The 56,982-nt window shown below is 66.3% G+C and carries 47 protein-coding genes and 1 tRNA gene (1 of these 48 only partly in view); 25 read left to right on the top strand and 23 right to left on the bottom strand.

Annotated features, from left to right (window positions below; genetic code table 11):
* Positions 1–549: the 3' portion of an SUMF1/EgtB/PvdO family nonheme iron enzyme gene (locus tag AC1RQK_RS33820; RefSeq protein ID WP_492813736.1), read on the top strand. 711 nt of this gene lie to the left of the window's left edge; the window shows 549 of its 1,260 coding nt (coding positions 712–1,260); its start codon lies beyond the left edge, outside the window; the stop codon is at positions 547–549.
* 136 nt (positions 550–685) lie between these two features.
* On the opposite strand, the gene AC1RQK_RS33815 is transcribed toward AC1RQK_RS33820, so the two are convergent.
* Entirely contained in the window at positions 686–2,641 is a 1,956-nt protein-coding gene (locus tag AC1RQK_RS33815; RefSeq protein WP_492376085.1) for a DEAD/DEAH box helicase, read from the bottom strand.
* A gap of 1,017 nt (positions 2,642–3,658) precedes the next feature.
* Between AC1RQK_RS33815 and AC1RQK_RS33810 the strand changes: the two genes are divergently transcribed.
* Positions 3,659–4,054, top strand: coding sequence for a YXWGXW repeat-containing protein (locus AC1RQK_RS33810; RefSeq protein ID WP_492376095.1), 396 nt, complete (start codon positions 3,659–3,661; stop codon positions 4,052–4,054).
* Between the two features lie 106 nt (positions 4,055–4,160).
* Positions 4,161–4,235 (top strand) — tRNA-Arg (locus AC1RQK_RS33805).
* A gap of 76 nt (positions 4,236–4,311) precedes the next feature.
* Here the strand turns inward: AC1RQK_RS33805 and AC1RQK_RS33800 are convergent.
* A complete protein-coding gene (locus tag AC1RQK_RS33800; RefSeq protein WP_492813768.1) occupies positions 4,312–4,644 on the bottom strand; it encodes a DMT family transporter in 333 nt (110 codons plus the stop codon).
* Positions 4,645–4,933: 289 nt separating this feature from the next.
* On the opposite strand from AC1RQK_RS33800, the gene AC1RQK_RS33795 reads away from it, so the two are divergent.
* On the top strand, positions 4,934–5,428 hold the full coding sequence (locus tag AC1RQK_RS33795) for a hypothetical protein (RefSeq protein ID WP_492376086.1): 495 nt from the start codon (positions 4,934–4,936) through the stop codon (positions 5,426–5,428).
* Between the two features lie 10 nt (positions 5,429–5,438).
* Here the strand turns inward: AC1RQK_RS33795 and AC1RQK_RS33790 are convergent, their stop codons facing one another.
* Both AC1RQK_RS33790 and AC1RQK_RS33785 read right to left on the bottom strand, forming a co-directional pair.
* Positions 5,439–6,629: a benzoate/H(+) symporter BenE family transporter gene (locus tag AC1RQK_RS33790; protein ID WP_492813766.1), complete on the bottom strand. Its 1,191-nt coding sequence runs from the start codon at positions 6,627–6,629 to the stop codon at positions 5,439–5,441.
* A 94-nt stretch (positions 6,630–6,723) separates the two neighbouring features.
* On the bottom strand, positions 6,724–7,650 hold the full coding sequence (locus AC1RQK_RS33785) for an amino acid ABC transporter substrate-binding protein (protein ID WP_492376087.1): 927 nt from the start codon (positions 7,648–7,650) through the stop codon (positions 6,724–6,726).
* A 547-nt stretch (positions 7,651–8,197) separates the two neighbouring features.
* Between AC1RQK_RS33785 and AC1RQK_RS33780 the strand changes: the two genes are divergently transcribed.
* Positions 8,198–10,120 carry an ATP-binding cassette domain-containing protein gene (locus AC1RQK_RS33780; protein WP_492376088.1) on the top strand — a complete coding sequence of 641 codons (1,923 nt, stop codon included), beginning with the start codon at positions 8,198–8,200 and terminating at the stop codon, positions 10,118–10,120.
* A 164-nt stretch (positions 10,121–10,284) separates the two neighbouring features.
* Here AC1RQK_RS33780 and AC1RQK_RS33775 read toward each other — a convergent pair whose 3' ends face one another.
* Both AC1RQK_RS33775 and AC1RQK_RS33770 read right to left on the bottom strand, forming a co-directional pair.
* The gene (locus tag AC1RQK_RS33775) at positions 10,285–10,431 is read right to left on the bottom strand and encodes a hypothetical protein (RefSeq protein WP_174427383.1); all 147 of its coding nucleotides are present in this window, start codon (positions 10,429–10,431) and stop codon (positions 10,285–10,287) included.
* Entirely contained in the window at positions 10,428–11,660 is a 1,233-nt protein-coding gene (locus AC1RQK_RS33770) for an MFS transporter (protein ID WP_492813732.1), read from the bottom strand. The genes AC1RQK_RS33775 and AC1RQK_RS33770 overlap by 4 nt, the downstream gene beginning before the upstream one ends.
* 305 nt (positions 11,661–11,965) lie before the next feature.
* Between AC1RQK_RS33770 and AC1RQK_RS33765 the strand changes: the two genes are divergently transcribed.
* From AC1RQK_RS33765 to AC1RQK_RS33745, 5 genes are all read left to right on the top strand, one after another.
* On the top strand, positions 11,966–13,957 hold the full coding sequence (locus AC1RQK_RS33765) for a DNA topoisomerase IV subunit B (protein WP_492813730.1): 1,992 nt from the start codon (positions 11,966–11,968) through the stop codon (positions 13,955–13,957).
* 48 nt (positions 13,958–14,005) lie between these two features.
* Complete coding sequence (locus AC1RQK_RS33760; RefSeq protein ID WP_492376092.1) at positions 14,006–14,800, top strand: lytic transglycosylase domain-containing protein; 795 nt, start codon at positions 14,006–14,008, stop codon at positions 14,798–14,800.
* 92 nt (positions 14,801–14,892) lie between these two features.
* Positions 14,893–17,244, top strand: a complete 2,352-nt coding sequence (gene parC / locus AC1RQK_RS33755) for a DNA topoisomerase IV subunit A (protein ID WP_492813728.1) — start codon at positions 14,893–14,895, stop codon at positions 17,242–17,244.
* A 106-nt stretch (positions 17,245–17,350) separates the two neighbouring features.
* The gene (locus tag AC1RQK_RS33750; protein WP_492376093.1) at positions 17,351–18,022 is read left to right on the top strand and encodes a chromate transporter; all 672 of its coding nucleotides are present in this window, start codon (positions 17,351–17,353) and stop codon (positions 18,020–18,022) included.
* Positions 18,019–18,549: a chromate transporter gene (locus AC1RQK_RS33745; RefSeq protein WP_183036321.1), complete on the top strand. Its 531-nt coding sequence runs from the start codon at positions 18,019–18,021 to the stop codon at positions 18,547–18,549. Before AC1RQK_RS33750 ends, AC1RQK_RS33745 begins: the two co-directional genes overlap by 4 nt.
* Before the next feature lie 950 nt (positions 18,550–19,499).
* Here the strand turns inward: AC1RQK_RS33745 and AC1RQK_RS33740 are convergent.
* Complete coding sequence (locus AC1RQK_RS33740; protein WP_492813726.1) at positions 19,500–21,332, bottom strand: ABC transporter ATP-binding protein; 1,833 nt, start codon at positions 21,330–21,332, stop codon at positions 19,500–19,502.
* 361 nt (positions 21,333–21,693) lie between these two features.
* Between AC1RQK_RS33740 and hutU the strand changes: the two genes are divergently transcribed.
* The 7 genes from hutU to AC1RQK_RS33705 all read left to right on the top strand — a co-directional run bounded on the left by hutU (position 21,694) and on the right by AC1RQK_RS33705 (position 29,667).
* Entirely contained in the window at positions 21,694–23,379 is a 1,686-nt protein-coding gene (hutU, locus tag AC1RQK_RS33735) for a urocanate hydratase (protein ID WP_492375388.1), read from the top strand.
* Positions 23,380–23,381: 2 nt separating this feature from the next.
* Positions 23,382–24,914: a histidine ammonia-lyase gene (gene hutH, locus AC1RQK_RS33730; protein ID WP_492375389.1), complete on the top strand. Its 1,533-nt coding sequence runs from the start codon at positions 23,382–23,384 to the stop codon at positions 24,912–24,914.
* 102 nt (positions 24,915–25,016) lie between these two features.
* Positions 25,017–26,417: an amino acid permease gene (locus AC1RQK_RS33725; RefSeq protein ID WP_492813723.1), complete on the top strand. Its 1,401-nt coding sequence runs from the start codon at positions 25,017–25,019 to the stop codon at positions 26,415–26,417.
* 185 nt (positions 26,418–26,602) lie between these two features.
* Entirely contained in the window at positions 26,603–27,910 is a 1,308-nt protein-coding gene (locus tag AC1RQK_RS33720; RefSeq protein WP_492375391.1) for an MFS transporter, read from the top strand.
* Entirely contained in the window at positions 27,907–28,863 is a 957-nt protein-coding gene (gene hutG / locus AC1RQK_RS33715; protein ID WP_492375392.1) for a formimidoylglutamase, read from the top strand. The genes AC1RQK_RS33720 and hutG overlap by 4 nt, the downstream gene beginning before the upstream one ends.
* Before the next feature lie 112 nt (positions 28,864–28,975).
* On the top strand, positions 28,976–29,248 hold the full coding sequence (locus tag AC1RQK_RS33710; protein WP_492375393.1) for a type II toxin-antitoxin system Phd/YefM family antitoxin: 273 nt from the start codon (positions 28,976–28,978) through the stop codon (positions 29,246–29,248).
* The gene (locus tag AC1RQK_RS33705) at positions 29,242–29,667 is read left to right on the top strand and encodes a type II toxin-antitoxin system VapC family toxin (protein WP_492375394.1); all 426 of its coding nucleotides are present in this window, start codon (positions 29,242–29,244) and stop codon (positions 29,665–29,667) included. Before AC1RQK_RS33710 ends, AC1RQK_RS33705 begins: the two co-directional genes overlap by 7 nt.
* 106 nt (positions 29,668–29,773) lie before the next feature.
* Here AC1RQK_RS33705 and AC1RQK_RS33700 read toward each other — a convergent pair whose 3' ends face one another.
* Complete coding sequence (locus AC1RQK_RS33700) at positions 29,774–31,450, bottom strand: L-lactate permease (RefSeq protein WP_492375395.1); 1,677 nt, start codon at positions 31,448–31,450, stop codon at positions 29,774–29,776.
* Between the two features lie 511 nt (positions 31,451–31,961).
* Between AC1RQK_RS33700 and AC1RQK_RS33695 the strand changes: the two genes are divergently transcribed.
* Positions 31,962–32,615, top strand: a complete 654-nt coding sequence (locus tag AC1RQK_RS33695) for a LysE family translocator (RefSeq protein WP_043348104.1) — start codon at positions 31,962–31,964, stop codon at positions 32,613–32,615.
* A 33-nt stretch (positions 32,616–32,648) separates the two neighbouring features.
* On the opposite strand, the gene AC1RQK_RS33690 is transcribed toward AC1RQK_RS33695, so the two are convergent.
* The 8 genes from AC1RQK_RS33690 to AC1RQK_RS33655 all read right to left on the bottom strand — a co-directional run bounded on the left by AC1RQK_RS33690 (position 32,649) and on the right by AC1RQK_RS33655 (position 38,738).
* Positions 32,649–33,293 carry a glutathione S-transferase family protein gene (locus tag AC1RQK_RS33690; protein ID WP_043352127.1) on the bottom strand — a complete coding sequence of 215 codons (645 nt, stop codon included), beginning with the start codon at positions 33,291–33,293 and terminating at the stop codon, positions 32,649–32,651.
* A gap of 156 nt (positions 33,294–33,449) precedes the next feature.
* Entirely contained in the window at positions 33,450–34,637 is a 1,188-nt protein-coding gene (locus AC1RQK_RS33685) for an aminotransferase-like domain-containing protein (protein ID WP_492375396.1), read from the bottom strand.
* 39 nt (positions 34,638–34,676) lie between these two features.
* A complete protein-coding gene (locus tag AC1RQK_RS33680) occupies positions 34,677–35,006 on the bottom strand; it encodes a DHCW motif cupin fold protein (protein WP_043348099.1) in 330 nt (109 codons plus the stop codon).
* A gap of 103 nt (positions 35,007–35,109) precedes the next feature.
* On the bottom strand, positions 35,110–35,568 hold the full coding sequence (locus tag AC1RQK_RS33675) for a RidA family protein (RefSeq protein WP_492375397.1): 459 nt from the start codon (positions 35,566–35,568) through the stop codon (positions 35,110–35,112).
* 11 nt (positions 35,569–35,579) lie between these two features.
* Positions 35,580–36,518 carry a DMT family transporter gene (locus AC1RQK_RS33670; protein ID WP_492813764.1) on the bottom strand — a complete coding sequence of 313 codons (939 nt, stop codon included), beginning with the start codon at positions 36,516–36,518 and terminating at the stop codon, positions 35,580–35,582.
* Positions 36,519–36,594: 76 nt separating this feature from the next.
* Positions 36,595–37,233: a LysE family translocator gene (locus AC1RQK_RS33665; protein ID WP_492813718.1), complete on the bottom strand. Its 639-nt coding sequence runs from the start codon at positions 37,231–37,233 to the stop codon at positions 36,595–36,597.
* 17 nt (positions 37,234–37,250) lie between these two features.
* Positions 37,251–37,967, bottom strand: coding sequence for an alanyl-tRNA editing protein (locus AC1RQK_RS33660; protein WP_492375399.1), 717 nt, complete (start codon positions 37,965–37,967; stop codon positions 37,251–37,253).
* Positions 37,968–38,045: 78 nt separating this feature from the next.
* Complete coding sequence (locus AC1RQK_RS33655) at positions 38,046–38,738, bottom strand: VOC family protein (RefSeq protein ID WP_492813716.1); 693 nt, start codon at positions 38,736–38,738, stop codon at positions 38,046–38,048.
* 210 nt (positions 38,739–38,948) lie between these two features.
* Between AC1RQK_RS33655 and AC1RQK_RS33650 the strand changes: the two genes are divergently transcribed.
* From AC1RQK_RS33650 to AC1RQK_RS33635, 4 genes are all read left to right on the top strand, one after another.
* On the top strand, positions 38,949–40,370 hold the full coding sequence (locus tag AC1RQK_RS33650) for an aminotransferase-like domain-containing protein (protein WP_492375412.1): 1,422 nt from the start codon (positions 38,949–38,951) through the stop codon (positions 40,368–40,370).
* Positions 40,371–40,538: 168 nt separating this feature from the next.
* The gene (htpG, locus tag AC1RQK_RS33645) at positions 40,539–42,452 is read left to right on the top strand and encodes a molecular chaperone HtpG (protein ID WP_492375401.1); all 1,914 of its coding nucleotides are present in this window, start codon (positions 40,539–40,541) and stop codon (positions 42,450–42,452) included.
* 129 nt (positions 42,453–42,581) lie between these two features.
* On the top strand, positions 42,582–43,100 hold the full coding sequence (locus AC1RQK_RS33640) for a DNA-deoxyinosine glycosylase (protein WP_492375402.1): 519 nt from the start codon (positions 42,582–42,584) through the stop codon (positions 43,098–43,100).
* A gap of 169 nt (positions 43,101–43,269) precedes the next feature.
* Positions 43,270–44,406 (top strand): PLP-dependent cysteine synthase family protein, encoded by a 1,137-nt coding sequence (locus AC1RQK_RS33635; protein WP_492375413.1) that lies wholly within the window; start codon positions 43,270–43,272, stop codon positions 44,404–44,406.
* 29 nt (positions 44,407–44,435) lie between these two features.
* On the opposite strand, the gene AC1RQK_RS33630 is transcribed toward AC1RQK_RS33635, so the two are convergent.
* A complete protein-coding gene (locus tag AC1RQK_RS33630; RefSeq protein ID WP_492375403.1) occupies positions 44,436–45,131 on the bottom strand; it encodes a P-loop NTPase family protein in 696 nt (231 codons plus the stop codon).
* A gap of 249 nt (positions 45,132–45,380) precedes the next feature.
* On the opposite strand from AC1RQK_RS33630, the gene AC1RQK_RS33625 reads away from it, so the two are divergent.
* Together AC1RQK_RS33625 and AC1RQK_RS33620 are read left to right on the top strand one after the other, a co-directional pair.
* A complete protein-coding gene (locus AC1RQK_RS33625) occupies positions 45,381–46,136 on the top strand; it encodes a tetratricopeptide repeat protein (RefSeq protein WP_492813713.1) in 756 nt (251 codons plus the stop codon).
* A 74-nt stretch (positions 46,137–46,210) separates the two neighbouring features.
* Positions 46,211–47,107, top strand: a complete 897-nt coding sequence (locus tag AC1RQK_RS33620; RefSeq protein ID WP_492813711.1) for a class I SAM-dependent methyltransferase — start codon at positions 46,211–46,213, stop codon at positions 47,105–47,107.
* A gap of 76 nt (positions 47,108–47,183) precedes the next feature.
* Here the strand turns inward: AC1RQK_RS33620 and AC1RQK_RS33615 are convergent, their stop codons facing one another.
* Positions 47,184–48,818: an ABC transporter substrate-binding protein gene (locus AC1RQK_RS33615; protein ID WP_492375406.1), complete on the bottom strand. Its 1,635-nt coding sequence runs from the start codon at positions 48,816–48,818 to the stop codon at positions 47,184–47,186.
* 258 nt (positions 48,819–49,076) lie between these two features.
* Here AC1RQK_RS33615 and trmB point away from each other — a divergent pair, with 258 nt between their 5' ends.
* Entirely contained in the window at positions 49,077–49,751 is a 675-nt protein-coding gene (gene trmB, locus AC1RQK_RS33610) for a tRNA (guanine(46)-N(7))-methyltransferase TrmB (RefSeq protein ID WP_492375407.1), read from the top strand.
* Between the two features lie 57 nt (positions 49,752–49,808).
* Here trmB and AC1RQK_RS33605 read toward each other — a convergent pair whose 3' ends face one another.
* From AC1RQK_RS33605 to AC1RQK_RS33585, 5 genes are all read right to left on the bottom strand, one after another.
* Entirely contained in the window at positions 49,809–51,011 is a 1,203-nt protein-coding gene (locus tag AC1RQK_RS33605; RefSeq protein ID WP_150986348.1) for a DUF2863 family protein, read from the bottom strand.
* Positions 51,012–51,143: 132 nt separating this feature from the next.
* Positions 51,144–51,290: a hypothetical protein gene (locus tag AC1RQK_RS33600; protein ID WP_170301880.1), complete on the bottom strand. Its 147-nt coding sequence runs from the start codon at positions 51,288–51,290 to the stop codon at positions 51,144–51,146.
* 273 nt (positions 51,291–51,563) lie between these two features.
* The gene (gene acnA / locus AC1RQK_RS33595; protein WP_492813708.1) at positions 51,564–54,269 is read right to left on the bottom strand and encodes an aconitate hydratase AcnA; all 2,706 of its coding nucleotides are present in this window, start codon (positions 54,267–54,269) and stop codon (positions 51,564–51,566) included.
* Between the two features lie 309 nt (positions 54,270–54,578).
* A complete protein-coding gene (locus AC1RQK_RS33590) occupies positions 54,579–56,030 on the bottom strand; it encodes a bifunctional 2-methylcitrate dehydratase/aconitate hydratase (protein ID WP_492813706.1) in 1,452 nt (483 codons plus the stop codon).
* 128 nt (positions 56,031–56,158) lie between these two features.
* The gene (locus tag AC1RQK_RS33585; RefSeq protein ID WP_492375410.1) at positions 56,159–56,695 is read right to left on the bottom strand and encodes a hypothetical protein; all 537 of its coding nucleotides are present in this window, start codon (positions 56,693–56,695) and stop codon (positions 56,159–56,161) included.
* Positions 56,696–56,982: the final 287 nt, after the last annotated feature.

The following is a 56,982-nucleotide window of genomic DNA, read 5'->3' as shown; positions in this document are numbered from 1 at the left end:
GAGATGGATGCCGCGCCGGTCAGCAATGCGCAGTTCCTCGATTTCGTAGAGGACGGCGGCTACGAGCGCGCGTCGTGGTGGTCGGCGGCGGGGCGCCAGTGGCTGATGATGCAGGATCGCTCGGCGCCACGTTACTGGGCCCGCCATTCTGAGTCGCGGGCCTGGATGGCCTTGCGCTTCGGCAGTCTGCGCACGTTGAACCCTGACGAGGCGGTACGTCACGTCAGCCTGTTCGAGGCGCAAGCCTGGTGCGCCTGGGCAGGCCGGCGCCTGCCCACGGAAACGGAATGGGAGCTGGCGGCGGTCCAGGATCGGGGCGGCCTGCGCTGGGGCATGGTGCGCGAGTGGACGGCGACGCCGTACGAGCCCTACGCGGGATTCGAGGCGGACCCCACCGATATGGAATACGTGTACTGCTTTGCCAGCCACCAGGCGGTACGGAGCACGTCTTTCGCCAGCCCGGCGCGCCAGCGTCATGCGCGCGCGCGCATGGCGCTGCTGCCCGAGGACGATTTCGCGTTCGTCGGTTTTCGCAGTTGTTCGATGTAGCGGGGCGCTGGTTGCCCGTGGCGAGCGCCGTTGGTTGAGGCGGCCAAAGCCAAAGAAAAAGGCACCCGAAGGTGCCTTTTTCTTTGGCTTTGCGAGAGATCACCGCCTAAGCGGTGAACCTGTTCAGCCTGCCGAATTAACGCTCGAAACGCGAGCGGCCGCCGGTGTTGCCGTTGCCGTTGCGCTGACCGCCGCCGAAGCTGCGGGGGGCGCCATCACGGTTGCCATCGCGGTTGCCGAAGCTGCGGCCTTCGCCGCCACGGTAGCCACCGTTGCCGCCATTGCCGGCTGCACCGCCGCCAAAGCCGCCACGATTGCCGTCGCCGAAGCTGCGGGGAGCCGCGCCGTCACGATTGCCGAAGCCACGATTGTCGCCGCCACGGTAGCCGCCGCCTTCGTTGTTGAAGCTGCGCTGGCCGCCGGCTGCGCCCTGGCCGCCCTGGCCACGATAGCCGGTGCTGTTGCCATTGGGGTTGCCCAGGCCGCTACGGTCGCCGAAGCCACGGTTGCCGTCACGGTCGCCGAACGGGCGATCGCCTGCGGGACGCGGGGCGCCGTCACGGCTGCCGAAGCCGCGGCTTTCGCCGCCGCCGAACTTGCGGTCGCCAAAGCTGCGGTTTTCACCACCGCGATAGCCGCCGCCATTGCTGTTGCCACGGTAGCCACCGCGGTCACCACCCGGCTTGCCGGCGAAGCCCGAACGCGGCTTCGGCGAGCGACGCGGCTCCAGGCCTTCGATCACCGATGCGTCGACACGGTTGTTGGTGAAGCGCTCGATGCGCTTCCACTGGAACATGTCGCCGTGGTTCACCAGGTTGATGGCGACGCCCGAGCGGCCAGCACGGCCGGTACGGCCGATACGGTGGACGTAGTCTTCCGCTTGCTTGGGCAGGTCGAAGTTGACCACGTGGGTGATGTCGGGCACATCGATGCCGCGTGCGGCCACGTCGGTTGCCACCAGGATGCGCAGGTTGCCGCGGCGCAGCGAGGTCAGCGTGCGGTTACGCGCGCCCTGGGTCATGTCGCCGTGCAGCGCGCCGGCTGCGAAGCCGGTGTCCGACAGGCGCTCGGCCAGCGAATCGGCATCGCGCTTGGTCGCGGTGAAGACGATGGCTTGCTTGAGCGTGGTGTCGCGCAGCAGGTGGTCCAGCAGCTTTTCCTTGTGCGACATGTCGTCGGTGAAGTGCAGGCGCTGTTCGATATTGCTTTGGTCGGCGCGGGTCGCGGCGATTTCGATGCGTTGCGGATCGCGCAGCTGACGCGAAGCCAGCTGGGCGATGCGGCCGTCCAGCGTGGCCGAGAACATCAGCGTCTGGCGGGTGGCCGGGGTAGCGGCAACGATGGCGTCGATGTCGTCGGCGAAGCCCATGTCGAGCATGCGGTCGGCCTCGTCGAACACCAGCATGTCCAGCTGCGACAGGTCGATACGGCCGGCTTCAACGTGGTCCAGCAGGCGGCCCGGGGTAGCGACCAGGATGTCAGGCATCTTGGACAGCGCGGCGAGCTGCTTCGGGTAAGGCATGCCGCCCAGGATGCTGGCGCAGACGATGCGGCGCAGGTGGCGGCCGTACTTGGCGGTGGCTTCGGTAACCTGCAGGGCCAGTTCGCGGGTCGGGGTCAGCACCAGCAGCGCGGGTTGCGCCGGCGACGGACGGGGGCGCTTGCCCTTCATGCGCTTGACCGGATCGTCCGAACGCGGGCGATTCGGCGAAGCCTTCTCGCTGATGCGCTGGATCGCCGGCAGGATAAAGGCGCCGGTCTTGCCCGAGCCGGTCTGGCTCGACACCAGCAGGTCGCGGCCAGCCAGGAAGGCGGGGATCGCTTGTGCCTGCACCGGGGTCGGGGTGGTGTAGTTCAGTTCAACCAGGGCGCGAAGAATGGCTTCTTCGAGGCCGAGCTTGGCGAAGCCGTTTTCGGCATCGATGGCAACAGCGGCAGGCGCCGCCACGGCGGCTTCCGGGCTGAGGATGGCGTCGAGCTTGTCGAGCGGGCTCGGTTCCTGGATAGCGGGGGTGGCGATGGCTGCGGCTTCGATCGATGCGTCGGCGGCGGAGGCAAAATCTTGCTCCGCACGAATGTCGTGCTGGGTCATGTCGTAATTTTCTTTAAATGCATGGCACCCCATGCCGAACTAGCGAACAGGGGCGGGCGCAGTGCAAAGTCTTAAAAAGGCTTCGGCGCCAATCGGTGAGGCCGTTACGACAGACACAGCTGGCAGTACGGCGGCAGGCAGGGTGACACCGGGCACAAGGCCGGGCGGCAGTCCCTGGCAGGCAAACAGCTCTATAGAGCTATTCAACAGGATCGGAGACGAGGCGACGTCGGTGAGAAATGCGTTCTGTCGGGTATCACCACTTGGCCTTGATGCAGCAAACAGCGCGGCAACATAAAGCAGGCCAGTCGGCGGGACCGGGGAGCAGAGCTTGAGAGCGGGGGCGGTATCGCCTGCCGGAAGAACCCGGCTGACGTGTTGCACAACTCACAGTGCGAACTCACGGCGCGAATTATAGCAGAAACAAAAGTAAGTTTGTTGCACTGCGATAGGAATTCCTTTCTGAGGCCGATATGCGGCTGAAGCACGAGATTTTGCGTGCTATCGCGCACTTTTCGAGGCATTTACCCCTGCCGCATTCAAAGTTGCATCCGTAGGCTGCCTGCCTATACTGAAGCCGTCGGGCACACGGTTGCCCGGCAAGGTGGCGGACCTGGAATACCCGCTGACCTTCCTCGGCGCTTTGCTTTAAGTGCTGCTAGCCGCTGATATCGCGGCAGTCGGCGTCAGTGCCAGCTTTCCTTCGACTCTCCGGGTGGTCCGGAGGGACGTCCGCGTGATGGGCGGAATCATGGGAAACGCTGCTTGCAACGACTGTTGCCGCGATAGCGCCGGCGTTGACCTGGAAGGTCCGGACCGTCCGCAACCAGCCCGCCAGTTTCCTGGCGGGCTTCTCGTTTGTGGGGCTGGCGGTTCTGCTAACCGCGCCTCGCCTCGCCACGCCGCTGCGTTTCCTTCGCGCGACAAAAGTCATCCATGGATACCTTTGCTAACAGCCAGAAGTTCCGGGTCAGGCTATTCTCGCTCCTGAACAACACAGGCAAGCGAGAGAACAATATGCGAAAGATTCTGTTGTGCGCGGCAGCAGTAGCGGGCTTTGCGGGTGGGTTGGGCGTGGCGCCGGCGGCGCTGGCCCAGGTGTCAATCAATGTGGCGATTGGTGTTCCGCCGCCCGCCCCCGTCTATGAAGCCGTCCCGGTTGCGCGTCCCGGCTACGTCTGGGCCCCCGGCTACTGGGATTGGGACGATCGCGGCCACAAGCACAAATGGAAAAAGGGCAAATGGGAGCGCGAGCGCGCCGGCTACGTCTACGAGGCGCCGCGCTGGGTGCAGGCCAGCGGTGGCTGGGTGTTGATGCCCGAGCGCTGGGACGGACGCGGCGACGGCGGGTATGGCAAGAAAGACAAGGGCTATCACTGTCCCCCGGGGCACGCCAAGAAAGGCGAGTGCTGAATGGGGAGTGGCGCGTTTCTTGGGCGGTGAGGATTTTGATATACTCCGGCCTGCTCCGGGATCCGCGCCGCCAAGGCGCACTCACCGATCCGGGAGTGTCTATCCTCTCGCCGTAGTTCAATGGATAGAACACGCGCCTCCTAAGCGTGAAATGCAGGTTCGATTCCTGCCGGCGGGACCACCCCACGGGTCTCAGCGGTCCATCAAAGCTCCCCCGGTTGAAATGCAGAGGCTTGCCGCCGCGCGGCGCATGCGTCTCAATGCGTCCCCATCTTCGAAAACAGCTGAATCACCGCCACTCCCGCAATAATCAGCCCGATCCCCACCCAGGCCGCCAGATCCGGCACTTGCCGGTACAGCACGCTGGAAATCAGCGTCACGAGCACGATCCCCGCGCCGCACCAGATCGCGTAGGCGATGCCCACGGGCACGGTCTTCATGACCTGCATCAGCAGGAAGAAGGCGCTGACATAGCCGGCCACGACCAGCACGCTTGGCCATAGGCGCGTGAAATTCTCGGCGGCCTTGAGGCTGCTGGTGGCAATGACTTCGGCCGCGATGGCGAGGGCCAGTAGTACATAGGCATTCATGGATGGGTTCTTCACGTTGGCTGTCGCTGGGGCCACATTTTCCCATAGCTGCCCGGCGGGCCTTTCCGGGTGTACAGTGCAAAGCATGCTCGATGCCGCTTTGCGGGCTGGTGATCCCTCCTTTCGGGTGGTTGTTCCTTGCGGAGATGCCATCTTCAATCGAGGTAGAAGCGCGCCGTCCAGGCGCCGGCAGTCCGGAGTCGTGTCGTGGGGTGGTCGCGGTAGCCCCGACCAGCTGGCAGTCGTGATAAAGCCAGCGGCGGGTGAGTCAGGTTTGCAGGGGAGCGTCATGAAAGGCGAGGATGAGGTTCAGACCGTGTGGCCGCAGGTGGATGGCCAGACGACGGGTCAGGGGCTCTGGCAGAACACGATTGCCGCAGCGGATGTGGCACTGGAAGAGGCGTCGCGCATACAGCGAGGCGTGCAGCACAACCTGAAGCTCCAGCAGGAAGTGAGGGCGCTGCGCGAGGAGTTGTGCAAGGCGCACGGCGAGCTGGATCGCTACCGTGGCATGCATGCGCGCGTGGTGGTCGGCATGCGGCAGCTGGAGGAGGGTAACGCTGGCGAGATTAGCCGCCTGCGCGCCGAGAGCGAGATGCTGATGGTGCGCCACCGGGTCTACAAGCTGCTCTCCGAGCACTATGCGCTCACCGCGCTGCGCTTTGATCCCGCCACGTTTGCCGAGCACCGCGACCGGGTGCTGCAGCACATCCTGTTCCAGCGGCGCAAGGGCACACCGGTCTCCGGGATCGGCGCCGCGGACATTGCTTTCCTGCTGCTGTAAGCGCTCGCGCTTACCCAGCCTTGGCGGCAGTACGCGGTCGCAAGACGATCAGCGCCAGCATGCCGCCCACCACACCCCAGAAGGCCGACCCCACGCCGGCCAGCGTCATGCCTGAGGCGGTGATCATGAATGTCAGCAGGGCGGATTCGCGCTCGGCCGGCGTTTGCATGGCCGTGGTCAGGCCGCTGGCGATGGAGCCGAGCAAGGCAAACGCGGCCACCGCAACGACCAGCGCTTTGGGGAACGCCGCGAACAGCGCGGCGATGCTGGCTGCCAGCGCGCCCGCAACCAGATAGCCGATGCCACAAACCACCGCTGCTGTATAGCGCCGGTTGCGGTCGGGATCCGCTTGCGCGCCGGTGCAGATGGCCGCGGTAATGGCCGCCAGGTTGATGCCGTGCGAGCCGAACGGGGCGAGCAGGGCGGAGGCGACACCAGTGACGGTGATCAGCGGCGAGGCCTGTACGTGATAGCCGTCGGCGCGCAGCACCGCCAGCCCGGGAATATTCTGTGACGCCAGCGCCACGATGAACAACGGTACCGCGATGCTGACGAAGGCTCGCAGCGAGAACGCCGGCGTGGTCCACACCGGCTTGGCCAGCGCGAAATGGAACGATTCGAAATGCAGCTGGCCAAGCGCGCCGGCCAGCGCCACGCCCGCCAGCAGCACGCCCGGCACCGCGTAGCGCGGCCAGAAGCGCTTGCCCAGCAGGTACAGCGCGAACATCACCAGCAGCAGCAGGGTCTGATGCTGGGCTTGCACGAACACGTCGACGCTGATGCGGAACAGGATGCCGGCGAGCAGCGCTGAGGCAATGCTGGCCGGCAGCGCGCGCATCAGTTTGTCGAACCAGCCGGTCATGCCGGCGGCGGTCATCAGCACCGCCGCCATGACGAAGGCGCCGATGGCTTGCGCGTAGGGAACGCCGGGAAGGCTGGCGATCAGCAGGGCGGCGCCAGGGGTGGACCAGGCAACGACGATGGGCGCCCGCGTCAACAGGGACAGCCCGATGGTGGTCACGCCCATGCCGATGGACAACGCCCAGATCCACGAAGCGACTTGCGCGTCCGACAAGTGGGCGGCCTGGCCGGCCTGGATCATCAGCACCAGCGAACTGGTGTAGCCGGTCAGCATGGCGATCAGCCCGGCGACCAGGGCGGAGACGGAGAGATCGGTCAGCTTCAGGGGCGTGATGGACATGGGGCGGGACATGGTGCGGCACCCGACGCAAAGCGTGCGGAAAAAGCGGCTGGGCCGCCATCTTCGCACGAGTTGCGCCGTTGCGGACGCGCGCTCAGTCGGCGACCTTGTCGCTGGGGAACTTGAAGGAATCGCGCAGCAGGTAGCTCATCGGGATGTCGAGGTTGACCCCTTGCGGCGGGATCGGCGACTGGAACCATTTCTTGTAGAGCTTCTGGGTATCGAGCGAATAGATGGAGGCGACCAGGATCTTGTCCACCAGCCGCTTGAACTCGGCGTCCTGTTTCGACAGCATGATGGCGTAGGGCTCGATCGTCAGCAGCTCGTTGGTGACGGTGTAGCGGGCCGGGTCGCGCGCATTGGCGCGCAGGCCGTAGAGCAGCACGTCGTCCATCACGAAGGCGTCGGCCTTGCCTTGCTCGACCATGGCGAACGCCTCGGCGTGGTCCTTGGCTTCCACCACGTGGATCTGCATGGCGCCGGAGCCGTTGATCTGGCGCACTACCGCGAGCGACGTGGTGCCCACCGTGGAGACAACCGTCTTGCCGCGCAGGTCGCCCAGCTTGCGGATGCCGGAGTCGGTCTTGACCAGCATGCGGCTGCCGGCGATGTAGTGTGCAATGGTGAAAGCAACCTGCGCGCGCCGCTCGCGGTTGTTGGTGGTGGAGCCGCATTCGAGATCGGCCTTGCCGTCGACGATGGCGGCGATGCGGCTGGCCGGCGTGACAGGAACGAATTCCACTTTGAGGCCTGGGAGCCGGAGCGCGCCGCGCAGGGCGTCGGCCACCCGCAGGCACAGGTCGATGGCATAGCCGTAGGGCTTGCCGTCGGCCACGAAGGAGAACGGCACCGAGCTCTCGCGGTGGGCGATGCGCAGCACGCCGGTCTGTTCGATGCGCTGCAGCACTGGCGTGCTGCCGGACTGCGCGGCGGCGGGCATGGCGACAACGGCGAGTGAAAGCGAAAGCAGGGTCGATAGCACAAGCAGCAGCGGCAAGCGCTGCGCACGCGGATGGATCATGGAGTTCCCCGTACAAAGAAAAAGGCATCAAGCGGAATTGGCGTTGGGTCGCCTCTCACCGGTTCGGACCGGTTCTTGTATTGCTGCCGTTGTGCTGCGGCCTGCCGGCCGCCGGCCATTGTTCCATGGGGGAAAGCGGTCCGGCAATCGTCACGCCGGGGGGTGTTGCGCGGCGCGCAACAGGCGCGTGGCAGACGTGCAAGAGCCGCGCCGCAGGGGGCGTTGACGGGGCTTTCCCTTACGGACTTGTACGACTAGAGGCAGCCCGGGGCGCTTGCTATGCTCCTTTCCGTGCCTTGCGAGCAGGGCACCGAGGAGAGACTCTTGGGCCCGCGCGAGCGCGGGCCCTTCTTTTTTTTGTGGCGGCCGCAGGCCAGGGGTTTGCGCCGCCTCCGGCGAGGGCGGGCGCCGGTGGTCTACAATGCCGGCTACCTGGCACCCCGCCGCCCGGTTGCTGTCCGACGCCGGCGCGCGGCCGCAGGTTCAAGCCGCTTGAACTGCCCCCTTGAACTGCCTCCTTTTCGCTGTCTCCTTTCGTATTGCTCCCATGGCCCTGTTTTCGATTTCCGACGCCCAGCTTGCCTTCGGGCATGTGGCCTTGCTCGACCATGCCGACTTCTCGCTGGAAGCCGGCGAGCGCGTCGGCCTGATTGGCCGCAACGGCACCGGCAAGTCGTCGCTGCTCAAGATCGTGGCCGGCCTGTCCGCGCCGGACGATGGCCTGATCGCGCGCCAGAGCGGCGTGACCTCGGCGTATGTGCCGCAAGAGCCGCAGTTCGAGGCGGGTGTGACCGTGTTCGACGCCGTGTCCCAGGGCCTGGGCAAGATCCACGACCTGCTGGTCGCCTACGAGGCAGCACTGGCGGGGCTGGACGACAACCACGACGAGGATTCGCTGGCCGAGCTGCACCGCCTGCAGTCGGAAGTCGACGCCGCCGGTGCCTGGGGTTTGCGCACGCGGGTCGAGACCACGCTGGCGCAACTCAGCCTGAGCGCCGATGTGCGCGTGGATGCGCTATCTGGCGGCATGCAAAAGCGCGTGGCGCTGGCGCAGGCCCTGGTGGCCGAGCCCGACATCCTGCTGCTGGACGAACCGACCAACCACCTGGACGTGGAAGCGATCCGCTGGCTGGAAGACCTGCTGCTGGCCTTCCGTGGCAGCGTGCTGCTGATCACCCACGATCGCGCCTTCCTGGACCGCGTGGCCACCCGCATCATCGAACTCGACCGTGGCCGGCTGATTTCCTTTCCTGGCAACTTCGCCGCCTATCAGGCGCGCAAGGCCGAGCTGCTGGCCGCCGAGCAGGTCGAGCAGGCCAAGTTCGACAAGCTGCTGGCGCAGGAAGAAGTCTGGATCCGCAAGGGCGTGGAAGCGCGCCGCACGCGTAGCGTGGCGCGTATCCAGCGCCTGGAGACGATGCGAACGGACCGCGCGGCGCGCCGCGACGTGCAGGGCAACGTCAAGCTGGAAGTGTCGCAAGGCGAGCGCTCGGGCAAGATCGTTTCCGAGTTGACGGATGTCAGCAAAGCCTTTGGCAACAAGATGGTGGTGCGCGACTTCACCGGCACCATCATGCGCGGCGACAAGGTCGGCCTGATCGGCGCCAATGGCGCGGGCAAGACCACGCTGCTGCGCCTGATCCTGGGCGAGCTGGCGCCGGATGCCGGTACGGTCAAGAACGGCAGCAACATGCAGGTGGCGTATTTCGACCAGATGCGCACGCAGCTGGACCTGGAGCGCTCGCTGGCCGATACCATCAGCCCTGGCAGTGACTGGGTCGAGATCAACGGCCAGCGCAAGCACGTCATGAGCTACCTCAGCGATTTCCTGTTCGCGCCGGAACGCGCGCGCTCGCCGGTCAAGTCGCTGTCCGGCGGCGAGCGCAACCGCCTGCTGCTGGCGCGCCTGTTCGCGCGCCCGGCCAATGTGCTGGTGCTGGACGAGCCGACCAACGACCTCGACATCGACACGCTGGAACTGCTTGAAGAACTGCTGCAGGACTACAGCGGCACTGTGTTCCTGGTGTCCCACGACCGGGCCTTCCTGGACAACGTGGTGACCTCCACCATCGCCGCCGAAGGCGACGGGCGCTGGCGCGAGTACGTGGGCGGCTACTCCGACTGGCAGGTCCAGTCGGCGCGCAGCGCGGCCATGCAGGACGCGCGCGGTGGCGAGGGCAAGGCCGCCGCGGAAAGCACGAAGCCGCGCGAAGCCCGCGCGGCCAACCGCCTGGTCAAGCTGTCGTACAAGGAACAGCGCGAGCTGGACACGCTGCCGGAGCGTATCGCTTCGCTGGAAAGCGAGCAAAAGGCCGTTGGCGCACAGCTGGCGGACGGCTCGCTGTATGTGAGCGACGCGGGCAAGGCCGCGCAGCTGGCGGCCCGCCACGATGAGATCGACCTGGAACTGCTGGAGGCGCTGGAGCGCTGGGAAGTGCTGGAAGCCAAGACCAAGGCCGAGGCGCCGTAAGGCCAGCACCGCTTGCCATGACGACGGCTGTCTCTCCCTCTCCCCTCAGGGGGAGAGGGCCGGGGAGTGGGGTGGCTTAGCTAGGAGCCACTAGAAGCGGAGCTACGGTTTTTTCCAGCACGCGGGGGGAGGAACAACGGGCGATTGTTAGTCCTCGCGTCCCTTCACCCGCACCAGGCGAGCACCATGTTCGTCAGATCCACCATGAAAGCCGGCCGCAGGTAGGCCATGAAGGCCAGCGCCAGCACCCCGGCCAGCGCCGCGAAGCCTGCTGCCCGAAGCGCAAGGCCGGCGGGGCGTGCCGTGATCATGCCGCGGCCCCTTGCGGCCGCGCGATCGCATGCTCGCGGATCGGCAGGTTGACCAGGGCGGCCACTACGCCCAGCCCGATCGCGATCATCCAGACCGTGCTGTAGGTGCCGGTCCGGTCATACAGGAAGCCACCCAGCCACGCACCTAGGAAGCTGCCGATCTGGTGCGAGAAAAACACCACGCCCGACAGCATCGACAGGTACTGCACGCCAAACACCTGCGCGATGATGCCGTTGGTCAGCGGCACCGTGGACAGCCACAGGAAACCCATCATCGCGGCGAACACCCAGGTGCTGGTAGCCGTGAGCGGCAGCAGCAGGTAGCCGGCAATCACCACGGACCGGGTGATGTAGATCAGCGAAAGCAGGAAGCGCTTGGGCACACGCTGCCCCAACGCGCCCGCGCTATAGGTTCCGAACACATTGAACAGCCCGATCAGCGCCAGCGCCACGGTCGCGATCTTCGGGTCGGTCAGGCCCCGGTCCTTGAGATAGGGCGCCAGATGCACGCCGATGAACACCACCTGGAAGCCGCAGACGAAGTAGCCCAGCGTGAGCAACTGGAAGTTGCGGTTGCCGAACGCTTCGCGCACGGCCTGGCCGATGGTCTGCTGGAAGCCGGGCGCGTGCGTCGCGCCCTGCGGCTCGCGCAGGCTGAAGGCCAGCGGCAGCATCAGGCAAGCCAGCACCGCCAGGATGAACAACGCGTTCTGCCAGCCGGCAGTCGAGATCAGCGTCTGCTCCACCGGGATCATCAGGAACTGCCCGAACGAGCCCGCGGCCGCCGCGATGCCCATGGCCCACACGCGCTTCTCGGGGCTGGCCACGCGGCCAATCACGCCGTACACCACGCTGTAGGTGGTGCCGGACTGCGCAATGCCGATCAGGATGCCGGCGCCAGAGGCGAAGGCGGTGCCGGAGGTGGCCATGGCCATCACGACCAGGCCCGCCACGTATAGCGCAATACCGACCAGCATGATGCGCAAGCCGCCGAACTTGTCGGCCAGCGCGCCCGTGAACGGCTGGGTCACGCCCCACATCAGGTTTTGCAGCGCCAGCGCGAAGGCAAAGGTCTCGCGGCTCCAGCCGTGGGTCTGCGTGATCGGCAGGTTGAACAGGCCGAAGCCGTGCCGGATGCCCATCGACAAGGTGACGAGCAGGCCACCGCAAATCAATACGGTTGTGAGGGAGAGTGGTTTTCTTGGTGTGTGTTGAATCGTGTTCTGCATGGCGTCCTGCATCCTGGCTCGGTGTGCGTAGTGCTGTTTTAGTTTTGTCGGCGCGGTCCGGAACCGCCTTGGCCACGCCGGTGCGAGCGAGTGTACCCCGCATCCCGGGAGGACGTCGGGCGTCACTCCGATGCCGCCCGCGACCCCGGATGTGCCGAATCGCGCACGGCAATTGCTGGTGACGATTGGCATCAAGACGGCTACCCGCTTCCATTACAATGCAGGCTGCCCGGCCCCCCTGGCTGGCGTGCGGCAACCGCGCCCCCGCCAAGGCTGGCCGAGAATCCCACTAAGCAAGCGACTCCATGGCGAGCAAAATCAGTCAGTACAGCGAATCCTCCATCCGGGTCCTGAAGGGCCTGGAGCCGGTCAAGCAACGACCCGGCATGTACACCCGTACCGACAATCCCCTGCACATCGTGCAGGAGGTGATCGACAATGCCTCCGACGAGGCCCTGGGCGGCCACGGCTCCGAGATCATGGTCACCCTGCATCGCGACGGCAGCATCAGCGTCGAGGACGATGGCCGCGGCATCCCGGTCGGCATCCATCCCGAAGAGCAGGTCCCGGTGGTGGAAATCGTGTTCACGCGCCTGCACGCGGGCGGCAAGTTCGACAAGGGCAAGGGCGGTGCCTATGCCTTCTCGGGTGGCCTGCACGGTGTGGGCGTCTCCGTTACCAATGCGCTGTCGACCCGCCTCGACGTGACCGTATGGCGTGACGGCAACTGCTCCACGCTGACCTTCTCCGGCGGCGATGTCACCGTGCCGCTGGCCACGCGCAAGCTCGAGCGCGGCGAGAAGAAGGGCGGCACGCGGGTGCAGGTCTGGCCCGATGCGAAGTACTTCGATTCGGCCGCGATCCCGATGGCCGAGCTGCAGCGGCTGCTGCGCAGCAAGGCGGTGCTGCTGCCCGGCGTCAAGGTCACGCTGCTGCAAGAGAAAAACGGCGAGCGCCAGACCTGGCAGTACGAGCAGGGCCTCAAGGGCTACCTGGTGGAAGCGCTGGCGCAGGGCAGCGGCGCCGAGCTGGTGGTGCCGATGTTCGAAGGCGAGCACTTCGCCGACCCGGACGCCAACCCGGCGGAAGATGGCTTCGCCGAGGGCGAGGGCGCTTCCTGGGTGGTGGCGTGGACCGAAGATGGCGCGCCGGTGCGCGAGTCCTATGTCAACCTGATTCCCACGCCGGCTGGCGGCACGCACGAGTCCGGCCTGCGCGAAGGCCTGTTCCAGGCGGTCAAGAGCTTTATCGAGATGCACGCGCTGCAGCCCAAAGGCGTGAAGCTGATGAGCGAGGACGTGTTCGCCCGTGCCTCGTTCGTGCTGTCCGCCAAGGTGCTGGACCCGCAGTTCCAGGGCCAGATCAAGGAGCGCTTGAACAGCCGCGACGCGGTGAAGCTGGTGTCCACCTTCAGCCGTCCCGCGCTGGAGCTGTGGCTCAACCATCACGTCGAGTACGGCAAGAAGCTCGCCGAGCTGGTGATCCGCCAGGCGCAGGCGCGCACGCGCGCGGCGCAGAAGGTGGAAAAGAAGAAGGGTTCCGGCGTAGCCGTGCTGCCGGGCAAGCTGACCGACTGCGAATCCACCGACGTCACCCGCAATGAACTCTTCCTGGTCGAGGGCGACTCCGCCGGCGGCTCGGCCAAGATGGGGCGCGACAAGGAGTTCCAGGCCATCCTGCCGCTGCGCGGCAAGGTGCTCAACACCTGGGAGACCGAGCGCGACCGCCTGTTCGCCAATAACGAGGTGCACGACATCGCGGTGGCAATCGGCGTGGACCCGCACGGCCCCAACGATGAGCCCGACCTGTCCAACCTGCGCTACGGAAAGATCTGTATCTTGTCCGACGCTGACGTGGACGGTGCGCACATCCAGGTGCTATTACTGACCTTGTTCTTCAAGCATTTCCCCAGGCTGATCGACAACGGCAACGTGTGCGTGGCCCGCCCGCCGCTTTTCCGGGTGGATGCGCCGGCGCGCGGCAAGAAGCCGGCCCAGAAGCTCTATGCGCTGGACGACGGTGAGCTGGTGGCCATCCAGGACAAGCTGATGAAGGATGGCATCAAGGAAGGCGGCTGGCAGATCTCGCGCTTCAAGGGCCTGGGCGAGATGAATGCCGAGCAGCTGTGGGAAACCACCATGAATCCCGACACGCGCCGCCTGTTGCCGGTGGCGCTCGGCCATTTCGACCTGCCGCAGACCGTGGGCGTGATGAATATGCTGATGGGCAAGGGCGAGGCCGCGCAGCGGCGCACCTGGCTCGAGGAGCGCGGCAACGAGGTGATCGCCGATATCTAGGCGGCACGAATCGAACCGTTCGATACCCGCATGACGCAAGGAGTCCCGATGGCTAAGACCAGACCTGGCAGCAACCGCGCGCGGCAATGGATTGCCGCCGGCATGCTGCTGGCCGGCTTGGCCGGCCTGGGCTTCATGCCAGCGGCCCACGCTGCGCTGTACGGCTATATCGACGACGACGGCGTGGCGCATTTCTCGGACGAGAAGCTGGACGAGCGCTACACGCTGTTCATGAAGAATGGTGGCGAGCTCAAGAGCCCGCTGCCGTACCGCGCCGGAGCCGGTGCCGGCAGCCAGATCGACCTGGAGACGCACAAGCTTTACCGCTATGTCGTCAACCATCCCAATATCGCCACGGTCGAGCCCATGATCCGCCAGATCGCGGCGGCGCAGAATGTCGACCCGGCGCTGGTCAAGGCAGTGATGGCGGTAGAGTCCGGCTTCAACGCAGGCGCGGTCTCGCCCAAGGGCGCGATCGGGCTGATGCAGGTGATTCCCGACACCGGCGCGCGCTTTGGCGTGAGCGCCGATGCCCGGCGCACGGTCGAGCAGAAACTGGCCGACCCGCGCACCAATATCTCGGCCGGCGTGCGCTACCTGCGCTGGCTGATGGAGCTGTTCCCCAACGACCTCGAGCTGGTGCTGGCCGCGTACAACGCGGGCGAGGGCGCGGTGCAACGCTACAACAACAAGATTCCGCCTTTCCCCGAGACCCAGCAATATGTCAGCACGGTGCTGCAGTTCTATCGCTTCTACCGTCCGGGCGGCGCGCCCGCGGGGTTGGGCGGGGCGGGAGTCAATCGCGTCAAGATGGTGATCGGCGGCCGCCGCAACATGCCCTGATCCCATACCGAACCCTAAGACGAACCGCATAACGAACAACATGCAACCGGCGCACCGGCCAACGATGCGGTGCGCCGTCTTCTTGCCAATCCATGGAACAACAAGACATTCCGCTTGACCCAGGTTCGCCCGACAACGGAGCGGACTCGCTGACCCTGGCGCACTATGCCGAGCGCGCCTATCTCGACTACGCCATCAGCGTGGTCAAAGGCCGCGCGCTGCCGGAAGTGGCCGATGGCCAGAAGCCGGTGCAGCGCCGCATCCTGTACGCCATGCACGAGATGGGGCTGCGCTCCGACGCCAAGCCGGTCAAGTCGGCGCGCGTGGTGGGCGATGTGCTGGGTAAATTCCACCCGCACGGCGACCAGTCCGCCTATGACGCGCTGGTGCGCCTGGCGCAGGACTTCTCGCTGCGCTACCCGCTGATCGACGGCCAGGGCAACTTCGGCTCGCGCGACGGCGACGGCGCAGCGGCCATGCGCTACACCGAAGCCCGGCTCACGCCGATCGCGCGCCTGCTGCTCGACGAGATCGACCAGGGCACGGTGGACTTCATCCCCAACTACGACGGCTCGATGGAAGAGCCCAGGCTGATGCCGGCGCGCCTGCCCTTTGTGCTGCTCAACGGCGCATCGGGCATTGCCGTGGGCATGGCCACCGAGGTGCCGCCGCACAACCTGCGCGAAGTGGCGGCAGCCACGGTGGCGATGATCCGCAACCCCAACATCACGCTGGCCGAGCTGCTGGCGCTGATGCCGGGGCCGGACTATCCGGGCGGCGGCCAGATCATTTCGCCCGCGGCCGACATTGCGCAGATCTACGAGAACGGCCGCGGCAGCCTGAAGGTGCGCGCGCGCTGGATCATCGAGGAAATGGCGCGCGGCCAGTGGCAACTGGTGGTGACCGAGCTGCCGCCGAGCACCTCGTCGCAGAAGGTGCTCGAAGAGATCGAGGAAATCACCAACCCGAAGGTCCGCGCGGGCAAGAAGTCGCTGACGCCCGAGCAGTTGCAGCTCAAGCAAGGCATGCTGGCGGTGCTCGACGCGGTGCGCGATGAATCCGGCAAGAACGCGCCGGTGCGGCTGGTGTTCGAGCCCAAGAGCAAGAACATCGAGCAGCAGGAATTCATCCAGACGCTGCTGGCGCACACCAGCCTGGAGTCAGGCGCCTCGATCAACCTGGTGATGATCGGCACCGATGGCCGCCCACGCCAGAAGGGCCTGGCCGACATCCTGCGCGAGTGGATCGCCTTCCGCTTCGCCACCGTCACCCGCCGCACGCGCCATCGCCTGGGCAAGGTCGAAGACCGCATTCACATCCTCGAAGGCCGGATGCTGGTGCTGCTCAATATCGACGAGGTGATCCGCATCATCCGCGAGAGCGATGAGCCCAAGCCGGCGCTGATGCAGGCCTTCGGCCTGTCGGACCGCCAGGCCGAGGACATCCTGGAAATCCGCCTGCGCCAGCTGGCCAGGCTGGAAGCGCTGCGCATCGAGCAGGAGTTGAAGAGCCTGCGCGACGAGCAGGCCGAGCTGGATGTGCTGCTCAAGTCCGAGACCATGATGCGCCGGCGCATCATCAAGGAGATCGAGACCGACGCCAAGCAATACAGCCCGGAAGACAAGGATCCGCGCCGCACGCTGATCCAGGAAGAGCGCCGCGCCAACGCCGAGGTGCGCGTGGTCGACGAGCCCGTCACCGTGGTGGTCTCCCAGAAGGGCTGGGTGCGCACGCGCCAGGGCCACGGCCATGACGCGCAGCAGTTCACCTTCAAGGCGGGCGATGCGCTCTATGGCACCTTCGAGTGCCGCAGCGTGGACGTGATGCTGGTGTTCGGCACCAATGGCCGCGCCTACACGGTGCCGGTGGCCGGCTTGCCGGGCGGGCGCGGCGACGGCGTGCCCGTGACCACGCTGATCGAGCTGCAGCCCGGCAGCCAGATCGCCCATACCTTTGCCGGCGGTGTCGACCAGCGCTTGCTGATCGCCACGCGCGGCGGCAATGGCTTCCAGACCAAGGTCGGCGACATGGTCAGCCGGCAGAAGGGCGGCCGCGCCTACCTGACGCTGGACGAGGGCGACGCGCCGCTGTTGCCCGCGCCGATCGGCGAGGAGGCCACGCACGTGGCCTGCCTGTCGGCCAACGGCCGCATGCTGCTGGTTGCGCTCGACGAGATCAAGTCGCTCTCGGCCGGTGGCCGCGGCGTGATCCTGATGGAGCTGGAACCCAAGGAGACGCTGCAGCAGGCGATTGCCGTCGGCGCCCCTGGGCTGGTGGTGTCCGGTGCCGGGCGCGGCGGCAAGCCGAGTTCGCAGAAGCTCTACGGCCAGCTGCTGCTGCCATATGTGGGCAAGCGCGCCCGCAAGGGCCGCGCGTTGGATCTCAAGCTCAAGGAGCCGAGCATCGAGCCGGTACGGATCGTGCCGCCGGCGAGCGGCAACTAAGCCGCGCCAACCCGAACTGGCCCTGCGCGACAGACAATGCGCGGGGCCTTTTTCTTTCCCGGCATGCCGGACCGCCCCGGCGGCCATGCCTCTCCCGTGACAAGCGATGCCAGTTACTCCCTCTCCCGCCGGCGACGATCCGATGGTAGCGCTAGCACCCCCACCTACGCCGCGGCGCCTGTTTATCGAATTCGCCCGCATGGGGCTGTCCGGCTTCGGCGGTGTGCTGCCCTTCGTGCGGCGCGCCGTGGTCGACCGCAACCGCTGGCTGGGCGACCGCGATTTTGTCGAGCTGCTCAGCCTTGGGCAGGTGCTGCCCGGCCCCAACGTGATCAACCTCGCGCTGATGCTGGGCTTGCGCTTTGCCGGACTGCGCGGCGCGCTGGCGGCCTTTGCGGGGCTGGTGATGGTGCCGATGGTGGGCGTGCTGGCGCTGATGCTGCTGTACGAGCACTACCGCGACGTGGCGGCGGTGCAGCGCATGCTCACGGGCATGACGGCGGTGTCGGCCGGGCTGGTGCTGTCGACCGGCTTCAAGCTCGCACAGAGCCAGCCGCGCACCGTGCGCGGACTAATGATCGGCGGCGCGGCGTTTGTCGGCATCGGGCTGTTGCGCTGGCCGCTGGTGCCGGTGATGGCGGTGCTGGTGCCGATGGGGCTGGTGCTGGAGTGGCGCAGCGAGCAGCTTGCGCGGCGCGCGCAGGCGGCGGCTATCGAGGTGTCGTCCATGCCGCCCGCGCCGCCCGTGCCAGCGGTACCCGGGGAGCCACGGCAATGAGTTCACCGAACGTGCTTTCCAGCCTGCTCACGCATTTCCTGATGCTGTCGTTCCTCGCCATCGGCGGGGCCAGTACCACGATCCCCGACATGCATCGCTTCCTGGTGGAGTCGAACGCCTGGATGAGCGACGCGCAGTTCTCCGCCATGTACGCCATCTCGCAGGCCGCGCCCGGGCCGAACATCTTGTTCGTTGCCTTGTTCGGCTGGCAGGTGGCGGGCCTGGCCGGCGCCATTGTCGGCATGATCGGCATCTGCGGGCCGTCCAGCGTGATCGCGCTCGGCTTCGAGTATTTCGCCGGCCGCTCGCCGCAAGCGCGGTGGCCCGGCCTGATCCGGCGCGGCCTTGCCACGCTGACCATCGGGCTGCTGTTTTCCACTGGCTGGATCCTTGCCGCGAGCGTGGATCACCGCTGGACCGCCGTGGCGGTGACGGTGGTCACCATCGTGCTGATGCTCAAGACGAAGGTGCATCCGCTGGTGCTGGTGGCGTTGGGGGCTGGGGCGGGGGTGATGGGGTTGGTTTGAGCCTGATAGTGGATGGATGATGCTGTGTCGGCTGTTGGGGCCAAGAGCCTCCATGCTCGGTCTTTCGCTGCTTCTTTTTGCGGCGATGGTTTTTGCACCCAAGGGCCATACGACATCCCCCTGCGGGGTTGGTCGCTGTTTCTTTGTACGGCGATGGTTATTGAACCCAACAGCCGTACGACATCCCCCTGCGGGGGCTGCCGGTCACTCTTCTTTGCGTCGGCAAAGAAGACTAACGAGAAGAAAGCCGACCCTGCCGGGGGCAGAGCAATCAGGCTTATGTGGGACTGTGGTTGCGTCGTACGGCCCGGAGTGTTGGCTGGCCTTTGCCATGCCGGCTTAGAGGACATCGAAAATGCATGACCCAATGGTCACGTTGTGGTGCCCCTGATCGCGTTGCTCGGTGAGCATTCCACCATCTGCCGTTACCGGCGCGCGCCATCACGACACATCGCCCATCAGTGGTTTCGTGGTGGGGCGGGCGCGGTGGTCAGGGCCTTGGGCATAGCAAGCCGGTGCCACCGCGCCCACGACGGAACCGGTGCGCCCGCAACTTCGTGGCCGGCCACTGCGCGAGCGACAGACGGCTTGAAGCAAGTGATGTCAGCTACCGGGGGCCTCACCACGAATCCCGGAAGCTGGCAGGTTCGTGGTCAGTCAAGCCGGTACCGGCAGAAGCCCGCCGACACTCTGGGCCGTACGACGAAACCACAGTCCCACATAAGCTTGATTGCTCTGCCCCCGGCAGGGTCGGCTTTCTTCTCGTTAGTCTTCTTTGCCGACGCAAAGAAGAGTGACCGGCAGCCCCCGCAGGGGGATGTCGTACGGCTGTTGGGTTCAATAACCATCGCCGTACAAAGAAACAGCGACCAACCCCGCAGGGGGATGTCGTATGGCACCTTGGGTGCAAAAACCATCGCCGCAAAAAGAAACCCCCCTACATCAAACCTCTAATCCACCCCCACAAACCCCCCAGTCTGATGCGCCCACAACCGCGCATAAAGCCCCCCACGCGCCAGCAACTCCGCATGCGTGCCGCTCTCGGCGATCCGCCCATCCTCCAGTACCACCAGCCGGTCCATGCGCGCGATGGTGGACAGGCGGTGCGCGATGGCGATCACGGTCTTGCCCTGCATCAGCGTCTCCAGGTTCTCCTGGATGGCGGCTTCCACTTCGGAGTCCAGCGCCGAGGTGGCTTCGTCCAGGATCAGGATCGGTGCGTTTTTCAGCAGCACTCGTGCCACGGCAATGCGCTGGCGCTGGCCGCCCGACAGCTTCACGCCACGCTCGCCCACCTGCGCATCCAGCCCCGTCGCCCCATGCGCATCGCGCAGGCGCGGAATGAACTCGCCGGCATGGGCGTCGTTGGCCGCGGTGAGCAGCTCGGCCTCGCTGGCGCCGGGGCGGCCATAGCGCAGGTTGTCGCGGATCGAGCGGTGCAGCAGCGACGTATCCTGCGTCACCATGCCGATCTGCGCACGCAGGCTTTCCTGCGTGACGCCGGCGATGTCCTGGCCGTCGATCAGGATGCGTCCTTGCTCCACGTCGTACAGCCGCAGGAGCAGGTTGACCAGCGTCGACTTGCCGGCACCGGAGGGGCCGACCAGGCCGATCTTCTCGCCCGGGCGCACCACCAGGTCGATGTTCTCGATCACGCCCGAGCCCTTGCCGTAGTGAAAGCCCACGCCTTCGAAGCGCACCTCTGCGCGCGTGACGCGCAGCGCTTGCGCGTTGTCGCGATCGCCGACCGTGCGCGGCACGGCGATGGTCTGCAGGCCATCCTGCACCTGGCCGATGTTCTCGAAGATGCCGCTGATCACCCACATGATCCAGCCCGACATGCTGACGATGCGGATCACCAGCCCGCTCGACAGCGCAATCGCGCCGACGCTGACATGGCCCTGGCTCCATAGCCACAGCGCCAGCCCGGTGGTGCCGGCGATCAGCAGGCCATTGAGCGAGGTCACGGTGAAATCCATGGCGCTGACCATGCGCCCGGACAGGCGTGCCTTGTCGGTCAGGTCGGCCATGGCTTCGCGCGCGTAGTCCTCTTCATGGCGCGTGTGGGCGAACAGCTTGAGCGTGGTGATGTTGGTATAGCCGTCGACGATGCGCCCCATCAGCCGCGAGCGCGCGCCGGTGGCGGCAACCGAGCGCGCCTTCACGCGTGGCGTGAAGTACAGCATGGCGGCCACGTAGCAGGCGATCCACGCCACGAGGGGAAGCATCAGGCGCCAGTCGGCTTGCGCGAACAGGTAGAGGGAGCTGGCCGCGTAGATCAACACATGCCAGATGGCATCCACGGCCTGCACCGCTGAATCGCGCAGCGAGAAGCCGGTCTGCATGATGCGCTGCGCGATGCGCCCGGCAAAGTCGTTCTGAAAAAACGACAGGCTCTGCTTGAGGACGTAGCGGTGGTTCTGCCAGCGCACCAGGTTGCCCAGGCTCGGGTTGATGACCTGGTGCACGAGGATGTCGTGCAGGCCGTTGAAGAACGGACGCAGCAGCAGCGCCACCACCGCCATCCACATGAGCTCGACGCGGTGGCGCGCGAAGAACTCGGCGGGCGGTGTTGCTTGCGCCAGGTCGACCAAGCGACCGAGAAAGCCGAACAGCGAGACTTCGATCAGCGCGCCAGCCAGCCCCACGCCCAGCAGCAGCGCGAAGACCGGCCACACCTCTCGCAGGAAGTAGGCATAAAAGCGCCAGATCTGGCTGGGTGGCTGGGTGTCGGGGAGGGCGCGGAACGGGTCAATCAGCCGTTCCAGGAAACGCATCAGCATGGGAGTCCAGGGGTGTTCCGCGGCGACCGCCTCGTTCGGGTCGCAGGCGTGCTTGCAAGGGCCGTATCGATGCCATGGGCATGCGGCGGATCAGGAGCATCATACCGCGCTTGCGCATCGCCGATGTCCGTACTCGCGGGAGGGGCGTCCGTGTCGCGGTGCTTGAGTGCGCGCTCGGAACGGCGCGCACTTTCCGTCGCCTTCATCATTTAAGTATTCATAAGCGCACTTTTTCGTCCATGCCTGCGGCTTATCCTCGGGAATACCCCAATTTATCCGAGCTTGTCTATACAACACTATACATACCTAGCATGGCTGAACAGACCGGTTCGAGCCGGCCTTATTGACCCAAGGAGTTCCCGTGAGCAACACCGACCGCTTTCGCGATGTAGAGATCCGCGCCCCGCGCGGCAACCAACTGAACGCCAAGAGCTGGCAGACCGAAGCGCCGCTGCGCATGTTGATGAACAACCTCGACCCGGAAGTGGCGGAGAACCCCAAGGAGCTGGTGGTGTACGGCGGCATCGGCCGCGCCGCGCGCAACTGGGCGTGCTACGACAAGATCGTCGAGACGCTCAAGACGCTGAACGACGATGAGACCCTGCTGGTGCAGTCCGGCAAGCCGGTTGGCGTGTTCAAGACCCATAGCAACGCGCCGCGCGTGCTGATCGCCAATTCCAACCTGGTGCCGCATTGGGCTACGTGGGAACACTTCAACGAGCTCGACGCCAAGGGCCTGGCCATGTACGGCCAGATGACAGCCGGCAGCTGGATCTATATCGGCAGCCAGGGCATCGTGCAGGGCACCTACGAGACCTTCGTGGAAGCCGGGCGCCAGCACTACAACGGCAACCTCAAGGGCCGCTGGGTGCTGACCGCCGGGCTGGGCGGCATGGGTGGCGCGCAACCGCTGGCCGCCACGCTGGCCGGCGCCTGCTCGCTGAACATCGAGTGCCAGCAGGCCAGCATCGATTTCCGCCTGCGCACCCGCTATGTCGACGAACAGGCCACCGACCTCGATGACGCGCTGGCGCGCATCGCCAGGTACACCGCCGAAGGCCGCGCCGTTTCCATCGCGCTGTGCGCCAACGCCGCCGAAGTGTTGCCCGAACTGGTGCGCCGCGGCGTGCGCCCGGACATGGTCACCGACCAGACCAGCGCGCACGATCCGCTCAACGGCTACCTCCCGGTGGGCTGGACCTGGGGCCAGTACCGCGACCGCGCGCAGACCGAGCCGGCTCGTGTGGTCAAGGCCGCCAAGCAGTCGATGGCGCTGCATGTGCAGGCCATGCTGGACTTCCAGAAGATGGGCGTGCCCACCTTCGACTACGGCAACAACATCCGCCAGATGGCCAAGGAAGAGGGCGTGGCGAATGCCTTCGATTTCCCCGGCTTCGTGCCGGCCTACATCCGCCCGCTGTTCTGCCGCGGTGTCGGCCCGTTCCGCTGGGCCGCGCTGTCGGGCGATCCGCAGGACATCTACAAGACCGACGCCAAGGTCAAGGAGCTGATCCCCGACGATGCGCACCTGCACCGCTGGCTGGACATGGCGCGCGAGCGCATCAGCTTCCAGGGCCTGCCGGCGCGTATCTGCTGGGTCGGCCTGGGCCTGCGTGCCAAGCTTGGCCTGGCGTTCAACGAGATGGTGCGCAGTGGCGAGTTGTCGGCACCGGTGGTGATCGGCCGCGACCACCTCGACTCCGGCTCGGTGGCCAGCCCCAACCGTGAAACCGAAAGCATGAAGGATGGCTCCGACGCCGTGTCCGACTGGCCGCTGCTGAACGCGCTGCTCAATACCGCCAGCGGCGCGACCTGGGTCTCGCTGCATCACGGCGGCGGCGTGGGCATGGGCTTCTCGCAGCATTCGGGCGTGGTGATCGTGTGCGACGGCACCGACGAAGCCGCCGCCCGCATCGCCCGCGTGCTGCACAACGATCCCGCGACCGGCGTGATGCGCCATGCGGATGCCGGCTACGACATCGCCATCGACTGTGCACGAGAGCAGGGCCTGAACCTGCCGATGCTCAACCACAAGAAGGAAGCCTGAACGTGAACGCGCTGAACCTCAAACCTGGTCAACTGACCCTGGCGCAGCTGCGCCAGGCCTATCTGCAGCCGCTGCGCGTGAGCCTGGACAGCGAGGCCGCCGAGGCCATCGCCGCCAGCGTGGCCTGCGTTGAGAACATCGTTGCCGAAGGCCGGACCGCCTACGGCATCAACACCGGCTTCGGCCTGCTGGCGCAGACCCGCATCGCCCGCGAGGACCTGGAGAACCTGCAGCGCTCGCTGGTGCTGTCGCATGCCGCCGGTGTGGGCGAACCGCTGGACGACGCCATGGTCCGGCTGATCATGCTGCTCAAGATCAATAGCCTGGCGCGCGGCTTTTCCGGCATCCGCCGCAAGGTGATCGACGCGCTGATCGCCCTGGTCAATGCCGAGGTCTATCCGCATATCCCGCTCAAGGGCTCGGTGGGCGCCTCTGGCGACCTGGCGCCGCTGGCGCATATGTCGCTGGTGCTGCTGGGCGAAAGCCGTGCCCGCTACCAGGGCGAATGGCTGCCGGCGCGCCAGGCGCTGGCACGTGCCGGCCTGGAGCCGCTGACCCTGGCCGCCAAGGAAGGCCTGGCCCTGCTCAACGGCACCCAGGTATCCACCGCATACGCGCTGCGCGGCCTGTTCGAGGCCGAGGATCTGTTTGCCGCGGCCACGGTCTGCGGCAGCCTCAGCGTCGAGGCCATGCTCGGCTCGCGCGCGCCTTTCGACGCGCGCATTCATGCGGTGCGCGGCCAGCGCGGCCAGATCGATGCGGCCGCCACCTATCGCGATCTGCTGACCGATACCAGCGAGCTGGCGCGTTCGCATGCGCAGTGCGACAAGGTGCAGGATCCCTACTCGCTGCGCTGCCAGCCGCAGGTGATGGGTGCCTGCCTGACGCAATTGCGGCAGGCGGCCGAGGTCCTGGAAGTGGAGGCCAACGCGGTCTCGGACAACCCCTTGGTGTTTGCCGCCGAAGGCGACGTGATCTCGGGCGGCAACTTCCATGCCGAACCGGTGGCGATGGCCGCCGACAACCTGGCGCTGGCCATCGCCGAGATCGGCTCGCTGTCTGAGCGCCGCATCTCGCTGATGATGGATCGCCATATGTCGCAGCTGCCGCCTTTCCTGGTGGCCAACGGGGGCGTCAACTCGGGCTTCATGATCGCCCAGGTCACCGCCGCCGCGCTGGCCAGCGACAACAAGGCACTGGCCCATCCGCACAGCGTCGACAGCCTGCCGACCTCGGCCAACCAGGAGGACCACGTGTCGATGGCGCCGAATGGCGGCAAGCGCCTGTGGGCGATGGCCGAGAACGTGCGCGGCATCCTTGCCGTGGAGTGGCTGGGCGCCTGCCAGGGCCTGGACTTCCGCGAAGGCCTGAAGAGCTCGCCCAAGCTGGAGCAGGCACGCAGCCTGCTGCGCGCCGAAGTGCCCTACTACGAGAAGGACCGCTTCTTCGCGCCGGATATCGAGACCGCGAGCCGGTTGCTGGCGGCCGGCACCCTGAACGCGCTGCTGCCCGCGCGGTTGCTGCCCAGCCTCTGAGGCTTGGGCATGACGCCCGGGGGCGGGACGCCTGCCACGCAGCAGGCCGCAGCCCGCGCCCCGGGCGGACAGAAGACAGAATAATGATTCGGAGACAAATAGATGCAAGAGCAGTCGCAAGGCCTGCAGCGTGGCCTCAGCGCCCGTCATATCCGCTTCATGGCGCTCGGATCGGCCATCGGCACGGGACTTTTCTACGGCTCGGCCTCGGCCATCCAGGCCGCGGGACCGGCGGTGCTGCTGGCCTACGTGATCGGTGGCGCCGCGGTCTACATGGTGATGCGTGCGCTGGGCGAGATGGCGGTGCGCAATCCGGTGGCGGGTTCGTTCGGCCAGTACGCCAGCACCGGCCTGGGACCGCTGGCGGGCTTCCTGCTCGGCTGGACCTATGCCTTCGAGATGATCGTCGTTTGCCTGGCGGACGTGACTGCCTTCGGCATTTACATGGGCTTCTGGTTCCCGGACGTGCCGCGCTGGATCTGGGTGCTCGGCATCGTGTTCCTGATCGGCGGCCTCAACCTGCTCAGCGTCAAGGTGTTCGGTGAGCTGGAGTTCTGGCTTTCGCTGCTGAAGGTCGGCGCCATCGTCGCGATGATCGGCGGCGGTGTTGCCATCATGCTGTTCGGCTTCGGCATGGCCGACAGCGGCGTTGCCACCGGCATCCACAACCTCTGGGCGCACGGCGGCTTCATGCCCAACGGCATTGCCGGCGTGATCGCCTCGTTCGCCGTGGTGATGTTCGCCTTTGGCGGCATCGAGATCATCGGCATCACGGCCGGCGAGGCGCGCGACCCGCAGCGCGTGATTCCGCGTGCGATCAACGCGGTGCCCCTGCGCATCCTGCTGTTCTATGTGCTGACGCTGGCGGTGCTGATGTCTCTCTATCCTTGGCACCGCATCGGCAGCGAGGGCAGCCCCTTTGTGCAGATCTTCAGCCGGCTGGGCATTGGCTCGGCCGCCGCATTGCTCAATGTCGTGGTCATCTCCGCCGCGGTATCCGCCATCAATAGCGACATCTTCGGCGCTGGCCGCATGCTGTATGGCATGGCGGTGCAACGGCAGGCGCCACGCATCTTTGCCAGCGTGTCGCGCAAGGGCGTGCCCTGGATGACGGTAGTGGTGATGGCTTTCGCGCTGCTGGCCGGCGTGGTGCTCAACTACGTAATGCCCGAGGACGTGTTCACGCTGATCGCTTCCATCGCCACCTTTGCCACGGTCTGGGTGTGGCTGATGATCTTGCTGTCGCAGGTCGCCTTGCGCAGGCGCATGAGCCGCGCCGAGGTGGCGGCGCTGAAGTTCCCCGTGCCGTTCTGGCCGGTAGCGCCGCTCGCGGCCATCGCCTTCATGCTGTTCATCTTCGGCGTGCTTGGCTGGTTCCCGCAGACCCGCGCAGCGCTGCTGGTGGGCGCGGCGTGGCTGCTGCTGCTGGTGGTGGCGTGGTGGTGCTGGGGACGGCCGCGCGGCCAGCGGGGGGCGCCTGCTTCCTCCTTTGCGGCGGACTGATACATGCGCGGACCCTGCCTCGGCAGGGTCCGCGTTGCCTGGCATCTGCCTAGCCGGATGCCAGGGTAACCGGCAGCGCGCGCCAGCCCGGCGCGCTGCCGTAGTGGCGCGAAGAACACCCTGTCTGGGTTGCGCTCACCGCCCGCTTGCGGGCGGCCAGGATTATTTTGCTTCGGAGTTACATCATGTCCATTGACAACACCATTCCCGGTATCGCAGCCCAGCATGCCGCCACGGCCCAGCCGCTGTCCAGGTTCAAGTCCATCGCTGCCATTACTATCGGCAATGGCCTGGAGTTCTACGACTTCGTGGTCTACAGCTTCTTCGCCACGCTGATCGGCCGCCTGTATTTCCCGGTATCCGATCCCACCGGGCAGTTGCTGTTGTCTTTCGCCACCTTCGGCGTAGGCTTCCTGATGCGCCCGCTGGGCGGCCTGCTGATCGGCATGTATGCCGACCGCGTCGGGCGCAAGCCGGCGGTGGCGCTGACGCTCTGGCTGATGGGCTTGAGCTCGGTGATCTTCGTGGTGACGCCGACGTATGCGCAGATCGGCATGCTCGCGCCGATCATGATCCTGCTCGCGCGCCTGGTGCAAGGCTTTGCCATCGGCGGGGAGATGGGTGCCTCCACGGCACTGCTGCTGGAATATGCCGACGACCGCTCGCGCGGCTTCTACACCAGCTGGCAGCCGTTTAGCCAGGGCCTGGCGGCGCTGTTCGGCGCGCTGGTTGGCTTGCTGCTCAGCAATGTGCTGGAGCAGCAAGCGCTGGAGGCATGGGGCTGGCGCCTGGCCTTCGTGATTGGCATCCTGGTGATCCCGGTGGGCCTGGTGATTCGCCGCCGCCTGGAAGAGACGGCGCCGGCCGCCGGCGAGTCGGAGCGCGGTTCCACGCTGCAGCTGTTGCGCGAGCACGGGCGTGCGCTGGTGGCCAGCATCCTGCTGATGATCGGCGTGGCTTCGTCGACCTATATCGTGGTGTATTACCTGAGCAACTATGCCGTTAGCCAGCTGCACATGCCGCTGTCGCTGGGCATCTGGGCCGCTTGCGTGGCCGCTGCCGTGCAGGTCGTGCTGTCGCCGTTCGCGGGCTGGCTGAGCGACCGGGTGGGGCGGCGCCCGGTGGTGCTGTGGTCGCGCGTGGCCTTGCTGCTGATGATCTATCCCGCTTTCGTGCTGATCAACGCCGAGCCCAGCCTGACGCGCCTGCTGCTGGTGGTGGGCTGCCTTTCGGTACCGATGTCGATGACGTCGCCCGCGTCGATGGTGCTGGTCAGCGAGGTGCTGCCGCAGCGCATGCGCGCCACCGGCCTGTCGATTGCCTACTGCGTGGCGATTGCCATCTTCGGTGGTTTCGCGCAGTTCTTCTCGACCGAGCTGATCCATCTCACCGCCAATCCCAACGCGCCCGCGTTCTACGTGATCGGCTGCGGCCTGGTCTCGCTGATCGGCCTGGCGATGGTGCCGGAAACCCTGGGCCGCCGCCTGTCATGAGCGAAAGGGATCCGATGGCTGCAGCGCCGGGCAGCATCTGGCGCGGCCGCAGCGATGCGGGCGAGCTGGGCGACACGCGCCGGCTATTCAATGTCGTGCGCGTGCAAGGCGCCGAACGCGTGCCTGGCGCGCCCGTGCTGCTGGGCTTTTGCTGCGACGCCGGCGTGCTGCGCAACCAGGGCCGTCCCGGCGCGGCGGGTGGCCCGCGCGAGATCCGCCGCGCGCTGGCCGGCATCCCGGCCCATGGCCTGGAAGTGTTCCACGATGCGGGCGACGTCGTCTGCCACGATGGCGATCTCGAGACGGCGCAGCAAGCGTTGGCAACAGCGGTCGCGGCCGAACTGGCGCAGGGCGCATTCCCGCTGGTGCTCGGTGGTGGCCACGAGATCGCCTGGGGCACCTGGCAGGGGCTGCGCGCGCATCTCGATGCGCGTGGCGACCACGGCCGCGTGCTGGTGATCAACCTCGATGCGCACTTCGACCTGCGCACCGGTCGTCCCGGCAGTTCGGGCACGCCCTTCGACCAGATCGCGCAGGCCTGCCACGAGCGCGGACAGCGTTTCGAATACGCTTGCCTGGGCGTGAGCCGGCTCGGCAATACCGCCGCGCTGTTCGCGCATGCCAAGGCGCTTGGCGTGCACTACGTCGAGGACGTGCAGATGCAGGAACGGCACCTGGACGCGCGGATTGCCGAGTTGCAGGGGCTGATGGATGCGGTCGATCACGTCTACCTCACGATCGACCTGGACGTGCTGCCGGCGGCAGTGATGCCGGCGGTCTCGGCGCCAGCCCCTTATGGCGTGCCCCTTCCCGTGGTGGAGGAGGTGGTGGCGCAGGTGCGCGCCAGCGGCAAGCTGCGCGTGGCGGACCTGGCGGAGTTCAATCCGCTCTATGACCGTGACACCTGCGGCGCTCGGGCCGCGGCGCGGCTGGCTTACCGGTTGATGGCCTGAGGGCCGTGGTCATCGCCATTGCCATCGCCATTGCCGCAAGGAAAACCCCCGCCGACACTCGGCGGCTCATTCTTGTACAATTGAGTTGTACATTTCGAGCAGGGGGCACGCTATGCAAACCATCCCATTCTCGGAGGCAAGAGCGCATCTCGCTGATGTGCTTCGGGACGCGGAAAGAGGGCAGGAACCGCTGCTGATCTCCCGGCGCGGTGAGCCGGCTGCAGTGCTGATGTCCTGGTCGCAATACCGGCTGCTTGTCGGTTCCACGTCTGGCTTCTTTGGGCGTTTGAGCGAATGGCGCAGCGAGCACGTGCAAGCGGAAGATGAGGTCGACCCTTTCGAGCATGTGCGTCAACCCGGCGACGGGCGTGACTTCACATGGTGAGCGCTGCGAGTTGGCTGCTGGACACCAACATTGTCTCGGAGGCAATGCGGCCAAAGCCGGATGCAGGGGTCATGGCGAATCTGGCCCGATTCGATGGCGAACTGGTTATTCCGGCGCCGGTCTGGCATGAATTACGTTTTGGCTGGCTGCGCATGCCGGATGGCCAGCGCAAGGACGCGGTTGGCCGTTTCGTGCAGGAAGTGGCGGGTAGCCTGCCGGTCTTGCCCTATGACAGCGCCGCGGCACGGATCCATGCCGAGCTACGCAATTCGCGGGAGCGGGCTGGGCTGAGCCTGCCCTTTGTGGATGGACAGATCGCATCCGTCGCGATGGCGCACGGCCTGACCTTGGTGACGCGCAATGTCAGGGATTTTGCCGGGCTGCCGGGCTTGCGGCTGGTCAACTGGTTCGGGGGCTGAGTTCGGGGGCTGAGCGCGGGCTCCGGCGCCCAGCTCCCTTTTCGGCTTCCGTCTGGCCCCGCCCATGCACGAGCGGGGATTTATTCATGGCTGCTGGTTCGCCAGCTCAGTGAATCACCATCTGCGTGAACGGATGCACATAAGCCTGCAGCGTAATGAACAGCCCGACCAAGATCGCCAGCGCGATCGAGTGGAAAAACACATAGCGCAGGATATCGCCTTCGTGCCCGTACCACTTGGTGGCGGTGGACGCCACCACGATGGACTGCGCATCGATCATCTTGCCCATCACACCGCCCGAGCTGTTGGCCGAGGCCATCAGGATCGGCGATAGGCCCAGCTGCTCGGCCGTGGTTTTCTGCAGGCCGCCAAAAAGCACGTTGGAGGCGGTGTCGGACCCGGTCAGCGCCACGCCCAGCCAGCCCAGCATGGTGCCAAACAGCGGGTAGAGCACGCCGGTGTGAGCAAAGGCCAGGCCCAGCGTGGCATCCAGGCCCGAGTAACGGGTCAGGTAGCCCACGCCGAACATCGCGCAGATGGTCAGCAGCGAATATTTCACCAGCTTGATGGTCTCCCAGTATTCCTTGATGAGGCGCGGCACCGAGTAGCCCATCAGCAGGCCGCCGAGAATGCCGGAGACCAGGATGCCGGTGCCGGCCATCGACAACACGTTGAACGTGAAGACCGCGCCTTCGGCAGTGGCCTTCGGCACCACCGGCGGCACCTTTAACACGGCTTTGTCCAGGCCGGGGATGGGGAATTTCCATTGCCACAGGCCGTCCATCAGCTTCTTGAATTCCGGCACGCCCCAGACAAAGACGAACACGGTCAGGATCACCCAGGGCATCCAGGCCTTGACCACCGAGATGCCGGCGGAGGCGGCGCTGGCGCGGGCTTCGGCGGCTACCGCTTCGGGGTCGTCGACCTTGGAGTCGTCCCTGCGGCCGAGGATGCGCGTGGAGGTCCAGATTTCCTTGGGCTTCCAGACCTTCAGGAACAGCGTCAGGCAGCCCATCGACACCAGCGCGGCAATCACGTCCACCAGCCAGGGGCCGTGGTAATTCGACACCAGGAACTGCGGCACGGCAAAGGTGACGCCGGCCACCAGGATCGCCGGCCAGATCGCCAGCATGCCGCGGAAGCCGGCAAAGGCCCAGATCAGCCAGAACGGCACGAGTACCGAGAAGAAGGGCAGCTGCCGGCCGACCATGGCCGAGAGGTGCAGCAGGTCCAGGCCCGTCACCGCGGACAGGCCGATCAACGGCGCGCCCAGCGCGCCGAAGGCCACCGGCGCGGTATTGGCGATCAGCGCCAGGCCGGATGCCGCCAGTGGCGAAAAACCGAGGCCGATCAGGATGGCGCCGGTGACCGCCACCGGCGTGCCGAAGCCGGCGGCGCCTTCGAAGAAAGCGCCAAAGCTGAAGGCCACCAGCAGCAGTTGCAGGCGCCGGTCTTCGGTGATGCCGGAGATCGAGTTCTGCAGCACCTTGAAGGAGCCGTTGATGGTGGTCAGCCGGTGCAGGAAGATGATGTTCAGCACGATCCAGCCGATCGGGAACAGGCCCGATACGATGCCCAGGCCGGCGGCCTTGCCAGCCATGTCGGCGGGCATGCCGAATACCGCGGAAGCGATGACCACGCCTACCACGAGCGCCAGCCCGGCGGCCAGGTGGGCCTGCAGGTGAAAGAAGGCTAGCGCCGCCAGCAGTACGGCGACGGGAATCCCCGCGGCCAGCGTGGACAATGCCAGGCTGCCTAGCGGGTCATAGACTTGGGTCCACACGATGAGTCCTCCTCGGGTTGGGGCGACAGGTTGCTTTTGTATTAGAGGCCATTTCAAAAAGATTCTGGCGTCGTTGCGCGGCCTTGCCGTACCCCCTTGTACTGTCTGCGACCGCGCGCCTAGCCAGAACCGCTTCGCTTCATTTTGAAACGGCCTCTTAGGCCCAGGCTGCCGCGTCGTCTTCTTGTCCGGGCGCGCATTGCGAACCTGCCAAGCTGTCAACCGCGCGACCAGCAAACTTCGGATTTTATGGATGGGTTCCTGCCGCGCTGCCCTAAATCCAGTCACCGTCATCGTGAGCAGGATTCATGGATCAGGGTTTGCCTGGGGGCAGGTTGGCGCACTCGCTGCCTTATTGGCAGAGTACTCCAAACCACTCGATACGCAAATGTATGCTGGCCAGGCCCGTGGTGGCAGAATGTGCCGGTCGTCCTTTTACGCCTTGGCGCTGTCGATAAGCCGGCCGACCGGGCATGAAAGGTGGCGTTCCTGTTTCTGGAGGAGCATTGCCATGCTGCACATCCTTCCCGGCGGTCACGTGCTTGCCGCTTTCCTGCTGTCCAGCCTGTTGCTTGCGGTGACGCCGGGGCCGGCGGTGATCTACATCGTTGCGCGCACGCTGTCGCTAGGCCGGCTTGCGGGCCTGGCTTCGGTGACGGCCGTGGTGTTGGGCAACCTGGTCAATGTGCTGGCGGCCGCGCTGGGGCTGGCGGCGCTGTTCGCGGTATCGTCTCTGGCCTTTGCCGTGATGAAGTACGCCGGCGCGGCCTACCTGGTCTACCTGGGGGTGCGGGCGCTGCGCGCGCGACCGGCCGCTGCTGCGCAGGCGGACCCGGCTGCTGGCAGCGCCGGGCTGCGGCGGGTGTTTCGCGATGGCTTCGTGGTGGCCTTGTTCAACCCCAAGACCACATTGTTCTTCGCGGCCTTCCTGCCGCAGTTCATGGATCCCGCCATCGCGGCGCTGCCGCAGAGCGTGGCCCTGGGCGGCACCTTCGTCCTGATCGCCGCCACCACCGATTGCTGCTATGTGCTGGCCGCGGCGGCGTTGTTGCCGCTGCTCGCGCGCGCCAGGGGCGCGCAGGCCGTGGGCCGCTACCTGACGGGCGGCGCGCTGATCGGGCTGGGGGTGCTGGCCGCGGTGTCGGGCGGGCGCAACAGCAAGTAAATCAGCCAGTAAATCAGCAAATAAGGGGGCGGCTCAGACCAGCGGCAACGTCAGGATGGTGCGGGCGGCAGGCCGTGCACGCATGGCCGCTGCCCAGCGCTCAAGGTGCGGGCGGGGCTGGTGTGTGACCGGCAGGCCCAGCCAGCGGTGGGCGGCGCAGGCAACCGGGATGTCGGCCATGGTGAAGCGGTCGCCGCAGATGAACTCACGCTGCGCCAGGGCTTCGTCGAGCCGGGCCGCGAGCGGTTCGGTGCGTTCCAGGGAGCGGGCGATCAGGTCGGGGTCGCGCTGCTCGGCGGGCAGCCGCACCAGGTGGCGGAATGCGTCGACCATGGCCGGGCTGAAGGCGTTGGTCTGCCAGTCCATCCAGCGGTCGGCCAGCGCGCGCGCCTTGACGTTGCCGGGCCACAGGGTGTCCTCGCCGTCGTGCGCGCACAGGTAGCGCACGATGGCGTTGGATTCCCACAGCACAAAAGGCTCGCCGCCCACGTCGGTGCCGCGGAAATCCTCGATCACCGGGATGCTGCGGTCGGGGTTGAGCCGGACATAGGCCTCGGTGTCGAGGTCGCCCTCGCTGACGCCAATGTCGATGCGTTCGTGGTCCAGGTGCAGCTCGCGCGCGCACCAGACCACTTTTTGCACGTTGATCGATGAGAGTCGACCCCAGATACGCAGCACGAAACCCTTCTCCTCAAGGCGTGGGCCGCGCATGCGCAATGCCTGCGCGTTCGCGGCCCGGACTGACAGGCGATGGCCATTATCTTGCCATGAAGCCCGCCAGCCCGGTATCAGTCAGGAGACGTATCCGTGCCACGCGTGTCGCTCAAGCGACGCTCAGGCGGCCTTGGCTTGCGGCGCGTGCTTGGCGATGGCTTCGCGGAACAGCGTGCCGAGGATGGCCACGCCTTGCTCGATGCGCTCCGGCGCCACCGTGACAAAGGCCAGGCGCAGCGCATTGCGGCGCGGGTTGCTGGCGTAGAACGGCGCGCCCGGCACATAGGCCACATTGCGCTTGACCGCTTCTTGCAGGATCTCCATGCTGTCCAGGCCCTCGGGCAGCTCCATCCAGATGAACATGCCGCCTTCCGGCGCGTTCCAGGTCACGCCTTCCGGCATGTGGCGCGCGAGCGAATCCAGCATGGCCTGGCACTGCGCCGCGTAGAGCGTGCGGATGGTGGGGATATGCGAGTCCAGCAAGCCATCGCGCACCACTTCATAGGCAAGGCGCTGGGTGAAGCTGGGCGTATGCAGGTCCGACGCCTGCTTGGCCTGGCACAGCTTGAAGTGCAGCTCGGGCGGGGCGATCACAAAGCCCAGGCGCAGGCCGGGGGCCAGGATCTTGGAGAACGAGCCCATGTAGATCACGCCGTCGGGGTTCATCGACAGCAGGCTCGGCAACTGGTCGCCGCGATAGCTCAGTTCGCCGTAGGGATCATCCTCGACCAGCAGCACGCCGAGCTCGCGGGCGCGGGCCACCAGGGCCTGGCGGCGCTCCAGCGGCATGCGCCGCCCGGTGGGGTTCTGGAAGTTGGGCAGGGCGTAGAGGAAGCGCGCGCCAGCGGTCAGCTCGGGCGTGAGCGATTCCGGCAGCAGGCTCTTGTCGTCGCCCGGCACCGAGACGAACTCGGGCTCGAACAGCGAGAAGGCTTGCAGCGCGCCAAGGTAGCTGGGCGTTTCCACCAGCACCGGGCTGCCCGGGTCGATCAACACCTTGGCGATCAGGTCCAGCGCCTGCTGCGAGCCGGTGGTGATCAGCACGCGCTCCACGTCCACGTGATGGCGCTTGGCGATGAATTCGCGCAGCGGCATGTAGCCTTCGGTGGCGGCGTACTGCAGGGCGGCTTGCGGGTTGTCGGCGAAGATCCGGGCCACCGCCTGTTCCATGGCCGCTACCGGGAAGGTGGCCGGCGACGGCAGGCCGCCCGCGAAGGAAATAACTTCCGGACGCTCGGTCACTTTCAGGATTTCGCGGATAGCCGAGCTGGTCAGCTGTTGCGCCCGGCGGGAAATGGCCCAGTTCATGATGTTCTCTTGGTGTGTGGGGAGTCGGGTTGGCTCGACTCAGTCAACGATAAAAAGCCGCGCCCCGGTCGGGGTGGACGAACGGTGCGGCTCGGCCTGGTCGGCGACCTGGTAGCTCGTGCCCGCGCGGAGCACGAAATGCCGGCCGTCTTCCAGCTCGGTATGCAACTCGCCTTCCAGCACAAAAAGGATGTGCCCTTTGGTGCACCAGTGATCGGCGAGATACCCGGCAGAATACTCCACCATGCGAACGCGGATGTCGCCGAACTGGCGGGTGCGCCAGAGGGCTTCCCCGGTGTCGCCGGGGTGGCGGGTCGGGGTGATGTCGGACCAGTCGGTGGTGCCGAAAGGCAGGTTGTCGATGCGCATGGGTGGGCGGTGCCTTCAGTTGGTTGGGCGCAGGGCGGGGGTATCCCCCGGTCCCTGGCCTGACTTCCATTCACTTGGTTCTGCTTTCTTGCTTCACGCCGGCTTACTTCACTTCGACGATCATCTCGATCTCGACGCAGGCGCCCAGCGGGACCTGCGCTACGCCAAAGGCGCTGCGGGCATGCTTGCCGGCTTCGCCGAAGACTTCCGCCAGCAACTCCGAGGCGCCGTTGGTCACCAGGTGCTGCTCGGTGAAGTCTTCCGTGGAGTTGACCAGGCTCATCACCTTGACGATGCGGGTGACGCGGTCCAGGTCGCCGCCCAGGTGGGTGTTCAGCGTGGCCAGCAGGTCCACGGCGATGGCGCGAGCGGCAACCTTGCCGTCTTCGGTGCCAAGGTCCTTGCCCAGCTTGCCTACCCAGGGTTTGCCATCCTTGCGGGCAATGTGGCCCGAAAGGAACACGGTGTTGCCGGTTTGCGCGGCCATGACGTAGGCGGCGGCCGGTGCGCCAGCGGTCGGCAGTGCGATGCCGAGGCGGGCAAGGGTGTCGTGAACGGACATAGGGTCTCCAGTCAGAGGGATCGTGCCGTAGGGGCAGGGTGGGGTTCTTCGGCGGCGGGCGCGGGCATGGGACTCGCGGGGGCGCTGCGCACGGCGGTCCGGCGGCCCAGGGCTACCACGCCGATCACCGCCACCGCAAACGCCAGGGTGACGGCATCAAGCGGTTCGGCCAGCAGCAGGGCGCCGCCCGCCAGCGTGAGGAACGGCTGCAGCAATTGTATCTGCCCGACGCGCGCCACGCCGCCTTTTGCGAGCCCGGCGTACCAGAACAGGAAGCCGATGAACATCGAGAATACGGAAACATAGCCCATGCCGAGCCAGGCGCGCGGCGAGGCGGCTGCGATCTGGCCGGCATGCGCAAGCCCCAGCCAGGCCACCACCGGCAGCAGCAGCGGCAGTGCCACGGCCAGCGCCCAGCTGATGGTTTCCAGCCCGCCAAGCTCGCGCGACAGCTTGCCGCCCTCGGCATAGCCCAGCGCACCCAGCACCATCGCCGCGAACAGCAGCCAGTCGGCATGCTGCAGCCCGCCGGCGCCTTGCCACAGGGCAAAGGCGACCACCAGCGCACTGCCGGCGGCGGCCGACAGCCAGAACGCCGGCGATGGCCGCTCGCGGCCGAACCAGGCGGCGAAGACCGCCGTGGCCAGCGGCAGCAGGCCGGTAATGATGGCGCCGTGGCCGGCCGGCACTTCACGCATGGCCAGTGAGGAAAACAGCGGAAAGCCCACCACCACGCCCAGCGAGGTCACCCCCAGGGGCCACCACTGGCCGCCCCGGGGACGGCGCGCGCGGGCGAACGCGCCGCGCTGCCACAGCAGCACCAGCGCCAGCAGCGCAGCCACCACCGCACGGCCGAGCGCGACGAAGGTGGCGTCCAGCTCGGCCACCGCCATGCGCGTGAAGGGCAAGGTCTGGCTGAACACGGCCACGCCGGCTAAGCCGAGCAGCATGCCGCCGCCGTGGGTGTCGGCAGGGGCGCTAGCGATGGGTTGGACAGAGGTGGTTTTGGCAGCCATGGCGTTTGAATTAGTGCAGGGTGGGCCGGCCAGCCAGCGCAATCCACAGCGCCGTGAGTGCCAGCGCCAGGCCCATTGCGCGGTTGAACCAGCGGATGCGGTGGCCCACCTGCAGCCATTGCCGCAGCGTGGCGCCAATCACGCCGTACACGCCATTGCTGACAAAGCCGAACACGCCGAACACCGCGCACACCAGCACGGCCCGATGCACCGGCGACTGCGCGCCCGCCATATACGAGGCGGCTGTAGCCAGCGCCAGCATCCACGCCTTGATATTGGCGTACTGCAGCACGGCCGACTGCCACACCGACAGCGGGCGCAGCACCTGCTTGTCCGACAGCACGCTGCTGCGCGCCAGTTTGAGCGCCAGCCACAGCAGGTAGAGCACGCCGGCGGCATGCACCAGCAGCGCTAGCGCCGGGCTGGCCAGGATCAGCGCGCCCACGCCCGCCGCGCACAGCGCCAGGATGCTGGCAAAGCCGAACGCGACGCCCACGCAGTGCGGCAGCGTGGCGCGCAGGCCAAAGTTGGCGCCGGTGACCGCGGCAATCGTCGTGTTGGGGCCGGGCGTGAAGGCGCCGACTGCCATGAGCGACAGCAGCGCGGCGAACTGGGCGGCCGACAGCCCGGTGAGCAGAGCGGGATCCATCTATCGTCCTGCCACTCTCACGCAGCGAACTGCACGACCACGCGGCGGTTGGTGCGGCTCTTCTTCTCGATCTTGGTCACCAGCACGGCGCCGATCTCGCCGGTGGCCGCCACATGGGTGCCACCGCAAGGCTGGCGGTCCACGCCGGGGATGTCGATGATGCGGATGACGCCGCTGCCCGCGGGCGGCGCCGCGCCCACCGTGCGCACCAGCTCGGGCTGCTCGGCGAGTTGCTCGGACGTGATGCGCTCCACCTGCACCCGGCTGTCGGCGCCGATTAGCGCATTGAGCTGCTCGGTGAGCACGGCCTTGTCGAGCGTGGATTCCGGCAGGTCGAAGTCGATGCGTGCCGAGTCGGGCGAGATGCCGCAGCCGGTCACTGGCACCGGGATCAGCGAGCCCAGCAGGTGCAGGCAGGTATGCAGCCGCATCAGCCGGTGGCGGCGCTCCCAGTCGATCGTGACGGCCACGATGTCGCCCGCCTCCGGCAGCGCCGTACCCGGCGCCGGGACGTGCAGGATATGGCTGCGGTCCGGGGCGTACACGGTTTCCAGCAGTGCGATGGTCGCGCCGTTGGCCAGCTTGAGCGTGCCGGTATCGCCCGCCTGGCCGCCGCTGCGCGCGTAGCACACGGTCTGGTCGAGCTCGATGCCGTCAGCGTGCACGGCTACCACGGTGGCGGTGCAGCTGCCGAGATAGGCGTCGTCGTCGAAGCGTTTGCGGGTGGCAGACATCAGAGGGGCTCCTTGGCGGTTGTTCTTGTTGCGACAGTATTTCTTGTGTCTTGCTGCGTGCGTCTTGCGGCGTGCGGCTCAGCGCAGCGTGCGCACGCCATCGGGCGTTTCTATCTCCGCGCTCAGTTCCGCGAGCGTGGATGCTTCCGGGACGAACCGGGTGCCGCCCAGCCATTGCAAGGCCTCCGCGAGCCGCGCGGCCTGTGGATGGCGTGCCCGCAGCGAGCGCAGCGCCAGGCCCTGGTTCGGCAGCCGGGACGACGGATGGGTCGAGACATCCCACTGGATCAGCGTGGGGAGGATGCCGTCGCCCGGCGTCGCCGGGCCGTCCGTGCCATCCGCATCGTCAGCCGGCCACGCGGGCAGGCTGCCGTCTTGCGGCACGGTGATGCGCCAGCGCAGGTCGCCACGGGTCATCGGGATGACCGGCGGGATGCGCGTGGGGTACTGCGCCTGCCACAGGGACAGGTCGGTGGGGCGTTCCACCCGCGCAACCCAGTGCATCAGGAAGGGACCATGGCGCAGCCGGGCCTGCACGGCCTCGGTGTCCAGGCCAAACCAGCGCGGCCGCGTGGGGGCCGGTGCCTCGGGGTCGATGGCGATGACTTCCAGGTAGATGCCGCCGAACAGGCCGAGCAGGCAATTGTGGGTGCCCATGCCAGGGTGCGCGCCGCCCGGCTGGGGCGTCACGCCGAGCGCGTCGGCGACATGCTGCGCCCCCGCTTCAAGCGTGGGGGCGGCGATCACGAGATGGTCGAGGGCAATTGTCATTGTGTGTTGATGGTAGACAAGGTTGTCGGTACAGTACCGATACAGTTATGCAGAACATTCTCAGTACAGTGGCGGGAGCAAGGCATGAACAGCAGGGAACCGGTTGCGCCAGGGCTCAAGGATAAAGGAGCCGGGGCAGGCAAGCAGGAGGGCGCGGCTTTCCACGCTGGCGAAGAGGCTGGCGAGCAGGTGCGCTCATTGCGCCTGGTCATGCCGCCCCCCACCGAGCGCATGCCCGACCCTGTGCCCTCGGCGCAGATGACGCTGGTGGAGCAGTTGACCGAGTGGGCGCGGCTGCGCATCGACGAGCGGGTCTTCCGCGCCGGCATGCGCATGCCCTCGATTCGCCAGCTTGCGCAGGAAAAGGGCATCTCGCGCTTCACCGTGGTCGAGGCCTATGAGCGGCTGGTGGCGCTGGGCTACCTCGAATCCCGCCGCGGCTCGGGCTTCTACGTGCGCGAGCGCACGCCGCAAGTGGTGCCGGTGGCCCCGGTCTCGACCGGCGCGCGCAACATCGACGTAACCTGGCTGCTGCGCAGCATGTTCCACTCGACCGAGCCGCATAAGTCTCCGGGGATGGGCTTCCTGCCCAACGACTGGCTCGACGGCGACCTGATCGCCAGCGCGCTGCGCGGGCTGGGCCGCCAGCCGGGCAGCCATTTCCTGGCCAGTGGCACGCCGCAGGGCTTCCTGCCTTTGCGCCAGCAACTGCGCAACCGCCTGGCCGAACTGGAGATCGGCGCCACCCCCGAGCAGATCGTGCTTACCTCCGGCATCACCCAGGCGCTCGACCTGATCGCGCGGCTCTACCTGCGCCCCGGCGACGCCGTGCTGGTGGGCGACCCGGCGTGGTTCGTCATGTTCGGCCGCTTCGCCGCCCAGGGCGCGCAGCTGATCGGCATGCCTTACACCGCCGAGGGCCCGGACCTGGAGGCGCTGGAGCGCATCCTGCAGGCGCGCCGCCCGCGCCTGATGGTGATCAACTCGGTGCTGCACAACCCCACCGGCACCTCGCTGTCGGCCGCCAAGGCCTTCCAGCTGCTGCGCCTCGCCGAGCAGTACGACCTGCTGATCGTCGAGGACGACATCTATTGCGACCTGTGCCCGCCAGGTCACTCCGCCACCCGGCTGGCCAGCCTGGACCAGCTGCGCCGGGTGATCTACCTGGGCAGCTTTTCCAAGACGCTGGCCGCCAATCTGCGCGTGGGCTTTATCGCCGCCCATCCGGAGCTGGTCGCCAGCCTGACCGACAGCAAGCTGCTGGCGGGCCTGGCCTCGCCGGAGATCAACGAGCGCGTGCTGTACAAGGTGTTGACCGAAGGCCATTACCGCAAGCACGTGGAGCGCGTGCGCAACCGGCTTGACCGGGCGCGCGACGAGACCCGGCGCACCATTGAGCGGATGGGCCTGTCGCTCTTTGCAGGCCAGCACGCCGGCATGTACCTGTGGGCGGACACCGGGCGCGATACCAACGCCATCGCCGTCGCCGGGCATGAGGAGGGCTACCTGTTCGCCCCCGGCAGCTTGTTCTCGCCGTCGCAGATGCCGTCCGGCTGGATGCGCTTCAATGTGGCTAGCAGCCAGGACCCTGCCATGCTGGCCTTCCTGGCGCGCCAGCTGGAGCGGCGCTAACCGGGGCCTAACCTGGTCCTAGCCGGGCCATGTCTTGAAAACCGGTCGGATGCCCTTATGTCTCGGGTCACCGGCCTGACGCCGGCCCGCAGCCCCCGGCTGCCGGCCCGTCACATTGCCTAGATTCCCAAATCAGCCAAGTTTGCCAAGATTGTTAAGAGGAGAACCATGACCGCACCGCACGAGACGATGAGCTTCCAGGCGGAAGTGAAGCAACTGCTGCACCTGATGATCCACTCGCTGTACAGCAACAAGGAAATTTTCCTGCGCGAGCTGGTTTCGAATGCTTCCGACGCCACTGACAAGCTGCGCTTCGAGGCGATTGCCAACCCGGCCCTGCTCGAGAACGACGCCGACCTGGCGATCCGCATCGAGGCCGACGCCAAGGCCCGCACGCTGAAGATCACCGACAACGGCATCGGCATGAGCCGCGACGAGGCGATCCGCAACCTTGGCACCATCGCCCGCTCGGGCACCAAGGAATTCTTCCAGCAGCTCTCCGGCGACCAGCAGAAGGACGCCGCCCTGATCGGCCAGTTCGGCGTGGGCTTCTATTCGGCGTTCATCGTGGCTGACAAGGTCACCGTGGAAACGCGGCGCGCCGGCCTGCCCGCCAGCGAAGCCGTGCGCTGGGAAAGCGCAGGCGATGGCGAGTTCACCGTCGATGCCATCGATCGTGCCGAGCGCGGTTCCACCATCACGCTGCACCTGCGCGAAGGCGAGGACGATTTCCTCTCCGCCTGGAAGATCAAGGGCATCATCCAGAAATATTCCGACCACATCTCGCTGCCGATACGCATGCCCAAGGAAGTCTGGGATGCCGAGGCCAGCGCCTACAAGGACACGGGCGAGTGGGAGAGCGTGAACCAGGCCAGCGCCCTGTGGACCCGCTCCAAATCGGACATCACCGAAGCGCAGTACACCGCTTTCTACCAGCACATCGCGCACGACAACGAAGCGCCGCTGGCCTACACCCATAACCGCGTCGAAGGCCGCAGCGAATACACGCAGCTGCTGTACGTGCCGGCGCGTGCGCCGTTCGATATGTGGGACCGCAACCACAAGGCCGGCCTCAAGCTCTATGTGAAGCGCGTCTTCATCATGGACGATGCCGAGCAGTTGCTGCCGGCATACCTGCGCTTCGTCAAGGGCGTGGTGGATTCGGCCGACCTGCCGCTCAACGTCTCGCGCGAACTGCTGCAGGAAAGCCGCGACGTGAAGGCCATCCGCGAAGGCTGCACCAAGCGCGTGCTGTCGATGCTGGAAACGCTGGCGGACAGCGAGGACGAAGCCGAACGCGCCAAGTACACCACCTTCTGGCAGCAGTTCGGCCAGGTGCTCAAGGAAGGCCTGGGCGAAGACGCCGCCAACCTGGAGCGCATCGCCAAGCTGGTGCGCTTTGCCTCCACGCATCAGGACAGCGCCGAGCAGAGCGTGGCGCTGGCTGCCTACGTGGGCCGCATGAAGGAAGGCCAGGACAAGATCTACTACGTCACGGCCGATAGCTGGGCCGCGGCCAAGTCGAGCCCGCACCTGGAAGTGTTCCGCAAGAAGGGCATCGAAGTCCTGCTGCTGACGGACCGCGTGGACGAATGGATGCTGTCCTTCCTGCGCGAGTTCGATGGCAAGGAACTGGTCTCGGTGGCACGCGGCGACCTGGAGCTTGGCGCGCTGGCCGACGCCGACGAGAAGGCCGAGCAGGAAAAGGCCGAAGGCGACTGGAAGGACGTGCTGGAACGCGCCAAGGCTGTGCTGGATGGCAAGGCCAAGGACGTGCGCGTCACGCTGCGCCTGACCGAGTCGGCATCCTGCCTGGTGTCGGACGAAGGCGACATGAGCGGCTACCTGCAACGCCTGCTGAAGCAGGCCGGCCAGAAGGCGCCCGACGCCCAGCCCATCCTGGAGCTGAACCCCGACCACGCGCTGGTGAAAAAGCTGCGCGCGCTGGTAGAGGCCGGTCCCACGGACGACGCCTTCGGCGACCGCGTGCACGTACTGTTCGACCAGGCCCTGCTGGCCGAGGGCGGCACGCTCGAAGACCCCTCGATCTACGTGCAGCGCGTCAACAAGCTGCTGGCGTAAGCGTAGCGGGTTTGCTCCCTCTCCCGCCTGCGGGAGAGGGACCGGGAGAGGGCGGGCGCCGGCAGCAAGCATGATGCATGCAAGCCGCGCAGGCGCCCGTCCTCCCCCGGGGCCAAGTACACTCACCCCATGCCCGTCCCATCTCCCGCATCCCCTCTGGTTCTCCCCCCCGATCTACAGCAAGGCCTTGCACCGGTCATCGATCGGCACATCCGCGTACTGGTGCTGGGCAGCTTTCCCGGCGCGGCGTCGCTGGCGGCGCAGCAGTATTACGCGCATCCACGCAACCAGTTCTGGCCGCTGCTGGGCGCGCTGACCGGCGAGCCCCTGCCTGCTTTGCCTTACGCCGATCGTTTGGCGCGGTTGCTGTTCCACGGCATCGGCGTGTGGGATGTGCTCGGCGCCTGCGTGCGCGAGGGCAGCCTGGACAGCAATATCCGCCATCCGCAGGCCAACGACTTCGTGCGGCTCAAGGCGCTGGCGCCTGCGTTGCGCCGCGTCGGCTTTAACGGCGGTACGTCGGGTCGTTTCGCCGCGCAGTTTGAGGCGGCAGGCTATGAGACTGTGGTGCTGCCCTCATCGAGCCCGGCACATGCGGCGCGCAATTTTGAGCAGAAGCTGGCGTTGTGGCGTGCGCTGCTGAACTAAGCGCTGATATTCGTGCCGGCGGGCAAGCCGTCGGCTGCCGTAGAGGGGCAAATTACCGCAGAGCCGCTCGGGCGTCTATGATCGAAATCTCGATATGCCAACCGGCGCGAAGCCGCGCCGGGCGCCCAAGGCTGTTGTTTTGTTCGCAGTCATTTCAGTGAAGGTTCCCATGCCACGCTCTGACTGGACCCGCGAAGCGATTCGCAAGATCGAAGCCGACTTCAACCGCTGCGCCGATACGCATCTGATTCCGCTGGACCTGCCGGGATATCCGCAAATCCGCTTCTATTTCAAGGATGAATCCAGCCATCCGACCGGCAGCCTGAAACATCGCCTGGCGAGATCGCTGTTTCTCTACGCGCTTTGCAATGGCTGGCTGAACGAAAAAAGCACCGTCGTGGAGGCGTCCAGCGGCTCGACGGCCATCTCCGAAGCCTACTTTGCCAGGCTGCTCGGCTTGCCCTTCGTGGCGGTGATTCCGGCGGGTACCTCAAGGGCGAAAATCGAGGCGATCGAATTCTATGGCGGGCGCTGCCAACTGGTTGCCAATCCGGCGGACATCTATACGGAATCGCACTGCATAGCGGTGGAAACCGGTGGCCATTTCATGGACCAGTTCACCTATGCGGAGCGTGCTACCGACTGGCGCGCCAACAACAATATCGCCGAGTCGATTTTCAAGCAGATGGCTGACGAGGAATACCCAGTTCCGACGTGGCTCGTGGCCAGCGGAGGCACCGGTGGCACCGTCGCAACATTGGGCCGCTACGTTGCCTACAGCCGGCATAGAACCCGCATTCTTTGCGCCGACCCGGAGAACTCCGTATTTTTTGACTATTTCAAAAGCATGCTGGCGGGCCAGCCGGACAGCAGCCTGAGCCTGGACGTCGGCTCGCGGATCGAGGGCATCGGCCGCCCGCGTGTCGAGCGCTCCTTTATTCCGACGTGCATCGATGCGATGCTCAAGGTACCCGATGCCTTGTCCTTTGCCGCGATGCGCTATCTGGCCGCGCGCTTCGGCCGTCGCGTGGGCGGCTCGACAGGCACCAACTTCGTCGGTGTGCTGTACCTGGCCGAGCGGATGGCGGCGGCGGGCGAGCAGGGCGCCATCGTCGGCTTGCTGTGTGATAGCGGTGAACGCTATGGCAATACTTACTATGATGATGCATGGTACCGGGCGCAGGGAATTCCCGTCGCGCAGCCCGATGCCCTGATCGCTCGCGCAGTCAACGGCGAACCGCTGCTGACACGGCAGGCTCATGCGGGGATCGAGGCTGCGGGGCTTGGGGTTCAGGACGCATCCTAGCTGCCGAGATCAACTGCCAGCGATTCCACTCACAACGCCAGCGCAGCCATCTCCCCATAGGCCCGGTTCAGCCAGACCTTGACGCGCTGGCGCTCCAGCATGCCGAGCCCGGTGGCGGCGCGCTCCGGATGATTGACCGCGGCCCAGAAGCTGGTGCTTTGCTGATCGATCTTCTGCATGGTCGTATCGGGCAGGTGGCGTAGCGTCATCACGCTGGCGCCCAGCGCTTCGGCGCGGGCGCGTTCGCCCGAGGCTTCCAGGATCTCGAAGCGATCGCCGCGGACTTCATTGAGGACCAGCACCAGCTTGATGCGGCCGCCGAACTGGTCAAGCCACTGGCGCAGCAGGTCGACCGAGTCGCGGCCCGCATCCATCACGTGCCACCAGGTGAGCGTCAGGCCATGCGCTTCGGCCAGCGCCAGCACGTCGGCGTCGTCCATCCATTTTGCTAGTGCGTGCTGCGTCTGGGCCGCGAGGTCGACCAGGATGCGCCGCTGCGGGTCTTCCACGGCGTGCTCGATAATGGGGTCCAGGCTGTCGTGCTTGTCCAGCACGGCGGGCGCGGCAAAGTCGGCATAGAAGCGCAGCAGGGCGCCGTGCGACTTGTCGGTGTCGAAGCCCAGGAACGGCATGCTCCGGTCGATAAAATGCTGGGCTAGCAGGCGGGCGACGAGCGATTTGCCGACGCCGCCTTTTTCACCACCGATGAAGTGGATGTAGCTCATATCTGCGGATCCTTTGTCGTGGAGGGCCAGGTTTGGGGGGAGCGTCTCGGGCCTTGGTAAGGCAAGCCAGGCAGGTTTGCTAGGAAGCCAAGCGCAGAACGTAGACGCAAGACAGCCTTACCGTAAAAGGCATTTGTGACAGTAGCAAGTAGCATGCCGCATCGGGCACCCCGGCCGCATCTGTCACAATCACGGCTATGCATGCCGGTGGGAAGCCCGCCGGCCAACGCTTTGCAGGATAGATAGACAATGCCGTATCTAGGAATTGGTTTTCACGTCATCATCGCCGTGTTCTTCGCCGTGCACGCGGTGCGCACCCAGCAGAACATGTACTGGCTGCTGATCCTGTTCGCCTTCCCGGGCCTGGGCAGCGTGGTGTATTTCTTCGCCATCTACCTGCCCGGGCTGCGCCAGACGCGGGGTGCGCGGGCCGCCAAGCGCGCCATTGGCCAGTTGGTCGACCCCAACCGCGCGGTGCGCGAGGCGCGCGACGCGTTCGACCGCGCGCCCACCGTCGATCACCGCATGCGCCTGGGCGCCGCCTTGCTCGAGGCCGGCGAGCCCAAGGCTGCGCTGGAACACTATGAGGCCGCCGCCAGCGGGCCGTTCGCCACCGACCCGGCGCTGCTGCTGGGGTTGGCGCGCGCGCAGTTCGCCACCGGTGGCCATGCCGCTGCCGTGGCGGCGCTGGAGCGCTTGTTCGCCTCCCAGCCCCAGGCCCGCCAGCAAGCGGACCCTGCATTGCTGTACGCTCGCGCGCTGGCCGCGTCGGACGCGCCCGGCACGCGGGCTGCATTCGAGCAGGCGCTGACTTGCGCCAGCGATGCCGCCGCGCGCTGCCTGTTTGCCGACTGGCTGACGGCCCGCGGGGAACCAGCCGACCGCGAGCGCGCCCAGGCGCTGTACGCGGAGATCGTGCACGACGGCAAGCACTGGCCGCGCCACGCCCGCGAGCACAACCGGGAGTGGCTGCAGCGTGCCCAGGGCGCGCTCGGCAAAGCCTGATCCCGGGTCGATCCGAACTGACTTACGTGCGGCCCCGCTGGGCGGCACGCTTACACGCATTCTTCCTGACCACCATGACTCTTCTCAAACGCAAATCGATTGAAGCCGTGGCCTCGCGCCGTCCCGCGCGCGGCGCGCGCAGCCCTGAGGACGGACGCGGCGCACGCAGCGCGCAAGCTGCGCAGCGCGAGGAAAAGCGCATGACCCCGCGCTTCGCGCCGGTGACCTTCTCCGAGATGGACGGTGTGCGCTACCTGCATTTCGGCACCGAATGGGTGCAAGGCGCCATGCGCCTGCGCAAGCCCGATGCCATCGAGCTGGAGTACGCGCAGCAGATGATGGCGTGGCTGTTGTTCCTGTCGCCCTCGGCGCCGGAGTTTCACGTGACGCAGCTGGGCCTGGGCGCGGCTGCGCTCACCAAGTTCTGCCATCGCCAGTTCAGCCGCGCGCGGGTGACGGCGGTGGAGCTCAACCCGGCCGTGATCATTGCGGGCCGCAGCATGTTCGGCCTGCGTGAAGACGACGAGCGCCTTACCGTGCGGGAGCAGGATGCGTGGGATTACGTGATGGATGGCGCGCACACCGGCGCGCTGGATGTGCTGCAGGTGGACCTGTATGACGCCACCGCGCGCGGGCCGGTGCTTGACACCACGGCGTTCTACAAGGCGTGCCGCCGCGTGCTCAAGGCGCCGGGCGTGATGACGATCAACCTGTTCGGCGATCACGACAGCTTCCCGAAGAACATCGTGCGGATCTGCGAAGCGTTTGATAACCGCGTGCTGGTGTTCCCCGAAGTGCACGACGGCAATGTCATTGCGCTTGCCTTCAATGGGCCGGCAATCGATGTGTCGTGGGACGTGCTGGAGATTCGCGCGAAGGTGCTGGAGGATACGACCGGGTTGCCGGCGCGGGAATGGGTGAAGGGTTTGCGCGCGGCGAACGCAAACCAGGAAGACGGCCTGCGGATCTGATTCAAGCTGCCAGGTAGGTGGCGGCGCCGGGTTCAACGCCCAACGCCGCCTCGCGAAACGCCTCTCTGCCTCTCTCTTACTGCTTGTGGAAGAACTGCGCCAGCGACCATTCGTCGGTGCGCGCTTCGTACTTCAGGTCCTTGCGCATGGCCCACATCGCCAGCTGGCTGTGCGAGGGGATGATGGCGTGGTCGGCCAGGGCGAACCTGGCTGCGGCGCGGGCGTTTTCCTCGCGGGCCTTGTCGCTGGTCACCGTGGTCAGCGATTTCTCGATCAGCTGGTCGAGCTGGGTATTGCTGTATTTGCCCCAGTTCCACGTGCCGTATCCCGTCTTGGGGTTCGGCGTGCCGGTGATCGATCGCAGCGCCACGTCGGCCGCTGCCGAGCCCCAGCCCAGCATCTCGAACGCAAAGTCGCCCTGGCGCGCACGGGTGAAGTACGCGGCTACCGGTAGCGTTTCCACCTTGGTCTGGATGCCGATGCGCGTGAGCATGCTGGCGGTGGCCTGTGCCACGGCAGCATCGTTCAGGTAGCGGTTGTTGGTGGCGTGCAGCGTCAGGCCGAACCCATCCGGATAGCCCGCCGCGGCCAGCAGCTTCTTGGCGCCTTCGGGGTCATAGGCCTCTGGCTTGGTGCCGGGGTGGCCGAAGATCTGCGGCGAGACGATCGACGAGGCCGGCACGGCCAGGCCTTCCATGATGCGGCTGACGATGGCGTCGCGGTTCAGCGCGCGGCTGATGGCGGCACGCACGCGTGCGTCCTTGAAGGGGTTCTTGCCCAGCGGCTTGCCGGCCTTGTCGGTGACGTAGGGCGGGTTGTCGCGCGACTGGTCCATCTGCCAGAAGATGGTGCGCCACGAGACCTGCTGCTCGATGCGGAACTTGGGGTTCTGCCTGAGCTTGGCCACGTCCGCGGACGGCACGCTTTCGATCACGTCGACGTCGCCGGACAGCAGCGCCGCGCTGCGCGCGCCGTTGTCCGTGATGATGCGAAAGATCGCGCGATCCCATTCCGTCTTCGGGCCCCAGTAGTCGGGGTTCTTCGCCATCACGATTTCCTGCCCGCGCGCGAAGCGCACGAACTTGAATGGGCCGGTGCCGATCATCGCCTTGCCGGAGTCGAAATCCGCCTGGCTCAGTGTGGCAGCTACCTTCTTCGGCATGATCGGCACGCTGTTCAGGTCGTTGGCCAGGTTGGCGTAGTTCGGCACGCTCATGGTCAGGCGCACGGTCAACGGGTCGGGCGTGTCGATGCGCGCGATCGGCTTGGTGTAGCTGGTGAAGGAACCCGGGCTGTTGGTGAGCTTGTCGGGGCGCTCGAGCGAGGCCTTGACGTCTTCGCTGGTAAACGGCGTGCCGTCATGCCATTTCACGTTGGGGCGCAGCTTGATTTCCCAGGTGATGGCGTTGACCGGTTTCCACGACAGCGCCAGGCCGGGGATGTAGCGGGCATTCTTGTCGAGGAACACCAGCGACTCGAAGATATGCAGCGCGATGGCGTTGTTGGGGCCGGAGTTGTTCCACTGCGGGTCCATCGAGGTCACGTCGGCGGACAAGCCGATGCGCAGGTCTTCGGCCTGCGCCGCACCGGCGGGCAACAGCATCAGCGCGGCACTGCCGAGCGCGAGCGCGGCACCGGCTTGCAGCAGCGCGCGGCGCGGCATCATGGCGGCGAGGCTGGAGGTGTGGCGTGTGCGGCGTGTGGCGGTCATCGGGATGCGCTCCTCGTACGGGCCGTCGCCAGGATGGGATGGCGGCGGCGGGTTCTCAGATGGGGTGGCGGGTCACGCTTGGGCGGCCCGCTGGTTCACCCCGGTTGCCCGCATTGTGCCGTCAAAACGACATCTGCGTGCGACATCGACGTCATATCCTTATGCTCGCAGCAGTGGATGGCATTTGTCCACGCCCGTCGCCAGCGCCGCATGCCCCGGCGATCCCGCAGCGCTCGGCAGCCGGGTAGAATCCCGCCCATGTTTGCCAACTCCCGCACCATCACCTCGGCCCAGGCCGATGTCCACGACCACCTCGAGGCGCGCCTTGCCCGCCACCTGGCCGAGCCCTTTCGCAAGCCGATCGGCGAGCCGAGCCGGCGCGCGCTGGATCTTGCGTTGCAGCAATGGCAGCAGGCCGGAGCGGCCCCGCTGATCCTGGACGCCGGTTGCGGCGTGGGGGAGAGCACCTTGCGCCTGGCCACGGCGTTCCCCGGGCATTTCGTGATCGGCGTGGATCAGTCGGAGAAACGGCTGACCGGGGGCAAGGACTGGTGGGATGGCCCGATGCCGGCCAATTTTGCCTGGGCGCGCGCGGACCTGGTCGACGTCTGGCGGATGCTGCAGTCGGATCACATCGCGGTGGATCGCCATTACGTGCTGTATCCCAATCCCTGGCCCAAGATCGGCCACCTGGGGCGGCGCTGGCAAGGCCATGCGGTGTTCCCGGCGCTGGCTGCGTGCGGCACGTACCTGGAGTGCCGCAGCAACTGGCAGGTCTACATCGACGAGTTTGCCCAGGCCCTGGCGCTGGTCGGCCGGCCAGCGCAGGTCGAACTGTGGCAGCCGGCCGAGGCCATCACGCCGTTCGAGCGCAAGTACGCGGCCTCCGGTCATGCGCTGTGGCGCTGCGTCAGCCCGGCGGCCGCCGGCTGAAGGAAAAACGGCCCGCGCAAGGCGGGCCGTTGGTCGGGCAGGGCGAAGCGACGCAGCTCAGTGGAACAGCGGCTGCTGCGTGGGCGCGTCTTCCGGCAACTCGGCGTGGACGATCTCGCCAGAGCGGTCGGCGTAAAGCGGCGTGCCGCAGTCTTCGCAATACTCGGGGTCGAACAGCGCGGCGTGGCGGAAGATGTCTTCCACCCCGGCGTTGCGCAGTTCCTCGCAGATCTGCTCCAGCGGGTTGTCCTTCTCGCTGGCATCGATCTCGCCGGACTCGCGGCCATACACCGGCCAGACGATGCCGTAGATCACATCCTTCTCGCCGCGCATGGTGAAGCCCACGCGGTATTCCTCGACTTCTTCCTCGCCGAATGCCGCCACCACGGCCGCCATCTGGCCGGCCGGCACGTCCAGCGTGCCGCACAGGTAGTTGACGGCAGCGCGCACGGTCAGCGGGCGGATGCTCTTGTCGGATTCGCGGCAGGACAGGAAGAAGGCGTCGGGCAGCAGCAGGTCGAACTCGCAGCCGGGCATTAGCAGTGCGATCGAGGGCTGCACCTGGGTGCGCCACTGCTCCAGGCAGACGCTGCGCTCGGCATGGTGCTCCTTGGCGTCTTCCTGCCAGCGGAACAGGGCCTGCTCGTGCGGTGCCACCACCACGGCCAGCAGGTAGCGCGGATCGGCCAGGATCGGCGCGGTTTCCGGCAGGTCGCGCAGGTCGACCTTGGGCGTGGTACCGGCCATGGCGGCCGATACCAGCTTGTAGGTCAGGGCAAAGGTGTCGCTGTGCGTGCGCGGCAGCTGGTCGATGCTGTACAGGTAGGGCGACAGCGCCATCTTGGTGTTGGCCGCCAGCACATGCGCCTGCATGTGCACAGCCAGCGTCTGCGACAGCTCGGGCTTGAGCGCGCCGGACGGGATGGCGTAGCGGGTGTGGGCCAGGATGGGCGCGGCGATCAGCAGGGCGTCGTAGCTGACGCCGTCGATTTCGACGGTAGCCGATTCGGCGAGGGTCTCGGCTTGCTCGGCGAGCACGTCGGAGGCGTCGGCGTTGTGCTTGAACAGGTGTTCGAGCGCTGCGTCGAGCGCGGATTGGCTGCCGTTCTTCAGGAGCCGGCCCAGGCGTTGCGAAAGACGCCGCTCCCAGTAGCCATCCTCCATGCGGCTGCCCGAGGCATCGAGCGCAAGCGCATCGGCCACCAGACGCTCGGCGTCAGGCGAAAGACGTTGGGAAGCCTTGGGGCGAAAACCTGCCATAAGTCGAAATCATCCGTTTTTCGGTAAAACGGTATTCTACTCGCTGCGTTGACAAAAAAAGCCGCCTGGGGGCCGGGCGGCTGTATTGCATTGCGTCAGGCAGCGCCGCGCAGCGGCGGAACCGACCGGGTTTTACTTCTGCGCGGGCGCTTGCGCAGCCTCCGGCGCGTGGGTTTCCACGCCGTGCTGCTCGCCGCCCATCGAGATGTCGCCGCCCTTTGACAGCATATACAGTGCCGCGCCGGCAATGACGACGAATGCGATGAAAATCTTTGCCATGATGTCTCCTGTGCGTTTCAGGCGGGGTTGGCCGGCATGGCTGTCCCGCGCAAGGCGTTTTCTTTGTGGATGACGGGCAGTTTGGCAGGGCAGCCTTGCGTGGAACTTACACCGGCCAACACTTGGGGCAAGCCCGGTACAAGCGGCGGCTGATGCGCTTTGGGGCCAGCGCAGATGGCGCCCCAAAGAAAAACGCCACTGGCCATGGCCTCCGAAAGAGGCGCAGAGCCAGCGGCGTCACCCCTTGGCCCCGAAGGGCCAGGGTTGCTCCGGTCAGGCAGCCAGCAGCTGACGCAGCACGAACGGCAGGATGCCGCCGTGGTTGTAGTAGTCGACCTCGATCGGGGTGTCGATGCGCAGCAGCACCGGCACGCGCTGCACGTCGCCATTGGCGCGCTTGATCACCAGCGTCACGTCCTGCTGCGGCTTCAGTTCGCCTTCGATGCCTTCGATGTCGAAGGTCTCGTCGCCGATGATGCCGAGCGTCTGCACGCTGTCGCTGCCCTTGAACTGCAGGGGCAGCACACCCATGCCGACCAGGTTGGAGCGGTGGATGCGCTCGAAGCTGCGCGTGATCACGGCCTTCACGCCGAGCAGCTGGGTGCCCTTGGCCGCCCAGTCGCGCGACGAGCCCGTGCCGTACTCTTCGCCGCCGAACACCACGGTGGGCGTGTCCTCGGCGATGTACTTCATGGCGGCGTCGTAGATCGACAGTTCTTCGCCGGACGGCTGGTGCAGCGTCACGCCGCCTTCCACGCGGGAGCCGTCGGCCTTGACGGGCAGCATCAGGTTCTTGATGCGCACATTGGCAAAGGTGCCGCGCATCATGACCTCATGGTTGCCGCGGCGCGAGCCGTAGCTGTTGAAGTCCGCCTTGAGCACGCCGTTGGCCAGCAGGTACTTGCCCGCGGGCGACGATTCCTTGATGGAGCCGGCCGGCGAGATGTGGTCGGTGGTCACGGAGTCGCCGAAGACGCCCAGCGCGCGCGCATTGCGCACGCTCGACTGCGTGGCGGCCGGCTCCATGCCGAAGCCGTCGAAGAAGGGTGGCTCGGCGATATAGGTGGACTTCGGCCAGTCGTAGACCTGGCCCTTGGTGCCCTTGACCTTGGCCCACAGCTTGCTCGGCTTCTTGACCTGCTCGTAGTTGATCTTGAACACCTTCGAGTCCATCGCGAACTTCATCAGCGCGTGGATTTCTTCCGAGGTCGGCCAGATGTCGCCCAGGTAGATCTCGCGGCCGCCCTTGCCCGTGCCCACCGGCTCGGTCATCAGGTCGCGCGTGACGTTGCCGGCGATGGCGTAGGCCACCACCAGCGGCGGCGAGGCCAGGAAGTTGGCGCGGATGTTCGGGTGGATGCGTGCTTCGAAGTTGCGGTTGCCCGACAGCACGGCGGCGGCCACCAGGTCGTTCTTGGTGATGACCTCGTTCAGTTCCGGCGTCAGGTCGCCGGCGTTGCCGATGCAGGTGGTGCAGCCGTAGGCGGTCACGCCGAAGCCCAGCTTTTCCAGATACGGCAGCAGGCCGGCGGCTTGCAGGTATTCCGTTACCACGCGGCTGCCAGGGGCCAGCGACGTCTTGATGTGCGGCGCCACCTTGAGGCCGGCTTCCACCGCCTTCTTGGCCAGCAGGCCGGCGGCCAGCAGCACGCTCGGGTTGGAGGTATTGGTGCAGGACGTGATGGCGGCGATCAGCACGTCGCCGCTCTTCACATCGAGGCCGTCGGTCGTGGTGTAGGTCCGGTCCAGGTCGGCGATGTCCTTGTTGAAGCCGTTCTCGGCGGTCGGCTTGGCGAACAGCGAGGCAAAGGTGGACTTGACGTTGCCGATCTCGATACGGTCCTGCGGGCGCTTGGGGCCGGCCAGCGAGGGGGGCACGGTGCCCAGGTCCAGCGTGACCACATTGGTGTAGTCGATTTCGCCGGCCTTGGGCACGCCGAACATCTTCTGGGCACGGAAATAGCCCTCGAAGGCGGCAATTTCTTCTTCGGTGCGGCCGGTGCCCTTGAAGTAGTCAATGGTTTTCTCGTCGACCGGGAAGAAGCCCATGGTGGCGCCGTACTCCGGTGCCATGTTGCCGATGGTGGCGCGGTCCGGCAGTGCCAGGCTGGCCGTGCCTTCGCCGAAGAACTCGACGAACTTGCCGACGACCTTCTCGCGGCGCAGCATTTCGGTGATGGTGAGCACCAGGTCGGTTGCCGTCACGCCTTCGCGCAGGCGGCCCTTCAGTTCCACGCCGACCACGTCGGGCGTCAGGAAATAGACCGGCTGGCCCAGCATGCCGGCTTCCGCCTCGATGCCGCCCACGCCCCAGCCCACCACGCCGATGCCGTTGATCATGGTGGTGTGGCTGTCGGTGCCGACCAGGGTGTCGGGGTAGTACACGCCGTCCTTCTTGTGCACGCCGCGGGCCAGGTACTCCAGGTTCACCTGGTGCACAATGCCGAAGCCCGGCTGCACCACGCCAAAGGTATCGAAGGCCTGCATGCCCCATTTCATGAACTGGTAGCGCTCGTTGTTGCGCTGGAACTCCAGTTTCATGTTCAGGTCCAGTGCGTTCTTCTCGCGGAAGTGGTCAATCTGCACCGAGTGGTCGACCACCAGGTCCACGGGAACCAGCGGCTCGATCTTCTTGGGGTTCTTGCCCATCTTCTCGGCCACGTTGCGCATGGCGGCCAGGTCGGCCAGCAAGGGCACACCGGTGAAATCCTGCAGCACCACGCGTGCCACCACGAAGGGGATCTCGTCGACACGCTCGGCGACGGGTTTCCAGTGGGCGAGCTGCCTGACGTGCTCCTCGGTGACCTTCTTGCCGTCGCAGTTGCGCAGCACGGATTCCAGTACGACGCGAATCGATACCGGCAGGCGCTCGACCGCCACGCCTAGTGCCTTGCCCAGTTGCGGCAGGGAGTAGAACTGGCCCTTGCTCGACGGGCCGATCTTGAATTCTTTCAGAGTCTTATTGAGATTGTGGGGCATTGCCTTACTCCAATCGAAGGATGGTGCGGACTTGCTTGGACTCGTAAATCGTAAATCGTAAATCGTCTATTGCCGCCGGCTGCCGGAGAAGCAGGGTTGCCGCGCGGCGCGCGGCGCGGTTTTGCGCGCCGTGTTCATGCCTACTGCCCTTCTTGCTGATTGATCTTGCAGGACTGCTTTGCTGCCCAATCGCTAAACCAAGGTACGTGCCGCGTGGATTTTAGGCCAAGGCGTCTGCCGCCGTCAGCCCCCGTTGGCTTTGGCGCGCGCAAATCGGCCCTGTTTTTTTGCTCAGGCCGCTCAGATCATTCAGATCACGTACAGGTCGACATACTCATTGACCGGCATGGCCTCCAGGCGCGCCTGGTCCAGCGACACCGCCAGGATCGCTTGCTGCTGCCTGGCCGGAAAACGGCGGGCGAGGTTGGTCTTGAACTTCTCCACCAGCAGTGGGATGCCCTCGTCGCGCCGGCGCTTGTGGCCGAGCGGGTAGTCCACCACGACTTCGGGCAGCACCGTGCCGTCGTCCAGCGTCACGGTCAGCGCATTGGCGATGGAGCGCTTCTCCGGGTCGTGGTAGTCGGCGGTGAACTGCGGATCCTCCACGCACACGATCTTGTCGCGCAGGGCATCGATGCGCGGGTCCGCCGCTATCTTGTCTTCATAGTCCTCGGCGGTCAGCCGGCCGAACAGCAGCGGTACCGCCACCATGTACTGGATGCAGTGGTCGCGGTCGGCGGGGTTGGCCAGCGGGCCTTTTTTGTCGATGATGCGGATGCAGGCTTCGTGGGTGCGGATGGTGACCTGCCTGATCTGCGCTGCCGTCTTGCCCGCGGCGCACAGCTGGCCGTGCAGGGTCATGGCGGCCTCTACCGCGGTTTGCGAGTGGAATTCGGCCGGGAAGGCGATCTTGAACAGCACGTTCTCCATCACGTAGGTGCCATACGGGCGCTGGAACCTGAAGGGCTGGCCCTTGAACAGTACGTCGTAGAAACCCCAGCCCTTGGCGCTCAGCACCGAGGGATAGCCCATCTCGCCGGTCCGGGCGATCAGCGCCAGGCGCACCGCGCGGCTGGTGGCGTCGCCGGCGGCCCAGCTCTTGCGGCTGCCGGTATTGGGGGCGTGGCGGTAGGTGCGCAGCGCTTGCCCGTCGACCCAGGCAAGGGACACCGCGTTGAGGATTTCGTCACGGGCCAGACCGAGCATCTGGGCAACCACGGCGGCGGAAGCCACCTTGACCAGCACCACGTGGTCCAGGCCCACCTTGTTGAAGGCGTTTTCCAGCGCGATGCAGCCCTGGATCTCATGGGCTTTGATCATGCCGGTGAGCACGTCCTTCATGGTCAACGGCTTGCGCCTGGCGGCCACGTTGTTGCGCGAGAGCCAGTCGGCGGTGGCGAGGATGCCGCCGAGGTTGTCGGACGGGTGGCCCCATTCGGCGGCCAGCCAGGTGTCGTTGAAATCGAGCCAGCGGATCATGGCGCCGATATTGAAGGCGGCCTGGATCGGGTCGAGCTGGAATTGGGTGCCGGGCACCTTGGCGCCGTTGGGGACCACCGTGCCGGGCACGATCGGGCCCAGCAGCTTGGTGCAGGCCGGATACGACAGGGCTTCCAGGCCGCAGCCTAGCGTGTCGATCAGGCAGTTGCGGGCCGTGTCGTAGGCAAGCGCGCTCTTGACCTGATACCTGGTGACGTAGTCGACGATGTCGGCCATGACCGGGTCCGGTTCAGGGCGGACGTTCGAAATAGGCGCGGACATGGGATCCCCTCGGATATTTGTGCTTCCTGGTGCCCATGGGGCCGTAGCCGGACGATGCCAGGTTACGGCCCCTTACTACTGATTACCGCTTACTGCTCTTACTGCTCTTATTGCTTATAGGTTGGTGCTTACTGCTTGGGCGCGGCCGGTGCCTGGGAGGCATCGGCTGCCGGTGCCGACGGGGCGATCAGCAACGGGGTGGCTACCGGAGCGCGCAGCGCGCCTGCCTGGGTCGGGGCCGAGCCGCCAGCCTGCATGTCCGCGGTCTGGCACTCGTCGGCCAGGCGCTGGCCGGCGTTCTTGTTGAACAGCATGGCCTTGCTCGGGATCACGACCAGGTCCAGGCCGGAGCGGGCGTCGAAGTAGCGGTCGGCGCCGGTTACGGTGGACAGGCGGGGCAGGCGGTATTCCTTGCCCTCCCAGTTCACGGTGATGACTTCGTCGCGCTGCATGTTGCCACCGATGTACAGGACATGGCCCAGTTCGCACTGCCATTTTTCGCCACTGGGGACGACTGCGGGTGCTGCTGCCGCGGTCTTCTTGGTGTGCTTCGCAGGAGCCTTCTTGGCGGGAGCGGCCTTCTTGGCCGGTTCCTGGGCCATCGCAACACCGGCGGTGGTCAGCGTAAATGCGCCGATGCAGGCGGCGAGGACAAGTTGCTTCATTCTGTGGGTTCCTTCTGGAGTTGGGTCAATGGCGGTGGCTTGCCGGCAAGGCCGGCAGCCATATCCGCCGCTATTCTCTACGATTTGAAAGTCGGGGCGTAGTGCCCCTACCATCCGTTACATAATTCGGTGTAGCCCAGGCCGGGCAAGGGGGCGCCTTCGCTACATGGCAAGGCGGTTTGCGGCCCGCCCAGCCTATTTCCGTTTTCCGATCGGCACGAACTTGAGGTTTTCCGGCCCGGTGTAGTTGGCGCTGGGGCGGATGATCTTGTTGTCGATGCGTTGCT

It is taken from the genome of Cupriavidus sp. GW822-FHT02D05 (assembly GCF_058802485.1).
Note: the sequence above shows the minus strand (reverse complement) of the source record. Positions and strands in the feature narration are given on the sequence as shown.

Bases quoted from the DNA above. Each gene is read 5' to 3' on its own strand.
- AC1RQK_RS33815 (WP_492376085.1), bottom strand. From the start codon at position 2,641: ATGACCCAGCACGACATTCGTGCGGAGCAAGATTTTGCCTCCGCCGCC.
- AC1RQK_RS33810 (WP_492376095.1), top strand. From the start codon at position 3,659: ATGCGAAAGATTCTGTTGTGCGCGGCAGCAGTAGCGGGCTTTGCGGGT.
- AC1RQK_RS33800 (WP_492813768.1), bottom strand. From the start codon at position 4,644: ATGAATGCCTATGTACTACTGGCCCTCGCCATCGCGGCCGAAGTCATT.
- AC1RQK_RS33795 (WP_492376086.1), top strand. From the start codon at position 4,934: ATGAAAGGCGAGGATGAGGTTCAGACCGTGTGGCCGCAGGTGGATGGC.
- AC1RQK_RS33790 (WP_492813766.1), bottom strand. From the start codon at position 6,629: ATGTCCATCACGCCCCTGAAGCTGACCGATCTCTCCGTCTCCGCCCTG.
- AC1RQK_RS33785 (WP_492376087.1), bottom strand. From the start codon at position 7,650: ATGATCCATCCGCGTGCGCAGCGCTTGCCGCTGCTGCTTGTGCTATCG.
- AC1RQK_RS33780 (WP_492376088.1), top strand. From the start codon at position 8,198: ATGGCCCTGTTTTCGATTTCCGACGCCCAGCTTGCCTTCGGGCATGTG.
- AC1RQK_RS33775 (WP_174427383.1), bottom strand. From the start codon at position 10,431: ATGATCACGGCACGCCCCGCCGGCCTTGCGCTTCGGGCAGCAGGCTTC.
- AC1RQK_RS33770 (WP_492813732.1), bottom strand. From the start codon at position 11,660: ATGCAGAACACGATTCAACACACACCAAGAAAACCACTCTCCCTCACA.
- AC1RQK_RS33765 (WP_492813730.1), top strand. From the start codon at position 11,966: ATGGCGAGCAAAATCAGTCAGTACAGCGAATCCTCCATCCGGGTCCTG.
- AC1RQK_RS33760 (WP_492376092.1), top strand. From the start codon at position 14,006: ATGGCTAAGACCAGACCTGGCAGCAACCGCGCGCGGCAATGGATTGCC.
- parC (WP_492813728.1), top strand. From the start codon at position 14,893: ATGGAACAACAAGACATTCCGCTTGACCCAGGTTCGCCCGACAACGGA.
- AC1RQK_RS33750 (WP_492376093.1), top strand. From the start codon at position 17,351: ATGCCAGTTACTCCCTCTCCCGCCGGCGACGATCCGATGGTAGCGCTA.
- AC1RQK_RS33745 (WP_183036321.1), top strand. From the start codon at position 18,019: ATGAGTTCACCGAACGTGCTTTCCAGCCTGCTCACGCATTTCCTGATG.
- AC1RQK_RS33740 (WP_492813726.1), bottom strand. From the start codon at position 21,332: ATGCTGATGCGTTTCCTGGAACGGCTGATTGACCCGTTCCGCGCCCTC.
- AC1RQK_RS33725 (WP_492813723.1), top strand. From the start codon at position 25,017: ATGCAAGAGCAGTCGCAAGGCCTGCAGCGTGGCCTCAGCGCCCGTCAT.
- AC1RQK_RS33720 (WP_492375391.1), top strand. From the start codon at position 26,603: ATGTCCATTGACAACACCATTCCCGGTATCGCAGCCCAGCATGCCGCC.
- hutG (WP_492375392.1), top strand. From the start codon at position 27,907: ATGAGCGAAAGGGATCCGATGGCTGCAGCGCCGGGCAGCATCTGGCGC.
- AC1RQK_RS33710 (WP_492375393.1), top strand. From the start codon at position 28,976: ATGCAAACCATCCCATTCTCGGAGGCAAGAGCGCATCTCGCTGATGTG.
- AC1RQK_RS33705 (WP_492375394.1), top strand. From the start codon at position 29,242: ATGGTGAGCGCTGCGAGTTGGCTGCTGGACACCAACATTGTCTCGGAG.
- AC1RQK_RS33695 (WP_043348104.1), top strand. From the start codon at position 31,962: ATGCTGCACATCCTTCCCGGCGGTCACGTGCTTGCCGCTTTCCTGCTG.
- AC1RQK_RS33685 (WP_492375396.1), bottom strand. From the start codon at position 34,637: ATGAACTGGGCCATTTCCCGCCGGGCGCAACAGCTGACCAGCTCGGCT.
- AC1RQK_RS33680 (WP_043348099.1), bottom strand. From the start codon at position 35,006: ATGCGCATCGACAACCTGCCTTTCGGCACCACCGACTGGTCCGACATC.
- AC1RQK_RS33675 (WP_492375397.1), bottom strand. From the start codon at position 35,568: ATGTCCGTTCACGACACCCTTGCCCGCCTCGGCATCGCACTGCCGACC.
- AC1RQK_RS33670 (WP_492813764.1), bottom strand. From the start codon at position 36,518: ATGCTGCTCGGCTTAGCCGGCGTGGCCGTGTTCAGCCAGACCTTGCCC.
- AC1RQK_RS33665 (WP_492813718.1), bottom strand. From the start codon at position 37,233: ATGGATCCCGCTCTGCTCACCGGGCTGTCGGCCGCCCAGTTCGCCGCG.
- AC1RQK_RS33660 (WP_492375399.1), bottom strand. From the start codon at position 37,967: ATGTCTGCCACCCGCAAACGCTTCGACGACGACGCCTATCTCGGCAGC.
- AC1RQK_RS33655 (WP_492813716.1), bottom strand. From the start codon at position 38,738: ATGACAATTGCCCTCGACCATCTCGTGATCGCCGCCCCCACGCTTGAA.
- AC1RQK_RS33650 (WP_492375412.1), top strand. From the start codon at position 38,949: ATGCCGCCCCCCACCGAGCGCATGCCCGACCCTGTGCCCTCGGCGCAG.
- htpG (WP_492375401.1), top strand. From the start codon at position 40,539: ATGACCGCACCGCACGAGACGATGAGCTTCCAGGCGGAAGTGAAGCAA.
- AC1RQK_RS33640 (WP_492375402.1), top strand. From the start codon at position 42,582: ATGCCCGTCCCATCTCCCGCATCCCCTCTGGTTCTCCCCCCCGATCTA.
- AC1RQK_RS33635 (WP_492375413.1), top strand. From the start codon at position 43,270: ATGCCACGCTCTGACTGGACCCGCGAAGCGATTCGCAAGATCGAAGCC.
- AC1RQK_RS33630 (WP_492375403.1), bottom strand. From the start codon at position 45,131: ATGAGCTACATCCACTTCATCGGTGGTGAAAAAGGCGGCGTCGGCAAA.
- AC1RQK_RS33625 (WP_492813713.1), top strand. From the start codon at position 45,381: ATGCCGTATCTAGGAATTGGTTTTCACGTCATCATCGCCGTGTTCTTC.
- AC1RQK_RS33620 (WP_492813711.1), top strand. From the start codon at position 46,211: ATGACTCTTCTCAAACGCAAATCGATTGAAGCCGTGGCCTCGCGCCGT.
- AC1RQK_RS33615 (WP_492375406.1), bottom strand. From the start codon at position 48,818: ATGACCGCCACACGCCGCACACGCCACACCTCCAGCCTCGCCGCCATG.
- trmB (WP_492375407.1), top strand. From the start codon at position 49,077: ATGTTTGCCAACTCCCGCACCATCACCTCGGCCCAGGCCGATGTCCAC.
- AC1RQK_RS33605 (WP_150986348.1), bottom strand. From the start codon at position 51,011: ATGGCAGGTTTTCGCCCCAAGGCTTCCCAACGTCTTTCGCCTGACGCC.
- AC1RQK_RS33600 (WP_170301880.1), bottom strand. From the start codon at position 51,290: ATGGCAAAGATTTTCATCGCATTCGTCGTCATTGCCGGCGCGGCACTG.
- acnA (WP_492813708.1), bottom strand. From the start codon at position 54,269: ATGCCCCACAATCTCAATAAGACTCTGAAAGAATTCAAGATCGGCCCG.
- AC1RQK_RS33590 (WP_492813706.1), bottom strand. From the start codon at position 56,030: ATGTCCGCGCCTATTTCGAACGTCCGCCCTGAACCGGACCCGGTCATG.
- AC1RQK_RS33585 (WP_492375410.1), bottom strand. From the start codon at position 56,695: ATGAAGCAACTTGTCCTCGCCGCCTGCATCGGCGCATTTACGCTGACC.